Source organism: Ancylobacter sp. 3268 (assembly GCF_031456575.1).
Taxonomy (GTDB): domain Bacteria; phylum Pseudomonadota; class Alphaproteobacteria; order Rhizobiales; family Xanthobacteraceae; genus Ancylobacter.
Genome location: NZ_JAVDUX010000017.1, coordinates 1 through 56,213 on the forward strand (window position 1 = coordinate 1; position 56,213 = coordinate 56,213).

At 65.8% G+C, this 56,213-nt stretch carries 53 protein-coding genes and 1 tRNA gene; 39 read left to right on the top strand and 15 right to left on the bottom strand.

Going from position 1 to position 56,213, the window contains the following annotated elements:
• The first annotated feature begins 686 nt into the window (after window positions 1–686).
• The 10 genes from J2X65_RS21080 to J2X65_RS21125 all read left to right on the top strand — a co-directional run bounded on the left by J2X65_RS21080 (window position 687) and on the right by J2X65_RS21125 (window position 8,430).
• Window positions 687–2,450, top strand: coding sequence for a recombinase family protein (locus tag J2X65_RS21080; RefSeq protein WP_310205360.1), 1,764 nt, complete (start codon window positions 687–689; stop codon window positions 2,448–2,450).
• Between the two features lie 102 nt (window positions 2,451–2,552).
• Entirely contained in the window at window positions 2,553–3,905 is a 1,353-nt protein-coding gene (locus tag J2X65_RS21085) for a tyrosine-type recombinase/integrase (protein WP_310205363.1), read from the top strand.
• Window positions 3,906–3,985: 80 nt separating this feature from the next.
• A complete protein-coding gene (locus tag J2X65_RS21090; RefSeq protein WP_310205367.1) occupies window positions 3,986–4,468 on the top strand; it encodes a hypothetical protein in 483 nt (160 codons plus the stop codon).
• A gap of 110 nt (window positions 4,469–4,578) precedes the next feature.
• Window positions 4,579–4,860, top strand: a complete 282-nt coding sequence (locus tag J2X65_RS21095; RefSeq protein ID WP_310205370.1) for a helix-turn-helix domain-containing protein — start codon at window positions 4,579–4,581, stop codon at window positions 4,858–4,860.
• A gap of 1 nt (window position 4,861) precedes the next feature.
• Window positions 4,862–5,140, top strand: coding sequence for a hypothetical protein (locus J2X65_RS21100; RefSeq protein WP_310205373.1), 279 nt, complete (start codon window positions 4,862–4,864; stop codon window positions 5,138–5,140).
• 206 nt (window positions 5,141–5,346) lie between these two features.
• Complete coding sequence (locus tag J2X65_RS21105) at window positions 5,347–5,568, top strand: hypothetical protein (RefSeq protein WP_310205376.1); 222 nt, start codon at window positions 5,347–5,349, stop codon at window positions 5,566–5,568.
• Window positions 5,565–5,999 (top strand): hypothetical protein, encoded by a 435-nt coding sequence (locus J2X65_RS21110; protein ID WP_310205379.1) that lies wholly within the window; start codon window positions 5,565–5,567, stop codon window positions 5,997–5,999. The genes J2X65_RS21105 and J2X65_RS21110 overlap by 4 nt, the downstream gene beginning before the upstream one ends.
• Window positions 5,996–6,577: a hypothetical protein gene (locus J2X65_RS21115; RefSeq protein ID WP_310205382.1), complete on the top strand. Its 582-nt coding sequence runs from the start codon at window positions 5,996–5,998 to the stop codon at window positions 6,575–6,577. The genes J2X65_RS21110 and J2X65_RS21115 overlap by 4 nt, the downstream gene beginning before the upstream one ends.
• Window positions 6,577–7,704 (top strand): AAA family ATPase, encoded by a 1,128-nt coding sequence (locus J2X65_RS21120; RefSeq protein WP_310205385.1) that lies wholly within the window; start codon window positions 6,577–6,579, stop codon window positions 7,702–7,704. Before J2X65_RS21115 ends, J2X65_RS21120 begins: the two co-directional genes overlap by 1 nt.
• A gap of 222 nt (window positions 7,705–7,926) precedes the next feature.
• A complete protein-coding gene (locus J2X65_RS21125) occupies window positions 7,927–8,430 on the top strand; it encodes a hypothetical protein (RefSeq protein WP_310205388.1) in 504 nt (167 codons plus the stop codon).
• A 14-nt stretch (window positions 8,431–8,444) separates the two neighbouring features.
• Here J2X65_RS21125 and J2X65_RS21130 read toward each other — a convergent pair whose 3' ends face one another.
• Window positions 8,445–9,062, bottom strand: a complete 618-nt coding sequence (locus J2X65_RS21130; protein WP_310205391.1) for a recombinase family protein — start codon at window positions 9,060–9,062, stop codon at window positions 8,445–8,447.
• Between the two features lie 306 nt (window positions 9,063–9,368).
• On the opposite strand from J2X65_RS21130, the gene J2X65_RS21135 reads away from it, so the two are divergent.
• From J2X65_RS21135 to J2X65_RS21175, 9 genes are all read left to right on the top strand, one after another.
• Entirely contained in the window at window positions 9,369–9,842 is a 474-nt protein-coding gene (locus tag J2X65_RS21135) for a hypothetical protein (protein ID WP_310205395.1), read from the top strand.
• Window positions 9,843–10,283, top strand: a complete 441-nt coding sequence (locus J2X65_RS21140; RefSeq protein WP_310205397.1) for a hypothetical protein — start codon at window positions 9,843–9,845, stop codon at window positions 10,281–10,283.
• Window positions 10,283–13,705 carry a M15 family metallopeptidase gene (locus tag J2X65_RS21145; protein ID WP_310205401.1) on the top strand — a complete coding sequence of 1,141 codons (3,423 nt, stop codon included), beginning with the start codon at window positions 10,283–10,285 and terminating at the stop codon, window positions 13,703–13,705. The genes J2X65_RS21140 and J2X65_RS21145 overlap by 1 nt, the downstream gene beginning before the upstream one ends.
• A complete protein-coding gene (locus J2X65_RS21150) occupies window positions 13,702–18,087 on the top strand; it encodes a hypothetical protein (protein WP_310205404.1) in 4,386 nt (1,461 codons plus the stop codon). Before J2X65_RS21145 ends, J2X65_RS21150 begins: the two co-directional genes overlap by 4 nt.
• Window positions 18,084–18,446: a hypothetical protein gene (locus tag J2X65_RS21155; protein ID WP_310205407.1), complete on the top strand. Its 363-nt coding sequence runs from the start codon at window positions 18,084–18,086 to the stop codon at window positions 18,444–18,446. The genes J2X65_RS21150 and J2X65_RS21155 overlap by 4 nt, the downstream gene beginning before the upstream one ends.
• Entirely contained in the window at window positions 18,439–18,888 is a 450-nt protein-coding gene (locus tag J2X65_RS21160; protein ID WP_310205410.1) for a hypothetical protein, read from the top strand. The genes J2X65_RS21155 and J2X65_RS21160 overlap by 8 nt, the downstream gene beginning before the upstream one ends.
• Window positions 18,889–19,390: 502 nt before the next feature.
• On the top strand, window positions 19,391–19,717 hold the full coding sequence (locus tag J2X65_RS21165; protein ID WP_310205414.1) for a hypothetical protein: 327 nt from the start codon (window positions 19,391–19,393) through the stop codon (window positions 19,715–19,717).
• Between the two features lie 99 nt (window positions 19,718–19,816).
• Window positions 19,817–20,275 (top strand): hypothetical protein, encoded by a 459-nt coding sequence (locus J2X65_RS21170; protein WP_310205417.1) that lies wholly within the window; start codon window positions 19,817–19,819, stop codon window positions 20,273–20,275.
• 447 nt (window positions 20,276–20,722) lie between these two features.
• Complete coding sequence (locus J2X65_RS21175) at window positions 20,723–21,148, top strand: hypothetical protein (protein WP_310205421.1); 426 nt, start codon at window positions 20,723–20,725, stop codon at window positions 21,146–21,148.
• A gap of 120 nt (window positions 21,149–21,268) precedes the next feature.
• Here J2X65_RS21175 and xth read toward each other — a convergent pair whose 3' ends face one another.
• The 5 genes from xth to J2X65_RS21205 all read right to left on the bottom strand — a co-directional run bounded on the left by xth (window position 21,269) and on the right by J2X65_RS21205 (window position 31,446).
• Window positions 21,269–22,051 (bottom strand): exodeoxyribonuclease III, encoded by a 783-nt coding sequence (xth, locus tag J2X65_RS21180; RefSeq protein ID WP_310205424.1) that lies wholly within the window; start codon window positions 22,049–22,051, stop codon window positions 21,269–21,271.
• An 11-nt stretch (window positions 22,052–22,062) separates the two neighbouring features.
• On the bottom strand, window positions 22,063–22,233 hold the full coding sequence (locus J2X65_RS21185) for a hypothetical protein (RefSeq protein ID WP_310204582.1): 171 nt from the start codon (window positions 22,231–22,233) through the stop codon (window positions 22,063–22,065).
• Window positions 22,234–22,541: 308 nt separating this feature from the next.
• A complete protein-coding gene (locus J2X65_RS21195) occupies window positions 22,542–29,078 on the bottom strand; it encodes an autotransporter domain-containing protein (protein WP_310205427.1) in 6,537 nt (2,178 codons plus the stop codon).
• A gap of 265 nt (window positions 29,079–29,343) precedes the next feature.
• A complete protein-coding gene (locus J2X65_RS21200; protein WP_310205430.1) occupies window positions 29,344–29,760 on the bottom strand; it encodes a hypothetical protein in 417 nt (138 codons plus the stop codon).
• 432 nt (window positions 29,761–30,192) lie between these two features.
• Window positions 30,193–31,446 carry a dGTP triphosphohydrolase gene (locus tag J2X65_RS21205; protein WP_310205433.1) on the bottom strand — a complete coding sequence of 418 codons (1,254 nt, stop codon included), beginning with the start codon at window positions 31,444–31,446 and terminating at the stop codon, window positions 30,193–30,195.
• A 151-nt stretch (window positions 31,447–31,597) separates the two neighbouring features.
• Here J2X65_RS21205 and J2X65_RS21210 point away from each other — a divergent pair, with 151 nt between their 5' ends.
• On the top strand, window positions 31,598–31,990 hold the full coding sequence (locus J2X65_RS21210; RefSeq protein ID WP_310205436.1) for a hypothetical protein: 393 nt from the start codon (window positions 31,598–31,600) through the stop codon (window positions 31,988–31,990).
• Window positions 31,991–32,398: 408 nt separating this feature from the next.
• On the opposite strand, the gene J2X65_RS21215 is transcribed toward J2X65_RS21210, so the two are convergent.
• The gene (locus J2X65_RS21215; RefSeq protein WP_310205439.1) at window positions 32,399–32,716 is read right to left on the bottom strand and encodes a helix-turn-helix transcriptional regulator; all 318 of its coding nucleotides are present in this window, start codon (window positions 32,714–32,716) and stop codon (window positions 32,399–32,401) included.
• 45 nt (window positions 32,717–32,761) lie between these two features.
• Between J2X65_RS21215 and J2X65_RS21220 the strand changes: the two genes are divergently transcribed.
• Genes J2X65_RS21220 through J2X65_RS21235 form a run of 4 tightly spaced genes read left to right on the top strand, consistent with a single transcriptional unit; the run spans window position 32,762 to window position 35,715 of the window.
• Entirely contained in the window at window positions 32,762–33,508 is a 747-nt protein-coding gene (locus tag J2X65_RS21220) for a hypothetical protein (RefSeq protein ID WP_310205442.1), read from the top strand.
• Window positions 33,509–33,557: 49 nt separating this feature from the next.
• Entirely contained in the window at window positions 33,558–33,956 is a 399-nt protein-coding gene (locus J2X65_RS21225) for a hypothetical protein (protein ID WP_310205445.1), read from the top strand.
• The gene (locus J2X65_RS21230) at window positions 33,953–35,128 is read left to right on the top strand and encodes a nucleoside 2-deoxyribosyltransferase (protein ID WP_310205448.1); all 1,176 of its coding nucleotides are present in this window, start codon (window positions 33,953–33,955) and stop codon (window positions 35,126–35,128) included. The genes J2X65_RS21225 and J2X65_RS21230 overlap by 4 nt, the downstream gene beginning before the upstream one ends.
• Window positions 35,125–35,715 carry a 7-cyano-7-deazaguanine synthase gene (locus J2X65_RS21235; RefSeq protein ID WP_310205451.1) on the top strand — a complete coding sequence of 197 codons (591 nt, stop codon included), beginning with the start codon at window positions 35,125–35,127 and terminating at the stop codon, window positions 35,713–35,715. The genes J2X65_RS21230 and J2X65_RS21235 overlap by 4 nt, the downstream gene beginning before the upstream one ends.
• Before the next feature lie 239 nt (window positions 35,716–35,954).
• On the opposite strand, the gene J2X65_RS21240 is transcribed toward J2X65_RS21235, so the two are convergent.
• Window positions 35,955–36,875 (bottom strand): hypothetical protein, encoded by a 921-nt coding sequence (locus J2X65_RS21240; protein ID WP_310205456.1) that lies wholly within the window; start codon window positions 36,873–36,875, stop codon window positions 35,955–35,957.
• Window positions 36,876–37,109: 234 nt separating this feature from the next.
• Window positions 37,110–37,346, bottom strand: coding sequence for a helix-turn-helix domain-containing protein (locus J2X65_RS21245; RefSeq protein WP_310205460.1), 237 nt, complete (start codon window positions 37,344–37,346; stop codon window positions 37,110–37,112).
• 106 nt (window positions 37,347–37,452) lie between these two features.
• Here J2X65_RS21245 and J2X65_RS21250 point away from each other — a divergent pair, with 106 nt between their 5' ends.
• The 9 genes from J2X65_RS21250 (at window position 37,453) to J2X65_RS21290 (ending at window position 43,423) form a co-directional block, all read left to right on the top strand.
• On the top strand, window positions 37,453–37,764 hold the full coding sequence (locus J2X65_RS21250; protein WP_310205463.1) for a hypothetical protein: 312 nt from the start codon (window positions 37,453–37,455) through the stop codon (window positions 37,762–37,764).
• Window positions 37,757–37,972, top strand: coding sequence for a hypothetical protein (locus J2X65_RS21255; protein WP_310205466.1), 216 nt, complete (start codon window positions 37,757–37,759; stop codon window positions 37,970–37,972). Before J2X65_RS21250 ends, J2X65_RS21255 begins: the two co-directional genes overlap by 8 nt.
• 91 nt (window positions 37,973–38,063) lie before the next feature.
• On the top strand, window positions 38,064–38,609 hold the full coding sequence (locus J2X65_RS21260; protein ID WP_310205470.1) for a hypothetical protein: 546 nt from the start codon (window positions 38,064–38,066) through the stop codon (window positions 38,607–38,609).
• Window positions 38,602–39,132 carry a hypothetical protein gene (locus J2X65_RS21265; protein WP_310205473.1) on the top strand — a complete coding sequence of 177 codons (531 nt, stop codon included), beginning with the start codon at window positions 38,602–38,604 and terminating at the stop codon, window positions 39,130–39,132. Before J2X65_RS21260 ends, J2X65_RS21265 begins: the two co-directional genes overlap by 8 nt.
• Window positions 39,125–39,619 (top strand): hypothetical protein, encoded by a 495-nt coding sequence (locus tag J2X65_RS21270; protein ID WP_310205477.1) that lies wholly within the window; start codon window positions 39,125–39,127, stop codon window positions 39,617–39,619. Before J2X65_RS21265 ends, J2X65_RS21270 begins: the two co-directional genes overlap by 8 nt.
• Window positions 39,620–39,653: 34 nt before the next feature.
• Complete coding sequence (locus J2X65_RS21275; RefSeq protein WP_310205480.1) at window positions 39,654–40,082, top strand: hypothetical protein; 429 nt, start codon at window positions 39,654–39,656, stop codon at window positions 40,080–40,082.
• A gap of 330 nt (window positions 40,083–40,412) precedes the next feature.
• Complete coding sequence (locus J2X65_RS21280; RefSeq protein WP_310205483.1) at window positions 40,413–41,957, top strand: DnaB-like helicase C-terminal domain-containing protein; 1,545 nt, start codon at window positions 40,413–40,415, stop codon at window positions 41,955–41,957.
• A 365-nt stretch (window positions 41,958–42,322) separates the two neighbouring features.
• Window positions 42,323–42,778: a hypothetical protein gene (locus tag J2X65_RS21285; RefSeq protein WP_310205486.1), complete on the top strand. Its 456-nt coding sequence runs from the start codon at window positions 42,323–42,325 to the stop codon at window positions 42,776–42,778.
• A gap of 39 nt (window positions 42,779–42,817) precedes the next feature.
• Window positions 42,818–43,423 carry a hypothetical protein gene (locus J2X65_RS21290; RefSeq protein WP_310205489.1) on the top strand — a complete coding sequence of 202 codons (606 nt, stop codon included), beginning with the start codon at window positions 42,818–42,820 and terminating at the stop codon, window positions 43,421–43,423.
• Window positions 43,424–43,658: 235 nt separating this feature from the next.
• Here J2X65_RS21290 and J2X65_RS21295 read toward each other — a convergent pair.
• Window positions 43,659–43,735 (bottom strand) — tRNA-Arg (locus J2X65_RS21295).
• Window positions 43,736–43,882: 147 nt separating this feature from the next.
• Between J2X65_RS21295 and J2X65_RS21300 the strand changes: the two genes are divergently transcribed.
• Window positions 43,883–44,725, top strand: coding sequence for a molybdopterin-synthase adenylyltransferase MoeB (locus tag J2X65_RS21300; protein WP_310205492.1), 843 nt, complete (start codon window positions 43,883–43,885; stop codon window positions 44,723–44,725).
• Between the two features lie 56 nt (window positions 44,726–44,781).
• Here the strand turns inward: J2X65_RS21300 and J2X65_RS21305 are convergent, their stop codons facing one another.
• Window positions 44,782–45,783: a D-glycerate dehydrogenase gene (locus tag J2X65_RS21305; protein WP_310205494.1), complete on the bottom strand. Its 1,002-nt coding sequence runs from the start codon at window positions 45,781–45,783 to the stop codon at window positions 44,782–44,784.
• Between the two features lie 258 nt (window positions 45,784–46,041).
• On the opposite strand from J2X65_RS21305, the gene J2X65_RS21310 reads away from it, so the two are divergent.
• Entirely contained in the window at window positions 46,042–46,614 is a 573-nt protein-coding gene (locus J2X65_RS21310; protein ID WP_310205497.1) for an SH3 domain-containing protein, read from the top strand.
• 90 nt (window positions 46,615–46,704) lie between these two features.
• Here the strand turns inward: J2X65_RS21310 and J2X65_RS21315 are convergent, their stop codons facing one another.
• Together J2X65_RS21315 and irrA are read right to left on the bottom strand one after the other, a co-directional pair.
• Window positions 46,705–48,306: a GMC family oxidoreductase N-terminal domain-containing protein gene (locus J2X65_RS21315; RefSeq protein ID WP_310205500.1), complete on the bottom strand. Its 1,602-nt coding sequence runs from the start codon at window positions 48,304–48,306 to the stop codon at window positions 46,705–46,707.
• Between the two features lie 553 nt (window positions 48,307–48,859).
• Window positions 48,860–49,342: an iron response transcriptional regulator IrrA gene (gene irrA, locus J2X65_RS21320; RefSeq protein WP_271180533.1), complete on the bottom strand. Its 483-nt coding sequence runs from the start codon at window positions 49,340–49,342 to the stop codon at window positions 48,860–48,862.
• 402 nt (window positions 49,343–49,744) lie between these two features.
• Between irrA and fabA the strand changes: the two genes are divergently transcribed.
• From fabA to fabI, 3 genes are all read left to right on the top strand, one after another.
• Window positions 49,745–50,251: a 3-hydroxyacyl-[acyl-carrier-protein] dehydratase FabA gene (gene fabA / locus J2X65_RS21325; protein WP_310205502.1), complete on the top strand. Its 507-nt coding sequence runs from the start codon at window positions 49,745–49,747 to the stop codon at window positions 50,249–50,251.
• A gap of 156 nt (window positions 50,252–50,407) precedes the next feature.
• Window positions 50,408–51,631, top strand: coding sequence for a beta-ketoacyl-ACP synthase I (gene fabB / locus J2X65_RS21330; RefSeq protein WP_310205505.1), 1,224 nt, complete (start codon window positions 50,408–50,410; stop codon window positions 51,629–51,631).
• Between the two features lie 137 nt (window positions 51,632–51,768).
• On the top strand, window positions 51,769–52,602 hold the full coding sequence (gene fabI, locus J2X65_RS21335; RefSeq protein WP_310205673.1) for an enoyl-ACP reductase FabI: 834 nt from the start codon (window positions 51,769–51,771) through the stop codon (window positions 52,600–52,602).
• 36 nt (window positions 52,603–52,638) lie between these two features.
• Here fabI and J2X65_RS21340 read toward each other — a convergent pair whose 3' ends face one another.
• Together J2X65_RS21340 and J2X65_RS21345 are read right to left on the bottom strand one after the other, a co-directional pair.
• Window positions 52,639–54,126: an amidohydrolase family protein gene (locus J2X65_RS21340; RefSeq protein ID WP_310205508.1), complete on the bottom strand. Its 1,488-nt coding sequence runs from the start codon at window positions 54,124–54,126 to the stop codon at window positions 52,639–52,641.
• Window positions 54,127–54,279: 153 nt separating this feature from the next.
• Complete coding sequence (locus tag J2X65_RS21345; RefSeq protein WP_310205512.1) at window positions 54,280–55,137, bottom strand: prephenate dehydratase; 858 nt, start codon at window positions 55,135–55,137, stop codon at window positions 54,280–54,282.
• A 477-nt stretch (window positions 55,138–55,614) separates the two neighbouring features.
• Between J2X65_RS21345 and J2X65_RS21350 the strand changes: the two genes are divergently transcribed.
• Window positions 55,615–56,157, top strand: coding sequence for a c-type cytochrome (locus tag J2X65_RS21350; RefSeq protein WP_310205515.1), 543 nt, complete (start codon window positions 55,615–55,617; stop codon window positions 56,155–56,157).
• Window positions 56,158–56,213 lie beyond the last annotated feature (56 nt).

Genomic DNA, 56,213 nt, shown 5'->3' on the forward strand with positions numbered 1-56,213 from the left:
TCTCCGCCCACAAATCATCCGGAAGCAGCTTCTTCACCATGAAGCCAAACTCAAGCCGACATGGTTAACAAACGGTTTTGTTAGGCGCTCTAAGCAGGCGCAAACCGTATCCAAAGCGCTGTTCACTGAGTACCTAAACGACGACTGCTTCCAGGAAGGCACATAATCCGACTGAACGGCCGATTAGGCGGCGCAAAGCAGACGTCGCTGAGGGGAGCCGAGGGTCCGCAAGGGGTCGGAACTGCGTGCGGGCCGCAATCGAGCTGATCGAAAGCAAGTGAACATGCTCGACAGCGGAAAATGGCCGGCTAGACCGGCCGAGCTGACACGTCTCATTCACCCGGCAACCATCGGAAGCCGCGGCGTGCGTAACGGCTATTTCGTGAAGCCCGTCAGCCATCCAGACTGGCGAAATGTCCAAATGCCGTATGCTCCGAAATCGATGTTCCCGCGTGCGTGCGCCCCACGGCACATTGCCGGTGGACCTTTACGCCTATGCGAGAGAGACGCCGGGGCCTTCTGATAATCCGCGCCCCATCGAATCTGACCGTGCTAGAATCCGCGTAACCGATGACTGGCCCCAAGTGCTGCCGATAACGGAAGCCGAGCTGCGGGTCATCGAAGCCCACTTCGCAGAGGTGCTCGACGAGCTGTTCGGCCCTCTTCCGTGAGAGGAGACGCCGGACGTGGCCAGACATGCAGTGGAGCGGAATGTAGGAGCTACAACCGGCATCGCGGAGCGAGCCGCTCTCTATCTCCGCGTCTCAACCGGGCGACAGGCTGATAGCGATCTCTCCATTCCCGATCAGCGCCGGCAGATCGAAAATTACTGCCAAGCGAAGGGTTGGGAGCGGGTCGCGGAGTTCGTTGAGCCCGGCAATACCGCTACCGATGATCGGCGTCCCGCCTTTCAGGCGATGATCGATGCCGCCCTGACGAGGCCCGCACCCTTCGGCGTCATCATCGTTCACAGCTTCTCGCGCTTCTTCCGCGATCAGTTCCAGTTCGAGTTTTATGTCCGCAAGCTCGCGAAGAACGGCGTGCGGCTGATCTCCATCACCCAGGACCTCGGCGACGATCCCATGAGCGTCATGATGCGCCAGATCATGACGCTGTTTGACGAGTACCAGTCGAAGGAAAATGCGAAGCACACCCTGCGGGCGATGAAGGAGAATGCCCGTCAGGGCTATTGGAACGGCTCACGCCCTCCCATCGGCTACCGCATCGTGATTGCCGGCCAGCGCGGCTCCAAGGTCAAGAAGAAGCTGGAGATCGATCCGATCCATGCCGACACGGTCCGGCTGATCTACCGGCTGGCCCTGACGGGTGATCCGCAGCGCAACGGCAGCCCGATGGGGATCAAATCGATCACCGCTTACCTCAATGAGCGCAACATCCGCACCCGCGATGGCGGGCGCTGGGGGATCGCTTCCGTCCATCAGATCCTGACCCGAACCACCTATATCGGGGAGCATCGGTTCAACACGCGGGACCACAAGACCCGAGCCCCCAAACCGGAAGCCGAGCACGCGATCGCCCAGGTCCCTTCGATCATCACCGAAGCTGAATTCCGCGCCGTGCAGGCGAACCTCAAGGTGCGAAGCCCCCAATGGACGCCGCCGCGCGAGGTGAGCGGCCCGACGCTTCTGACCGGCATCTGCTTCTGCGCCAGCTGTGGTGGCGCCATGACGCTCCGGACCGGCAAGGGCAGCTCCGGCGGCATGTATCGCTACTACGCCTGTTCGACGACAGCGCGCATGGGCAAGATCGGCTGCAAGGGGCTTGCCGTCCGTATGGACCGGCTTGACCGAGCCGTCATTGATCATCTGGAGCGGCGCATCCTCGATCCCGAGCGCCTGTCCGTCCTGCTGGAACAGCTTCTCGATCGGCGCGAAGAATGGGTGGAGCGGCGGCGCGGCCACATCACCGAACTCAACAAGCGTGCGACGGAGGCCGAGGCCAAGCTGAAGCGACTCTATGAGGCGATTGAAAACGGCCTCATCAACATGGCCGCTCTCTCATTGAAGGACCGCATCGCCGAACTGACCGCGATTCGCGACCAGGCCCAGGCAGACGCCAAGCGTGCGCAAGCGGCTGTGGAGAGGATCGGACCGAAGGTCACCGTCGAAAGCCTGAAGCGCTTCTCCGAGGTCGCGCGAGCCAAGCTGCGCACAGAAGCCGGTGAATATCACCGCGACCATCTGCGCGCACTCGCTCAGCGCGTCGAGGTGGTGAGCAAATCGGAGATTCGGCTGATGGGAAACAAATCTGAACTGCTGCGCACGCTAGCAGCCGCGTCAAGCGTAGGAGCGGCGGCGAACGGCGTTCGCAGTTTTGTACCGAAGTGGCGCACCCGGCACGATTCGAACGTGCGACCTTTGCCTTCGGAGGGTGACGATTCTGTTTTCCGTATCATTCCTCACCATTCCCCACCATTCCTAATCCTTTGATTTGCATGGGGTGGATCGTGTCCCATGTTTCCGCTAGCTTCCCCATGTTTGATAAAGCGTGGGTCCCAGGTGGGTCCCAGGTGGGTCCCAGAGGCGGGCAGTTTGGGTTCAGCGCGGATTAGCAAACGCATCGTTGACGCGCTCGTACCTGGAGCGGTCGATCAGTATGTCTGGGACACCGAATTGCCGGGCTTCGGCATCCGAGTTAGGCCGTCTGGTGCGGCGACTTACATCATCACGTACCGGGTTGGCTCAGGCCGGCGAGCGTCGAAAAAGCGGCTCGTCATCTCCGTTGTCGGCAAGTGCACCCCTGACGAAGCCCGGAAAATTGCCCGGCAGAAGCTGGCGCTGGTCGTAACAGGCGGAGACCCCGCGGCCGATCGAGCGCGTAAACGTGCTGATCTCACGGTGGCGGAGCTTTGCGATCGCTATCTTGAAGAAGGATGCGCTCTCAAGAAGGCGAGTACAGTCGAGGCAGACAAAAGCCGCGTCCACGCTCACATCAAGCCTCTCCTCGGCAAGAAGTTGATCGGGGAGATTGACCGATCGGACCTCGAGCGTTTCATGCGCGACGTCGCAGATGGGAGAACGCGACGCTCGGAGCTAATTCGGCCTGGCGTCAGGTCGGTGGTCCGGGGAGGGAAGGGGACTGCGACGCGCACGCTTCGCCAGATCGGTGGGATGTTCTCTTGGGCCGTGCGGCAGCGGTTGATGCCGAGCAATCCGGCGGCAGGTCTTGAGAAGTTCCCGGATCGGAAGAGCGAACGCTTCTTGAGTAGTTCAGAGCTAGCCGCTTTGGGCGCTGCCTTGCGCGAGGCGGAAACGACTGGCGTACCTTGGCGCATTGATGCAGCGAAGTCAGGCGTGAAGCACGTCGCGAAACGTCGGCAGTCGACGGTTTCTGACGCTTATGCTGTGGCGGCGATCCGTCTTCTACTTCTAACAGGATGTCGGCTCGGTGAAATTCTCAATCTTCGTTGGGCGGAAATCGATTTCGAGCGCGGCCTGTTGCTACTGCCGGATTCGAAGACAGGTCGAAAATCTGTCATCCTTAACGCACCTGCCGTTGTTATGCTGAGTGAACTCCCGCGGATCGGAATTTATGTCATTGCCAGCAGCTCCGCCGGATTGCCCGGTGAGAAGCCCCGCGCTGACTTGAAGCGGCCTTGGGCGGCCGTATCCCGGCGCGCCGGACTCGAGGGCGTTAGGCTTCATGATCTCCGACATACGCACGCTTCGATTGGTGCTGGTGCAGGTTTGGGATTGCCGGTCATCGGCAAGCTGCTCGGTCATACACAGCCATCGACAACCGCGAGATACGCGCATGTCGACAACGATCCCCTTCGAAAGGCGAGCAACGCGATAGCCAATCGGATCGCGGCGGCCATGGGGGAAGGGAGCGACGAACCGGGCGCCGACGTCATTCTGCTTCCTGCGACCAAGGTACACCGATGACCAAATCCACAGGCACAGCCGCAAGGCATGGCGTTTACGTCGGTGACCTATCGACACCCATCGCCCCTACCGACGTAAAGATGTCGCTGCTCGACGACCCGGTGGTTCGCGATGCCAAGGTGGAGGCGGAGAAGCGCCGCATTGCCGCTGAGTTGGAGCGGCGGCTCGTGCTCCTGATGAAGCATCACGGCGTGCCAGCAGACCAGGGGCTGCTCAGCCTCGCGCTTCTCGCAATCGAATTGGCGCGCGAGCATGTGCCCGGATTGCGGGTCGAAGCTTCGCCGGTCGCTCATCGACCGACGGCATGGACGAGCGACCGGAAGGCTCGTCTGGTGGCCGATATGGTGGAGTTGATGGCCGAAGGCAAAACGAAAGCGGAAGCTGCGCGTGCCTTGGTGAAGAAAGACGCATATCGATCGTTGGGCGGCCGGCCTCGCAGTCTCGAGAATCGCTTTGACGAGGCCAAGGGGGAGCCGTGGGTGGCCGCGCTAGCCAGCATCGCCAAGGAACTGCCGCCCGAGCACTTTGTTTCGGCGGTCCGCGCGCTCACCGCGAAGGAGTAACTTACTTCCCGGTGCACCGAAAACCGTTCCCCTAGTTTTCGGGCGATGACGAGTGGGGAGCGTAGAGGCACGGTCAGATCAGTAAGTAAACACTGATCCACGGTGCCACTATGAACACATCGCTTTCGCCTTCCGAACGAGAGGATTACGAGCGCCTCAAGCGGCTGGAGACCATCTCGTCCGGCACTGGCATTGATCCAGTATTAAATGAGGATGAGGCTGCCCGCTATTGCCGGCAAGCCCGCATTACGCTGGCGAAAGCTCGCCTGAAGGGCGATGGGCCGCCGTTTCTCAAGTTGGGCAAGAGTGTCCGCTACCTGAAATCTGATCTCGACCAGTACCTGGCGAGCAAGCGCCGCCGGTCGACCTCCGACGCCGGCGCGGCGGCGTGAGGTGGGCACGATGAACGCTCCCTCTCCCGCCTTTCCTGTCGAAATCGCGATCCTCCGTAAGAACGCCCGCGAGAGCGTTGCCGTGCGGATCTGTGAGTTCGAGAACGTCGCTTTCGTCGACGTCCGGATCGTGGACATCGCCAGCGGCAGCCGTCCGACCTTCTCGAAGAAGGGCGTCGCTCTTCGCCCCAAACTGCTCGGCGACCTCATCGCCGCGCTTCAGGAAGCCGAGCGCCAGGCCGCCGCCCTCGGGCTGCTGGCGGATGGGGGTGGCCGATGACAGAAATCGTCGAGCCGCGCCTCGTCGTCGAAATCGACGACACCACTGTCCACTATTACGACGCGCCGAGCGGCGAAGACTAGCCTCACCTTGCCCTCCTCGACGTCATCGCGCTCATCCGGTCGCCCTACCCGGAAAGTACTGCTCACAAGATTGAGAACGACCCCGAGGCCGCTGCGACCTACGTCGCCACACCGGAAGGGCTGGTGGTCATCGTCCCCCGCGCGGTCGCTTATGGGTTGGTCCGCGCGGCAGTGAAGGGCGGACTGGTGCATTCGACGGTCTTCGACGCGATCGAGGCCGGTGTGATCCTGGCCGCCGAGATGCAACTTCTCGAGCTTTCGGACGAGGAAAAATCGGCCTGGGCCGCGCGCGTTCATGAGCTCAACGGCGGGCTTCCGACGCCAACGCGGGGGCTGCCGCAATGAAGCGCAGCGCCCTCGTCGAGCCGATTCTCATTGCCGAGGTGAACGAAACCCCGGTCCGCTTCTTCGCGCCCCCCGACGGGCGCCCGTCGTTCGCCTGGGCAGCCATCGCCGATGTGGCGCTTGCCGCTCGTTATCCCGAACCTCGGAACCCGTCGTTCCTGGTCGATCTGCTCCGGGACGCTGGCGACGATGCCGCGCGCATCAACACGCCGGACGGCAGTGAATCGGTCGTGGCCTTCTGGCTCGCGAAGGCATTCTTCGACGGCGCTGTCCTGATCGGTGCCATCGAGCAGAGTGTCGGCCGCGCATTCGTTCGCGAGGCGGCGATCGCGACCTCGACACTGATCGACCCGCGCCGGGCCCCCCTCGAGCGCTATCTCGTTCAGGCACGCATACGACACGACACCAGCATGACGCGGTTCATGCCATGAGCAACGTCATTCCGTTCCATGCTGAGAACTTCACCCTCGCCGAGGCGGCATGGCTTCCCCTGCCGATCCCATTCCGAGAAGAGCTGGCGCTGCTGCGGGCCGAAGGTGCAACGGAGTTTGCCTTGCGCGAGGTGAAGGCTTTCGAGGTCAACTTCTTTTTGGGTAATTTCTTCGAGCTGGCCAAACACCCCGGCGACGGCGAGCGCGCCTTCATCATGCCGATCCGCGACGCGCGCGAAGCGATCATCGACCTCGCTGCCTGGCCGATCAACGCTCCCCATCGCCCAGCGCGACGTGATGGCCGCGGCGCGCTGCTTGGCGAAGGATTGATCGAAAATCCGGCCTCGTTTTATGGCGGAGAGCCGCTCCAGATTTACCGCACAGCGACGCGCTGGCTGGCGAACGATTGCCGCGGCGCGGTCATCATCGATTGGCCGGGCGCAGCTTTGAGGCTCGCCGATGCTCCGGCCATCGCCGGCGAAGATGTCGACCACGCTTTCGAGCTCGCACGTGGGCTCGATCCGCATGTCGCGAAATCGCGGATCTTTGCTCCGCGACCGCAGCGGGGCGCCGCCTGATGCGTGCGACAGAGATGGTGCCAGTTTCGGAATTGGAGCGTGGCGAACGCCAGGCGCAGCGTCGGCGCTTCAAGCTGACGCCGTTCAGCGGAATCGTTCTCTCCAGTGCGCCGACTTACCTGGTGCGGAAGCTTCTGCCGATGACGGGCCTCGCGATCATCTGGGGCGCGGCGAAGTGCGGTAAAAGCTTCTGGTTGTTCGATCTTCTCATGCATGTGGCGCTCGGCTGGTCCTATCGGGGCCGCCGCGTTCGGCAAGGCATCGTCGTGTATGTGTGCCTGGAGGGGCATCTCGGGTTTCGCGCGCGCAAGGCCGCCTTCGAATTCGAGTTTCTGCAGGGTCGTGATGAGGCTGTGCCATTCTTCCTTGTCGAGGCGACGCTTGATCTCATCGGCGACCATCGCGCCCTGATCGCCGACATCCGGGCCGAGCTGCGCGACCACTTCGGAGAGGATGCCTCTCCGGCGGTGGTGGCGATCGACACGCTGAATCGCAGCCTCGTCGGATCGGAATCTGAAGACAAAGCCATGGCCGCCTACATCCGCGCAGCCGGCGCCATCCAGGAGGCATTCGGCTGCCTTGTACCGATCGTCCATCATTCCGGTCTCGATGGCAGCCGGCCGCGCGGCCACACCTCCCTGCTTGGTAGCGCGGACGTGCAGATCGCGGTGAAGCGCGATGCCGCTGATCAGATCGTCACGCTGGTCGAGTACGCAAAGGACGGACCTGACGGCGACACCACCACCAGCCGGCTGCGCGTCGTCGAGGTCGGTCACGACGACGAAGGCGAGACAATTACCTCGTGCGTCGTCGAGCCTGCCGACGGCTCAGCTGTTCCGGAGAAGTCAGCCGGTCCGCGCCTGCCCAAGGGCGCCAAGATCGCCCTCGACGCGCTGCGTGACGCTGTGGCCGAGATGGGCAAATCCGCCCCTGCTTCGAACCATATTCCGCCTCAGGTTCGGGTCGTCAGCACCGAAAATTGGCGCAAGTACTTTTATAGCAAAACTCCGACCGACACTGAGACACCGCGCGCACGCCAACTAGCATTCAAGCGTGCTGCTGAAGCTCTCCAGTCGGCCAACGTGATCGGGGTCTGGGATGACGCCGTGTGGATCGCTCGGGAATGACGGGCGAACAAATCAAAATGTTCGCCTGTTTTACTGGGAGGCGAACATCCCTTCTATTCAAAATGTTTGCCCAAGAGGCCAAAATGTTCGCCATTGTTCGCCATGAATACGCAGAATGTTCGCCGAGGTGTTCGTGCGAACATAGGCGAACACCTTCTTTAGAAGGTGTCGCTTTGTTCGCCACCAATGTTCGCCAGGAAAGCGCTGTGCAGGAGGTGCGTCATGGGTGAGCACCAGAACGACGTGACCGTGCCGAAAGGGCGCCGTCCTCTGGCAAAACGGCCGAGGATTTCCGCTGCAATGCGTCGCGCGGTGGATGCATTTCTCTCGGGAGAGGCACCAACGCAAAAAGCCGCAGCGGAACTGGCGGGATTGAGCCGCGAGCACTTCAATCGTGAGTACCAGAAGGCTCACATACAGGCCCTTGTCCGTCAGCGGAGTGCCGAAATGTTTTCGGCGTTGCTCCCGCGGGCGGTTCGCGCCCTGGCAGAAGTGCTTGATGGCGACAATCGTGCAGCCCAGCTGAACGGCGCCGTTGTGGTGCTGAAACAGACCGGCCTGATCAGCCCGGACAACCCCGCCGTATCGCTGACCTTGCAGGTGCCTGGCTACATCATTGATTTGTCCGGTGGCTCCGGCGGCAGCGCGGCGCGCGTGATCGAGGGCACGGCGGTCGAGCCGCCGGCCGGTGGCCAGGACGACGACGCTGATGGGGATCCGCGGTGACGGCGGGCGCGGCGTCAGGCGGCAGCGACGGCCATCTCCGCCCGAATGCGCTGCACAGTGCCAGTGCCGACGCCGAGCCGGCGCGCGATCTTCTGCATGCCCTCCTCGCCGGTGGCGAGCGCCTCCCGGATGACCCGCTCGGTCTTCGCGTCGACCCTCGGTCGGCCGAGCACCCGGCCCTGGGCACGAGCTCGCGCCAAGCCGGCCTTGGTGCGGTCGCGGATCATGGCGCGCTCGAACTCCGCAAAAACGCCCAACATCTGGAAGAGCGCCTTGCCGGCCGGCGTCGTGGTATCGATGCCCTGCTGCTGGAGGAACAGGTCGACCCTCAGGGCGTGCAGGTCGGACAAGAACCCGACCAGATCCTGCAGCGAACGGCCGAGGCGGTCGACCGACCACGCCATGACGATATCGAAGCGCCGTCGGGCCGCGTCCTTGCACAGCTTGTCGAAGGCGGGCCGCTTGTCCCGGCCCTTGGCGCCGCTGATACCGTGGTCGGCATAGACCTCGACGATCTCCCAGCCGGCGCGCGCGGCGACCTCGCGCAGTTCGCGCTCCTGGTTCTCGACGGTCTGATCGTCAGTGCTGACGCGGACATAGATCGCAGCGCGGCGCATGGTCTTGGCCTCCATGGTGAGGCCGACATCGTAGCGCAGAGCCATACCGAATACGACTGTTTATTGTACAGGCAAGAGGCCACCTGCAAATCATTGCAGTCGCTCGGTCGGAAGAGGCCATTTGCGCCGACGTTTTCCGTACAGCCTCGCCTGTGCGTTGGGCTCGCCCGCCGGCGCCGCGCATCCTGCTCACACGACATCAGCCCGCCCGGCCAGGCGGAATGCGATCTCCGCTCCCCGAATTCTCCTTCGGCCCGGCGATCGTTCCACACGATCCCCGAGCGCATTGGGCCTGGCCGGCCGGTGCCGAAGGAGAACACGATGCCGGACAATCCCGCCAAGCACCTCGCCGACCAGTGGATCGCCATCGCCGTCGCCCATGCGTTCGACCGGCTATCGGGTGCGGCGACCCCGCCCCTGGGGGTGCTCGCAATAGAGCGCGCGCCAGCAGGGGCCGGGGGGTCAAAATCCGCCGCACCATCGTCGTCCGGCCCTCTCGCCCTCGACACCACCCAAATTATTTCGGAGCCTCGCGATACCACTTCGACCGATGCTCCCGCTCTCAATCTGGTCGAGAGCCTCGCCGTTATCGCGGCACATCGTTCGCGCCCTGTGGTCTCTCCGGAGCCGTTCTCCGATCCGCTCGTCGCACTACGGGGCGCGCTGGATCTGCTGGAGCACGGGACGCCGCGCGAGCATGTCGCCGCGCTGATCCGCCATTTTCTTGCTGGCCATGCCGATCGGCTGGATGCGGAACGTCTCGCGGCTTTGCGGCCGGAGGGGAGCGTTCAGTAGATGGAAACGCTGTTTTTGGTCGCCGGCACGGTCCTATCTGCCTCTGGCCAGGCGATGGCGGCACAAGAGCAGTCGCGCGCGGCGAGGTTTGAGCAGGAGCAGCTCAAGCGCGACGAGCAGATCCAGCGGACGGCCGCCGCCCAAGAGGAGGCCCGGCGCCGCGAGGAGTTGACCAGCCAGCTCGGCACCATGCAATCGATCCGCGCGGGCCGCGGCGTCGGCATGTCGTCGCCGACGGGCATGGCGATCCTGACCGACGTGGCGTCGGAGGGCACGCGCGACGCGAAGCAGGCCGGGCTCAACTACCTGCTGAAGGCCGATAGCTCGCGCATGTCGGCGTCGATGGCGGGTCAGAAGGCCAAGTACACGCTTTTGGGCGGCTACATGGACGCCGGGGCGACGCTCGCCGGCGGCGGTTATAAATTAATGCGGGGCGTTTGATGGCCGGGACCGGACTTCCCATTCCTCAAACCGGCGTTCTCGCCCAATCGCCGGGCGTGGTCGACGGTGATCGCTTCTCGTCCGCGAGCGCCTGGATGCAGGTCGCCCGCGCGGGCGAGCGGATCGCCGACATTGGCGAGCGTGAGCAGCATCTGCGGCTGGCGGGCGCACTGGCCGAAGCCGAGACGGAGTCACGTCGCAAGCGGATCGAGCTCGAGGCGAAGAACCAGTTCAACCCCGCCGGCTTCGACGCTGACTGGAAAGGCTATACCGACGGCCGGCTGAGCGCGGCGACGCCGGGGCTGGTGCCGCATCTGCGGAAGAACCTTGCTGACGAGGGCATGGCGGCGTTCTCCTCGTTGTCGAACCAGAAGCTGGTCCGTGATCGGTCCTTGGCCGACGACAATCTGATCGCCCGACAGAAGCTTGCGGAAGACGACGTCGTCGCGATTGCCGCGACAGACGGGATGAGCTCGCCGAAATTCGCCGCGGCGATGCAGGCGTGGGATGGCGTCACCAAAACCCGCGTTGACGGCGGCATGGTGGCGCCGGACGCGGTGATGCTGCAGCGGGAGAACTTGTTCGGCCGCGCTACCGGCGAGGCGATCGTTATCGCGGCGGATCGCTCCTACGAGGCGAAGGGCTTCGAGGGCGCGCTGAAGGAGACGCAGGAGACGCTGGCGAAGTCCGGTCTACGCCCGGCAGAGCAGCGCAAATATCTTGACGTCACCGAGGCCTCGCTACGCAGCAAAGAAGTTTGGCGGCGCGAGAGCGTGAAAGACGTGATCGAGGTCGCCAAGCCGGTCCTCGCGATGCTCGATCGCGGCGTCGCCGGCCTCGACGACGAGGCGCGCTCGGTCATCGATCGCCTCCGCGCATTGAAGGCGCCGCTGGAGGCGTTGCGGGTCGAACGCCAGTTGCAGGTCAACCAGGGCTATCTGCTCGGCGTCGCCCGCGCCGGTCGTGTTGGCCAGGCAACGATGCCGGCCGCCAATGTCGATCAGGCGAAGACCTTCCTGCGCACGCGGTTGTCGGGCGGGCAGGCAGCAGCGGCGGTGGACGGCATGTCGCCCGATATGTCGGTGCGGCTCACCCGCCTGATCCAGGCGGCACCACCCGGCATTGCTGAGAAGCTAGGTGTCTATTCGGGCTTCCGCACCACCGAGCGGCAGCAGCAGCTTTGGAACGCCGAGGTGGCGAAGCGCGGCTCGGAGGCAGAGGCGCGGAAGTGGGTCGCGCCGCCGGGCCGGTCCAACCATAATCACGGCGACGCGGCGGACCTGTCCTATAATGGCGAGAGCCTGAGCAAGGCCCCGAAAGAGGTCGTCGATTGGCTGCACCAGAACGCCGGCGCTCACGGGCTGAAGTTCCCGCTGGCGAACGAAAACTGGCACGTAGAGGTCGCGGAGACGCGCGGCGGCGGGTTGAGTGCGAACATCGGCACCAAGATCACCGGCGTCGAATCCAGCTTCGATCCGACTGCGCAGAACCCGCTCTCGTCGGCTTTCGGCGGCGGACAGTTCATCGATAGCACTTGGCTCGCGACCGTGCGGACTCACCGCCCCGAGCTTTATCAGGGGCGGACGCCGCAGCAGGTGCTGGCGCTGCGTGCCGATCCGGCGCTGTCGCTGGAGATGACCAACGCCTATGCGAAGGATAACGCCGAGTTCCTGACGAACGCCGGCGTGCCTGCGCGGGATGGAACGGTCTACCTCGCTCATTTCGCCGGGCCGGCGGGCGGCGTGCAGATCTTCAAGGCCGATCCGTCGACGCCCATTGAACGGGTGCTGCCGCCGGACAAGATCGCCGCCAATCCTTTCCTGCGCGGGATGACCGCTGGCCAGGTGGTGGCGTGGGCCGATCAGAAGATGGCCGGCGGCAGCGGCAGCGCGGACCTCGCGGCCAACATGGATCCTGCCGTCCTGCAGGGTTACATGAAGGGCCAGCAGGAGCTTTTCGACCGCATCTTCCCCGATATGGAGCGCAGTGCCGACTTCTGGGGCATGACCCCGGACAATGTCGACACCATCGAGCGGATGTGGCCGTCCCTGTCTCCGGCGCAGCGCGAGAAGGCCGCGACCTCGATGCGCACCGGCGCGCTGGCGGCGACGTTCCGCGAATGGACACCGGAAGCGCGCGAGGCGCTGATCGCCGGTTGGAATGCGCGTGCGGCCAACGGCGACAGCGTCGCCCAGTCGATGCTGCGTGACGTCGAGCCGGGTCGCAAGAAGCTGGCGGAGCTGGAGGAGAACGACCCGATTGCCCGCGGCCAGGTCGGCAACTGGGGCCGTGGGCCGACGCTGATCAACTGGTCGGCACCGCCGGAACAACTGGTGGGCGCTCTGCGGGCGCGTGCGCAGGATGCCAGCGTCTATGCCAGCCGTCTCGGCCGCAACGCCGTGCCCGGCCTATCGCTCGGCGAGGCGGCAAACCTCGCGGGCGTGCTGCGGACCGGCGACGCCAACATGGTGGCTCGCACCTTCGGCGCGCTCGGCGCCACACTGCCGCAGCAGACGTTCGCCCTGACGATGGCGATACCGCAGGTCAAGGAAGCGGTCGACGGGCTGACGCGGTCAAGCGATCCGCTGAAGATGACGGCGGTCTTCGGGGCGCTCGATCGGATGCAGTCGTCGGATCCGGTCGGATTCGGCCGGGCCTTTGCCGGCGACGTCGAGAAGCGCCTCGCGCTGTGGCAAAGCTGGTTGGCCTATAAGAGCCCGGCCGAGCTGGCGGAGGCGGTGAAGGCGGAGGCCGATCCCCTCAAGGCCAAGGCCCGCGCGGAACAGCGCAAGCAGGCGGAGACGATCTCCGAGAAATTCAGCGACGGGCAGATCCTGTCGATGCTCGATCCCAGCTGGCTCCCGTTCGATCAGCCGGCGGCGCCGAGCAACCCGGACGCCATGGCTCGTCTACGCGTCGAGGCGCGTTTGCTGTTCGGTGAGGCCTACGCGGCGACCGGCGACGAATCCGCCGCCAGCAGCATGGCGGGCAAGATGCTCAGCAAGGTGTGGGGAGCCTCCGAGTTCGCCGGCGGCGCGCTGATGCGCCGGCCGCCGGAGAAATACTATCCCACCATCGACGGCTCGCATGATTGGATGTCGGCGCAGTGGCAGGAATTCACCCAGAGCCGCCCGGCGGGCGAGGCGTCGGCGTACCAGCTTGTCGCGGCGCGCGAGACCGATAGCGACGCGAGCGCCGGCAAGGCACCGCGCTACGAGGTAGTGTTCCAACGGCCGGACGGTGCGTGGGACGTTCTGCGCGAGGCCGATGGCAAGCGCGTCGGCTTCCAGTTCGACGAGGCTCGCGCCGAGGCGGCGCAGTGGTCGCAAGCACCCGGTTTCTTCGGCCGGCTCCAGCAGAACCTCGGTGCCGACTGGGGCAGCGGCCAGCCGAAGGTCAACGCCATCAGCGGAGAGCCATGATGCCGGTTGTGCCGATGGATGACGATGCGGGTCCTCTCGGCTTCCGTGCGCCGACCGGTACCGGCCCCGAGCCGGTCCGTCCGGCGCCGAGCGTCGGCGACACCTTCGCGGCGGCATTCCGGCTGGACAACGACGTCGTCAACGTCGCCCGGTGGCTGCAGGAGCGCGATGCCTATGCGCCGGACCCGAGCTATGACCTGCGTGCCGATATCGAGGGCACCAAATACGGCAGAGACTATCGCAGCGATTTCCTCGGCTCGCGCAGCAAAGCGGAGAGCGACGCCATCCGCGCGCGGATCGATGAGCGCGAGCGCGACTTGGGGACCATGGCGGCCAGCGGCTGGATGGGCACGCTGGCCGGAATTTCGGCCGGTATTCTGTCGCCGACCACGCTGATCCCGGGCGCGCAGATCGTGAAGGGTGTTCGCATCGGCTCCACTATCGCCCGCTCGGCGCTGATGGCGAGCGCAGCGGGTGCGGCGGCGACGGCGGTTCAGGAAGGGCTACTGCAGGCGGTGCAGCCGGGCCGCGGTTGGGAGGAGAGCGCCGCCAACATCGCCGGCACCGCGGTGCTCGGCGGCATCCTCGGCGGGGCGGTCGGCGCCTATGTGCATCGTGCCGACTTCGAGCGGTTCGGCCGCGACATCGAGACCGGGGAGTTGTCGACCCGCACCGTCGACCGCGCCGCCGGTGACGATGCCTTCGTCGCGGAGCGCGACAGCTCGATCGGCGCCGCCCAGGCGCAGACCGGCGACAACGCGCTGAAGGGTGCGCTCGGTGCCGCGGAGGCTCTGCGATTCCAGGACCCCATGCTCCGGCTTCAGACCAGCAACTTCGTCGAGAGCCGCCGCGCCATCGAGATGCTGGCCGAGACGCCGCTGACCCTGGAAAAGAACGCGGCTGGCATTGCCACGGCACCCGGCGGCTCGGTCGAGACCCGTGTGAAAATGTCGTACGGCAATCTCGCGCGCGGCCTGCAGGATGTCGACGATCTCTATTCGCAGTACCGGTTCGGCCGCCCGCGCCAGACCTTTGACATTGCCCGCGCCGAGCTCGCCCGGCTGACCGGCCGCTCCGAGGGCGAGCTGACCTACAGCGAGTTCAAGGCGGAAATCGCCAAGGCCATGCGCCGCGGGGATCGGCACGAGATTCCGCAGGTCGCCGCCGCTGCCCAGGCGATGCGCGCCAAGGTGTTCGATCCGGGCCGGCTGGCGGCTGTCGAGGTCGGTGCGCTCGATCCCGATGTCGGCATCGAGACGGCGGAGAGCTATCTCCACCGGCTGCCGGATCGGGAAAAGGTCCGGGCCGAGCGTCCCGCCGTGCAGCAGGTCATCACCGATTATCTGCGCGCCGATCAGTCCGCGAAGGCCGCGACGCAGGAGCGGCTTGGCGGATTGCTCACGGAGCGGCGCGGGCTCGATGACAGCGCCAGGAAGCTGCAGGCGCAGCTCGAGCGGCTGGAGGTTTCAGGCGGCAAGCTCTCCGCCCGTCTCGACGAGCGCGCCATGGAAGTTCGACGCGCCACCAGCCGCAGCGACGTCCTCGCCGATCGGCAGGAACTGATCTCGGAGGCCATCGCCGACGACGAGACCTTCATCCGCGAGATGCGCGACATCGCCGCCGATCCGACGACGCGCGAGATGATCGATCGGATGGAAGCAGAGCTGGTCGATCTGCGCCGCGCCGACCGGCCGCCGACCGAGGCGCAGTTGCGGCAGGCGGAAGCCGACGAGATCAAGGGCATCCTGTCGGGCGACAACCGGGCGGCGGCGGAGATCGTGGTGGGGCGGCGCAAGCCGTACAAGGCGCCGTCCTTCCTGTCGTGGATCGTGCGAGGCGGCGGCATCGAGGACGGTGGCGGCGACGTGCTGGCCGCGCTGGGCGGCGATGTGCGCACGCGGCCGGGGCTGGTCAGCGGCAACGGCGCGGATGCCGATACCTGGGCCGAGCGGATCATGGAAGCCTCGGGCGGCCGGCTGACCGAGCGGCCGGAGCCGAATGACGTGCTGAACTGGATTGCCGATGCGACGCGCGGCAAGGATCCCGACTGGTGGGTCGACACCCGCGTCGATGTGCAGAAGCAGCAGGTCACCGCGCTGGCCGACGCCTGGTCGGAGGTGTTCGGCCGCGCCGGCATCCAGCCGAAGACGGTCGCCGATGTCGGCAAGGTGCTGCGCGACGAGCGGATCGAATCCGGCGCGGACCTCGTGACGCTGGATGACCTCGACCGGATTGCGGCCGAGCTGGAGGCCGCCGGCGAGGGCGTGCCGGTGCAGGCGCGGCGGGAGCAGGTGGAGGGCGACCTGTTCGTGCAGAAGGACGCACTGGCGCAGGTGCGGCAGCAGATCGCCGATGCGCGGGCGGCGCGGGACCAGAAGCAGCGCCGGCTCGGCACGGCGAGCGCCCGCGGGGCGGAGGCAGATGTTGCCGCCCGTGCCAATGTCGGCCGGCTTGGCCTGCTGGAACAGCGCCTGGGCAGGATGGAAGAACGCCGCGCTCTCATTGAGGAGTTGCTCGCCAATGTCGACCGGCGTCAGGCGGAGCTCCGCGGCAAGATCGAGAGCGAGGCAGCCGGCTGGAAGGGCGATTCCACCCGCGAGTTCCGCACCGAGCTGCGGGCGCGCGAGAAGGCGGCGCGGGCGGTCTCCGCCGATGCACCGCTGGAGAAAGGTTCCGACGACGTGCTGGAGGGCGCCATCCGCGCCATGACCGCCGCGCGCAAGGACATGAGCGATGACGAACTCCTCGCGCAGGCCTCGCAGATCGTGGATCACTGGATCAGTACCCCGGCGGGCCGGCTTCCCTATGAGATTGGCGGTGGCCGCTCCGGCCCTGCGAAGCCGGAGGATGTGCGCGGCCCGCTGGCGCGCCGCTCCTTCGCCATCCCGGACGCGCTGCTCGAGCCCTGGCTTGAGAACGACATCGAAGTCCTGGCGCGCGCCTACACCCGGACGCTGGCGCCGGACGTCGCCATCATCCGGAACTTCGGCGATCTCGACCTGACGGAGGCCAAGCGGAAGATTGTGGACGAGCGCGACCGCCGGCTCGCCGAGGCGGTCACGCCGAAAGACCGGTTGGCGATCCAGAAGGGAGCCGATCGCGATCTCAAAACCCTCGACGCGGTGCGCGACCGCATCCGCGGTGTCTATGCCCTGCCGTCAAACCCTGACGGACTGTTGGTCCGCGCCGGCCGGATCGCGAGGAGCCTCAACTATCTCCGCCTGATGGGCGGGGTAACCATCTCGTCGATCCCGGACCTCGGCCGGCCGGTGATGGAATATGGCCTCGCCCGCACCTTCCGGGATGGCTGGATTCCGTTCATCGCCGGCTTCAAGGACGTCCGCCCGATCGCCCGTCGCGAGGCGCAACTGGCCGGCACCGCCATCGACATGGCGCTCGACAGCCGGGCACTCGCGATCGCCGATCTGATGGATGATTACGGCCGCACCTCGAAATTCGAGCGCGCCATCCACGGGATGTCCAGCAACTTCGGCATGGTCAGCCTGATGGCGCCTTGGACCGACGTGATGCAGCAAGTGACCAGCCTCATCGCGATGAACGGCATGCTGCGCGCCGCTGAGGCGGCGTCGCTCGGTAAGGCGACGGCCCGGGAGATCGAGAAACTCGCCGCCTCCGGCATCGATCAGCCAATGGCCAAGCGCATCTGGTCGGAGTTCGCTCGCGAAGGCGGCGGCGACACGGTGCGCGAGCTGCGGCTGCCGAACACCGAGGCCTGGGCCGACCGCGGTGCCATCGACGCCTTCCGCGGCGCGCTAGTGCGCGAGGTCGACCGGGTGATCATCAAGCCGGGCCAGGACAAGCCGCTGTGGATGAGCACCGAGCTCGGCAAGCTGGTCGGACAGTTCAAGGGGTTTGCCGTCGCGTCCACCCAGCGCATCCTCCTCGCCGGCCTGCAACAGCGCGACGCGCATGCACTGAGCGGCCTCCTGATGATGGTCGGGCTGGGCGCCGCATCCTATGGCATCCGCTCCGCCATGTACGGCCGCGACGTGTCCGACGATCCGGTCACCTGGGCGATCGAGGGCATCGACCGCTCCGGCGCCCTCGGCTGGTTGATGGAGGCGAACAACATCTCCGAGCGGCTGTCGCGGGGCCATGTCGGGCTGTCGGCGCTCACCGGCGAATATGCCAGCCGATATCAGTCGCGAAACATCTATGGCGTTCTCGGCGGACCGACGGCAGACCTGGCCGGTGATGTGGCGCAGATATCGGGCGCGATTGCCGCCGGCGACATGCGCGCCACCGATCTGCGCCTCGCCCGGCGGATGGCGCCATATAATAACGTATTTTGGTTGAGCACGGCGCTGGATCGCGCCGAGCACGGACTTGCCGATGCCTTCAGCCTTCCGGGGCGCCGATGACCAAGCTGGATTGGACCCGTGGGCGCCACAGCGGCGGGTGGTCGATCGAGCGGTCGCCCTATCGGCCTTACACGCCGAGCGAGGTCCTGCGCGGTCGCACCCAGCACGCGCCGCAGAAGCCGACCGTGCTACCCGCCACCGGACCGATGACGCTGGCGCGCCTCGTCACCCACGGCATCAACCGCGTCTCGGTCTGGTGCCCGGCCTGCCGACGGGCCGAGCATCGCGACATTGCCACCCTGGCGGCGGAGACGCTGACGGTGCCGCTGACCGAACTCGGCGTCGCTGTGCGTTGCGATCGATGCGGCGGCTCGACCATCGTGTCGGCGTTCCGCTCAGAGGCACGAATCCTTGCTTGATCGCTCCCCGCCCGAATTGTTGGACGAGGTCACGACCTGCACGCCCGCCGAGCCGCGGCGCCCGGCGGTGTCTGACGTCTATCGCGCGCTCGCCGCCCAGCTTCACGACCGCATCCGCAAACTTGGCCTTCCCATGTGGCGCTGCGACGACCTGTCGGGGGTGCAGGACGGCTACACGGCCAAAATGCTGCACCCCGACACACCGTCCGGTCGTCAGGCCAGCTGGCCGACCCTCGATCTGGTCATGCAAGCTCTGTATCCTGACGGGTTCGACATCATCATCAGGCCGCGCGACGGGCGGAAAGCGCTGAAGCTCACAGCCCCGCGCAACCCGACCGTTGACGCCCGCGAGCGCGCCATTATGCAAAAAATGGGGCGTCTCGGCGGGTTGAAGGCGGCCGCGAACCGACGGGCGAGGCGCAAGCCGACGGGCAGCAACTGACACCCCCGCTAGTCGATCGGCCTCTCCGTCCACCTTGGACGGCACCATCATGGTAGACAGCCCAGCGCGCCGATCCAGCCACGCCTTGATCGCCGGCCAGTAGCGGCGGCCGAACACCGGATCGATCTGCGGCATGCCGCGGCGCTCCAACTCACGGGCCAGCGGCTTCCAGCGGACAAGGTTCGCATCACCGAGGAGCTCGTAAGCAATCTCGGCTTCGGAAGGGAAGAGCGGCATTTCCTTGAGACGGCGCGGCATGGCTGGCTCCTGTTCACGGGAGCCGGAGGATGACGCTCACAGCGTGTTGATCATGCAATCAGCCGATCGGGCACGAAGAAGGGCATGGCGGCGGTCCTGCGGGTTCATCGCCACAGTCCGCCGCCCGAAACCCGGCCGGCAACGCACGATACGATATCGCTTTACGTGCCACCTTCGTCATGCGAACGATTTCGCCAGAGTGGCGTGCGTCTGCCGTAGGGCGATTGGGTGATGGGGGTAAGCGATGTCAGATCAGCAGCCGAAAGATGAAGCTTCAAAAACCTCTGTAGATTATTATTCCGACAAGCTAGTAACCTATTTTTCAGATGGCTTGGCCCACATCAACAGAGGCGACAGCATTACGAAGTTGACGTTTTTTAGCTGGTCATTCCGAACTGGGCATCAGAAACGGGTTGCCACGCTCGATGTAGAAATTGCCCTGTCTACGCAATCGATGATGGACACCTATCTTTTCATGGGGGAATTCATCAATGATATGATCGCCAACGACAGCGAAGCCGCTCAATATTTTGAACAACTCAAATCCGCGCGCGCAGCAGACCGAGCATGAGAGAGATAGATGCTCGATACCACGAATAACCTGCAGTTTTCTCCGCGACGCCCTGCCTCTGCGTCGAATGATCGCCGACGTGTCTACGGGGGAGGGTCAATGTCCGCCGCCAACAAATCCGCAGCGGGCGGTGTTCTCCAGCAGATTCCTGACCGTGTACGCGGTCAGGAGAATGTGAGGAACGCGCCCTCCTTGCCATCGACCGAGCAAGATGCAACATCTTCCGACATGACCCGCGAAGAGATGGACGCCAAGCTGGAAGCCGCCGAGGCTCGGACCGATACAAAGTTCGCGGAGCTCCTCGGCGAAGTGAAAGCAATGCGCGCGGAACTCAGCGGTGACATGAAGTCGATCGGCGCCCGCTTGGATCATGTGGAGCGCGCCACGAGCGGCGTTCGTCTTAACATCTGGCTGGCGGCTGTCGCCGTCCTCGGGCTGGCTATTGCCGCGATGGCCTATGGCGGCCAGCAGTTTGGCTTGGGCGCAGACCTTCAATCGATCGTTCAGGCGACCGTGAAGGCCACACAGCTGAATCCGCCTGGCGCCCCACAGCAATAGCTGCCTTCAGTTCGTTAGGGGGGCGGGCAATCACGGCCACCGTCCCCCGCCGTTCAACTCCGCGTCCAGAGCCTGCCCCTCGCGGGCGTTGCGCATGAGCATCGATGCGACCGGTTGAGAACCTGGCCGGATCTCAGCATGGACAGCGGCAAGCATCGAACTCGGCGCCATCCGAGATCGAGCGAGCTTGGCTGCTCCTAGCTCCGAACGGCCCGATCCACACCGGCGGCGCGGAGGGTTTCGATTCTTCAGGGCGGACACCCAAGGCTGAAATTGCTGACGCCCTTCTCTTCAGCTCGCGTCTGGTCGTGAAGGCCTTTTGCTTATGGCCCTGTAGCGCGGCACAGGAAGGTACTACCACCCTGGCAGCCGGCGGCGGTGGATCACGCAACGGAATGCCCTCTCAACCGTTCTTCCTGGGCCACACGGATGGCAGGGAGGAACGTTATGAACCGCATTATCATCATCACGGGGCTCGCCTTTGTCGGTTTGGCGAGCGCTGCTCACGCAGGTCCTTGTACGGATCGGATCGCATCGATCGAGAAGTCGATGTCGATGAAAGATGCCGGCTCAGGGCCGACTCAGGCGCCGGGCACGGGCGGTAGCCAACCGAATGCGGGAGTACCCAAGGCGGGCGAAGCGCCCGGCACTGGCGGCACGGCCGGCATGAACGCGACCGTGGGTGACAAGGCGGCCTCGCCGGCCGACGTGCGCGCGCAGACCTCTGGCCAGCCAACGGCGGCGCAGGGCGGAGGCTCTGTTTCAGCGGAGGTCAGCAACGCTTTGGCGTCGGCCAAAAAGGCGGACGCCGCAGGCGATGCAACCGCCTGTGGCCGCTCCCTTGATGAAGCGGAGCGGCTCCTGCACTCCTAAGCTGGCCATGAGCCGGGCGCGTGGTTTCCCATGCGCATCGTTGTGGCGCCGACTCACCATCGATCAGCCGGTCGGCGCACTCTACCGCGGGGTGCGGTTGTCATCGCCGCTCTTAGGCGGTCATGCCGTTTGGTCGGCGAGTTCGATCCAGACCGGCGCGTGGTCACTCGCTTTCTCCCAGCCGCGAACCGCCCTATCGACATTGGCAGCACGCAGGCGATCGGCAATCGCCGGGCTCAGGAGCAGGTGGTCCAGCCGCAGCCCGGCGTCTCGGCCCCATGCGTTTCGGAAGTAATCCCAGAACGTGTAGATGCGCTCTCCCGGGTGCATCGTGCGAAGCGCATCGGTCCACCCCTGAGCGACCAGGGCGTGATAGGCGCTCCGGACCTCCGGTCGGAACAGAGCGTCGTCTCGCCAACGTTCCGGCTTGTAGACGTCGAGATCCGTCGGCATGACGTTGTAGTCCCCCGCCAGTACCACCGGCACGTCCAGCGACAGCAGCTCTGACGCATATTCCGTCAGACGATCGAACCAGCGCAGCTTGTAGTAGAATTTCGGCCCGGGCGCGGGATTGCCGTTCGGCAGGTAGATGCAGCCGATCAGCACGCCAGCGACAGCCGCCTCGATATACCGGCTGTGGCCGTCATCCGGATCGCCCGGCAGTCCGCGCCGCGTCTCGATCGGCTGGGTTCCGCGGGCGAGGATCGCCACCCCGTTCCAGCTTTTCTGACCATGCCAGATGGCGCCATAGCCAGCCTTCTCGATCTGTCCGCGCGGGAAGCGTTCATCGGGCGCCTTCAGCTCCTGCAGGCAGACGACGTCCGGCTCCGCCTCTGCCAGCCATCGCAGCAGAACCGGGAGCCGGCCGTTCACGCCGTTGACGTTGAAGGTCGCGATCTTCATCGCGGTGCGCGTCAGCGGTCGCCTCTGTCGCCCTCGCCGGACTTCACTTTGGTCTTGGCCGATTTACGCACGTCCTGCGCCAGCGAGCGCCCGACATCGTCGGATTCCTTGAACCGGCCTTCGTCGTCGCGGCGCACATAACGCTTGTCGGTGCCGGTGTCGATGAGTTCGCGCTTGCTCATGGGGTTCTCCTGATTGGCAGCTCCAGCGGCTGCTGAACAGGAAAGTCGCGCAGTGGAGTCGCGGTTCCGCGTCGCTCGCTACCGAAAATCCCGCGTCTTCACCCTGATCTCGTCGAGATGGAGATACGGGTCCACCATATTACGCGCCTTCGGCAAGCCACGGGGATCGGGCGTCGGCGAGCCGTGGTGGAATTTGTCGCCTCGTCCATGCGGCAGCGGGAAGGCCGCATCACGTGACCCGACGATGGCGGACTCGGCCGGCAGGTCGACCAGGCGATGTTCGAAGGCACCTCTACTCGAGATGCCCCTCAGAACTTCACGGACAGCGCCGCGTTGAAACCGTTCTGGGTAACGCCGCCGCCGAACTGCCCCTGATAGGCCAGCCCGAGGGTCGCCGCCTCGGACAGGCTCACAGCGAGCCCCGCCTCGACCACCGCCGCATCCTCGGCGATCGGCACTCCGGCCACCGTGAAGTTCTCCGAACCGGCAAAGGCCAGCGTCGAAGCCGCCACCACATCGCCAAACGCATGCCGCCAGCCCAGCGCTCCGCTCAGCACCACGTCCCCGGAGTCCAGGCTCAAGGCAGTCGAGGCCCGCAGTCCCAGCGTCGTGAAGGTTGTCTCCATGTCCTGGCCCGCCGCGCTCAGAGCCGCCGCCCCGCCCTGCTCCGTGAAGCCGTCCGTGTCGACGCTGACATAGGCCAGCCCCGCAAAGGGTTCGAAGGACGCGACGCCGAGATCGATGCGATAACCGACATCGCCGAAGGCCTGGAAGGTGCCGGCGTCATAATCGCCCTTCAGCTGATCCGAGAAGCCGGGGATCGCCACCGCGCGCGCCGTCTCGATCTCGCTCCACGTGTAGGCGAGGCCGAGCCGTACCCCCACGGGCCCTTGCTGGGTACCGCCGTAGAGGCCGACATGCCAATCCGTACCGTCGCCGGAAGAAGAACGGTCGTCAATCTCGAAGGAAGCGGAGGAGTAGCCCGCCATCACGCCGAGCCGCCAGCTCTCCAGCATCGGCGCATCGGCACCCATGAAGACGCCGCCAACGTCGTTGTTTACCGAGGCAGCATTGTCAGTGCCGGCAAAGCCGCCCCAGGAACCGAAGCCATAGGCCCAGAACGCGCCGCGCTCGGTATCGGCGGGAAGGGCCTTCACCGCCCCGCCCTCATAGGCCATCACCGGGCTTGTCGGCGCCGCTACCCCGCCGAACGCCGCTCGCAGCCGCCCGGCCACCGCGTCGCGCAGGAAGTGGCTGTTCTGCATCAGCACCGACTGCGCCGAGGCGTGGATCTCGCCCGAGAGCTGGTCAAGGCCGGAACGGATCGTCGACAGATCGTTCGGCAACAGCGCCACGGCGTCATAGAGCGGGTTCTCCGCCGCGAGGCCGAGGCTCTCCACCGCCGCCGCCGTCGCCGCCTGCGTGCCGGTGGCCGCCGCCGAGGCGAAGTCGAGCTCGTTGCGCGCAACCTCCAGAGCCACCGTGCCGGCGGCATAGTCATAGGCGACCTCGGTGTCGAGGAAGGCGAAATCGGCCTGCACCTCATCGAAGCGCCCGGACAGCCCGCCTTCGGCCGCGAGCAGCGTATAGCTGCCGCGCGGCGCCACATCGGAGGCCTCCACCAGGAGGGTCGCACCGCTTTCGATCGTGGCGCTGCCGGTGACCTGCACCGCCGCGTCCTGGCTCTTCGCCGGGGCTCCGCCGACCGCCATCACGGAGCCGCCCTGCATGATGACGTCGGCATTGATGGTTAGGTCGAGGCGCTTAGGCAACCCGGTCGTGCCGAGAGTGCCGCCAGGCTCGACAACGATAGTGCTCCCTTCGCCCGAACCGACAGTGCCATAGCCCCAGAGCGCCCCGCCATATTGGATCACATAGGAGCCGCCGAGTGTCGCATCGGCGTGCAGCTCATCGCGGCCGACGACGAAACCGCCCCGATGTATGGTGGTGAGCCCCGTAAAACCGCTTCCGTCACCATTATAGACGAACGTGGGGTATCCGGTCTTGAGCAAGGCGCCCGTGCCGGATATCCGGCCGACATTAATCCCGACGGATGCCGATTGATCGACCATCAGGGTGGCATTCGAGCCGATCGCCACATTACCCGAGAAGGTGGCCGGGCCGATCCGCAGATCGCCCGCCTCCAGCGTCCAATCCAGTTCCGAGGTTCCGGTCAGGGCGAGACTGCCGGTGCCCCGTTTGACCATCATACCCGCCGCGACATCCAGTCCGCGGATCGCGCCGGCGAAGCTGCCGTCGGCCGACTGATCGAAGACGACGGTGCCGGCATTGCTGAGACTACCGCGAATGGTGTCGGCATTGCCGATCAGCGTCCCGGCCTCGACCTCGGTGTTGCGATAGCTGCTGGCTCCAGCCAGCACCAGCGTGCCGTCGCCAGCCTTGCGCAGGTCGCGCCCGCCAAGCGCGCCGCGAAGCTCCAGTGTCGTGCCCGCAGCGACGTCCAAATTGCCGGCACCTTCAAACGTCACGGCGCGTGTGGTGAGGATGTCCGCCGTCGTCGCCAGCGTTCCGCCATTGAGCACCAGGCCGCCCGATGCTGCGCCGAGAGCGGCATCGGCGGAAACCGACAGCACGCCGGCATCGATGCGTGTGCCGCCGGTGTAGCTGTTGGCCCCCTCCAGCACGAGGGTGCCATGGTCCGTCTTCACCAGCCGGGAGCTGCCCGTGAGCTCGGCGGCAATGGTGGCGATCATGGAACCGCCTGCCGCGGTCCCATCGCCCACGCGGATGACGCTCTCCCCGCCGGCACCCGCTAGGGCGAGCACATCGCCCTCGACCCGATAGCCATCTGTCGCGAATTGCAGGCCGGCAACCGCCACCGCGCCATCCGCGTCGTCAACGCTCACCGTGCCCGGCGCGCCCTGGAACACCGCGAAGCCGGGCACCGAGAATGGCCCGTTCACCGCCCCATCGACCGAGGTCCAGCTGCGCTCGTCAAGGCGCCAGGTGCCGGCGCCGCCGTTGACCACGCCATTGTCGTAGAAGGCGGGATTGCCGCCGTCCCAGAAGCTCAGCGTCGCGCCGGCGCTCGAGACGAGGTTCACCTCATGCGCCACCGCCGTCTGCACCGACAGATCTGCCGGGTCGATCCCCGCCGGCACCGCGCCGATGGCGAGGCCGTTGTCGGTCAGCGTGCCGCCATACTCGAACAGCCGGTAGACACCCAGGCCGAAGCCGCCCTGGTCGGTGACGTTCAGCGTGCCGTCAAGGGTGAGGTTGCCGCCGATATCGAACAGCGCGGGAGCAGGGACCGCTCCGCCGAGCACGGCGTTGACACGTGACGTGCTGATCAGCGTCGCGTCGCCGGCAACGGCGAGGGTACGGCCCTGCACTCCCGCCAGAGCGCCGCTGCCATTGAACATGGCGTCGCCATCGATCTCTCCCGTCCCCGACAATATGCCGCCCGATCGAACCGTGACGTCGCCGAGGAAGGTACCGTCCACCTGCAGGCGTCCGCCATTCACCGATGCCGTCCCGCCCAATGCATTCGCGACGACCAATGTTCCGCCCGACACGGTGGTGAGGCCGGCGAATGACGAACTGTCCGCCGTAAGCTTGGTCACGCCGGCCAGTTGATCGATCTTGTGGGTGCCGGAGACCTTGTTGGTCACTTCCGGCGCGAACACGTAATCGCTGCTGGTGTGGTTGAACACCACCGTGCCGACGCCGGTACCGAAATTGACCTCGCTGGCCTTCAGCTCGCCGGGCCAACGAGCCGCGGCATTGGCCGCGGCGCCGATATTGATCGTACCGGCGCTGCTCGCGCCATTGGCGAGGATCACCCGGCCCGGATCGCCCTCGCTGCCAACCAGGACCACGCCATCGCCGGCGATCGTCAGAGCACCGCGTGCGCCGTTTCCGATACGAATTCCGCCGGAACTCTGCCAGAGCGAGGGATTGCCGTCGGCATCGACGCCTGAGACCGATACGAGACTGAACTGGCCGTTCGCTCCGCCACGGAGCTCACCCCATGTATTGCTGACCTTGCCGCCATTCTCGATGATCAGCGCTCCGCCATCGGCGATTTCGACGGGAGCCCGACTGTCCCATGTCGAGCGGGTGCCGTCGCCGCTGCCCGAGACCGTCACTGTTCCTCGAACGGTCGAAGGACTGCGCGTGATCATCAACCCGCCACCCTCGACGGTGAAATCGGAATATGAATCGAAACCTGAGGTCGTCCACGTCGCCGGCGTGCCGTGGGCGCTCGTCCCTGAAATGAGCACGCTGCCGTTACGGATGTTGGCCGTGGCGCTATCGAGCTGCCCACCGTCCCGAACGATAAGCCTTGAATTCCAGTCCAATAGAAGCGCCTCGGTCTCCCAGATCGACGCGCTTCCATCGTCGGCAGTTCCTGAAACCATCAGCAGACCACTATAAGAGACCGAGGTTCTGGGGCTGTAGCCGGTGCCGCCGTCCTCAAGCGACACGATGGCGCGGACGATGTCGAGTTGATCGCCGTTTTCCCAATGGGAAGCGTTCCCATTGGCGTCGGCTCCGCTTATCTCCACCCTGCTGGGACGCAATGTGTCAGCGTTCTGATAGCCGATGGTGGCGTCCGTCGTCTCGACCCGGCCACCATCCTTGATGTACATCGCGCCCGTACTCACGGCCGTGCCGATGGTAATCTTGCCGCCGACATGAAACAGAGAGGGATTGCCGAAGTCGTCGATGCCGGTCACCGCCACAGTGCCGGTTCCCTGCTGGCTACTGACATCCGCATCCATCGGGGTTGTGACATGACCGCCCCCTGTAATGCTTAGCGTCGCATCGCCAAGACCGTAGATGTTGGCCCCGCGACCGATGCCCAATGTCTTTTCGATCGCCCAGGTCGAAGGATTTCCATTCACGTCTGTTCCCGACACATGGACTTCAGCATTCCACGGACTGCCGGCAATAACGGAGTTGGTGGAGGACATCCGGGCGCCGTCCTCGATGGTGACCTTGCTATCGCTGTACAGAATGTAAAGGGAAGGCGTCTGCCACTCGGAAGGATTTCCGGCGGCATCGGTGCCGGATATGGTGAAATCGGCAGAACTGCTGCTGATCCATGCAAGCGGGCTGCGCAGCAGCGCCCCGTTTTCGACGATCACGGTACCGCGGCGGATGTCGAAATCATCGGTAGACGTTCCAAGGATATCCAGCGTCGAGCGCGTGCCATTCGTGCCGGAAATAGAGATAAGCGCCTCCGCGCCGTAGCGCTCACCCATTACGATCGACGATGTCGTGACCTTGCTGCCGTCATTGATGGACAGCGTCCCGCTGCCATAACTGCCAACGGTCAACACACCTTCATTCCGCCAGCTCGCCGAGCTGCCGCTCATCGTCACCGTGCCGTCGCCATCACCCCAACGACCTATATAGGCATCGGCACTGGTAACCTGGCCATTGGCGATGTCGAGGGTACCGGTGCCGCTCACGCCGACCCGCAATTGGCCGTCTACGTCCCAATATCCCCCGGCAAGCGTCACCTCGCCATGGCTTCCCGCCTCCCTGCCGATGACTCCGCTGCCGCTGGAGACCCAACCACTATCGGCAATCCGTAGCGTCCCCTCTCCAAGATGGCCGACTGTCAGTTTGTCGGCCTGCCATCGTGAAAACGCGCCATTCGCGCCTCGGCCGGATACCGTCACGACACCTGTGCTGCCCTCGCCGAGCGCGAGGTAGCTCTCCCCGGAGATCACGCTCCCGCCGTCCTCGATCGACAGGGAGCCGGTCCCACGGTGACCGATCGACATAAGCCCGGCATTCGTCCAGCGGGAAACGCCGAAGTCGCTGCCGACGATCTCGACCGTGCCATTGCCGCGGCCGCTCTCGCCGATGTAGCCCTCGGCACTCGTCACCTGCCCGCCATCCGAAATGGTCAGCGTGCCGGTTCCCTGCGAGCCGACCACCAGCGCCTGCGTATTCTCCCAGCGCGCGGCGTTCCCGAGTGCATCGACCCCCGACACCACCGCCGAGCCCGTCGAGCCGGTGCGGAAGCCGATCTTGGTCTCGCCGGTTTCCATCAGTCCGCCATCGGTGATCTCCAAGGCGCCCGTGCCGTGATAGCCGACCCGGAACGTCTCTGTGCCGATGAAGCTTGAGCCCGCCCCCGACACGCTCATCGTGCCCGATGATCCCGGCTGCCAGCCGAGCAGCGACCACGAACCGCCGACCGCCACCTGCCCGCCTTCTTCAATGGTAAGCACACCCGCGCCCGCGCGGCCCACCATGATGGGACCGGTCTCCCACCGCGAGGCATTGCCGGCGGCGTCAGTACCCGCGACCGTGACCGATCCCGTGCTGCCCGCATTGGTGCCGATCCGCGACCACAGGCTGGTCATCTGCCCGCCGTCCTCGACGCGCACCGACCCGTCGCCCGAATAGCCGACCGACAGGAAGCCGGCATTCTCCCAGATCGAGGCCTTGCCGCTTGCATCGGCGCCAGACACGACCACCGTGCCCACACCGTCGACATTCCGGCCTATATAGGTGCCGACAAAACCGGGCGCATGGATAGAGCTGACAAGCTGCCCACCATTCTCGACCGCGATCGATCCTACGTCGTCGATGCCGATCGACAGTACCGGACCGGCATCCCATGCCGGAGTTGGCGGAGACGGCACGGCCGGAGATACGTCACCGCTCCCGCTCACCGATTGCGCCAGCGCGATTGGCACGCCGAGGCCAATCAGCGCCACCGAGGTCAGCGCTGTGGACGTCAGCAGCCAGAAGCAGCGAGATGCGACCTGCCGGCGCAGGGCCGTTGATCCATGGCCGTTGTCGCATCCATCGACAGGCACTCGGCCCACACTTGCCCACATACAGCCATCCCCTCCCGCCAAAGTAAGTCAACCTTACTTCAAGTCAGGTCGCGATCAATGCGACAGGACCGACCATCGCTCCGCTGGCCGGATCCAACATCTTGCTAACGCTTGTTCGAGCGGACCGCATGGCCGATCGCAGGCGTAGTGGATGGGTCGTCGTCGCAGCCGCGGCCGGCGCGGATCGATGTCGGGGCGCGCATGCGCGGCATGTGGAAGTGAGTGTGCTAAGTTGCCTTCGGCCGGCCGAGTCGCTCTCAGGAGAAGGAGTGCTGAGGCTCCTCCTCTATCCCTCCGGCTCATCCGTGACAGCCGCATTCAGAATGGCCTTGGCGGCCTCGACGTCTTCGAGAAGCGCTATGCGGTTCCGACCCGGAACCCGCGGGTTGGTCCACCTCTCGCCGACGACCGCGACGCATCGTCCATCATATGCGCTATCGACCATCAATGCCTCGATGGCGTCCGCGTTCACGTAGATCGGCGTGCCGTCCGGTGCGTGGAAGCCGGCAAGGCGCACATACGGTGCGAACAGACCAGCGATGGCCTGGATGTTACCAAGTGCGAAAATGCCGCCCTTGCCCCAATCGACGAGCGTGCACCCATCGGGGTCATGAAGGTTCTTAAGGGCCGGCCTGAGCTTCAACAGCGCGCCGGCTTGGATCGACGCTGGATTCCCGTGATAATCGGTAAGATCGACTAGCATTTGCCCCTCTCAGGTTACCCACAGAGGAACTGTGTAGCAGTCAATCGTCATGTGCAACTTATACTCGCATCGCTCGAATTTGCAGGCGATCACCGACCTTGTCGGTACACTGCGCAACGGCGCCGGCAACCTGCCGCCGCAGCCGAACATCTTCCCGGATTATCCAGCGCCCATCGTGCGGATGGGCGTCGATGGCGAGCGCGAGCTTGTCTTGGCAGTTGGGGCATGCCGACAATGCGAGCAAACCACTCGACACCACAGCACACCCGCTCTGATGTGTTGCTACACCCACTCTTCACCCGCCCTCAGGGCGATCAGCCCCACCTTGCGATCGCTGCAGATGCGGTTGGCAGATGCGGTTGCTGGTCAGTTGACTTTGGCCCACACGTCCGTGTCGGGCAATCTAGCGCTTTTGAGGGAGTGAGAGGGCGGTCAACGCACGATCGGGTCGAGCACTGAGCCACTGGCCCACCCCCGCAAGCGTGCGTGCAAGGCCACAGCCTCCGCTTCGGTCAAACTAGCGATGCAGTCCGCTGCGAACCTCGCGGGGCGGGTATCTCCAATCGTGCGAAGATAGTTTAGGCGAGGTGGGAGGTAAGCGGGCGTTCCTCCAATCGCGTCATTGCAAAGGTCTTCGAACAGTTGACGCAAAATGCGCTCTTGCCCTTTTTGCTGAGCAGCAAGGGATGGATTGTTGATAATATAGTCTCTTGTAATCTGTTTCAGGATGAGCACCTCATCCGCCTCTTCCTGATTAATCTGAACGCATTTCCCTTGATCATCCGGCGTTTGCAAGCGGGCGGCCCGAATGTATCTACCGATCAGTTCGGAGGTCAGGTTACGAAGTTCTTGTCGCTGATGGCGCTCGCCCGTGTAGGGCTCGTTTATTACCGAACCGAACCCGCCTCGGATGAACGCGTCCAAGTTTCTCATTGCTTCGCGCAAACGGCCGCCGGCATCGGTGGGGGCGTTGAACCATTTGGCTGTGGCGCGCTCAATGATCTGTTTGCTTTGATCTCCGAGGATACGGTGCCACGGGATGATGCCGCAGCGGTGAAAGTCTTCTAAGTCGTGAACCGAGTAGGCGATATCGTCAGCCCAATCCATCAGGTCGGCCTCTGCCGTTTTGGCCGAGTGCCCTAACCCTTCTCGGGCAAATTCGAAGTCGTCCCTCTCCGATGTATAGACGTTCCACTTCGTTCGGCGGCTTTCGTCGCTCTTGTCGCGCAGCCAGGGATATTTGAGAGTTGCCGCGAGCGTTGCCCGCGTTAGATCCAAGCCGCCGCACTCCTCGAAGCGAACGGCTAGCTTTGTGATGATGCGGAAGGTTTGCGCGTTACCCTCGAAGCCATCCTCGTCGCACTCAGCTTCAACCAACTCATTGAGCACATGCTCGCCGACGTGGCCAAAAGGGGGATGTCCTAGATCGTGCGCTAAACACGCCGCCTCCACGACTTCCGGATGCAATCCGACCTTGGTTGCCAATTCCGGGCTATCTGCGCAGCATTTTTCTGCTAATCGACGACCGACTTGGGCTACCTTGATGGTGTGCTGCTGACGCGTGTGAAACACGTCCGCCTCGCCCGCCCGGACGATTTGTGTGATCCCCGACAAGCGACGAAACGCCGAGGAGTATAAGATTCGATCACGGTCCCTTTGGAATGGGTGCCGTTGATCATTCGCCATGACCGAATGGCGTCGTTTCGACCGCTCTCTGTCGGATGTCGTCAAAGTTGAACCGATTGCTGGCGCGCTTGCGTCAGGCCGCAGCGACCTGGTGCGGAGCGTACAGGCGCAACCTTGAACCGAGTTCAAGAGCGTTGCTATTCAAAGCGCGTTGAATGGCGCGCTGGATGTCGCGTTCAGCGAAGCCCTTGCCCGTAAAATGGTACAACAGGTCAAGCGCAGACATGCCATTATCCGCCTTCGCGACAACGGCAACGAGTTCGGCATCGGTGGGGCGGCCCTGATGCGATTGCGTGTGCACAGCGTGCTCCTGCGGGGCGTGTGTGGTTTCGATGCACTGCAGAAAAACTGTCTGCTGTCGTTGAACAACCTTGCCGCATCAAATTCAGATTGGCAATTCCGCCGCCTGCATCAAAACGCAGCACCTGTTCGGGTGATTAACACGCATGGCCGGTTAACGATCCATGTGCAAACGGAAATTCGCTCTGCCGTCGCCTGCAGATTTTTCGGAGTCTTGCGTGCGTGGCCGCGCCGATATTCGTGAGCGAATTTTGCGGGGGCGAATTCAGCGTCAGCGCCGAGCCGGCAGCTGCTCGCTGAGATCTCCGGTCAGAATCCACGTCATGTTACGGCTCTGCCGCCCGGCGGCTCGTTCGTCGTTCACCTGTCTGTCGCCACTATGACGGAAGGCACGCATGTGCGTGAGCGACGATCAGTCTTGCCCTGATGCTGTTCAGGTTGCCATGGGCATCGGGACCTGTTCGGCGGCATGCTCGCCAACAGGATCGGTAGCGAACCCGCGCTCCTGATCGACCTGGTCGGATTGATCCCGACGTTGGCGGCGTTGCCGCCCAGCGCTAGACACGTCGTCCGATTTTAATCAACCTATTCATCTGGGACGTGTTCGCCTTCGCGATCTCCCCGAGCAGAGCGTCGATGCATCATGGATGCATCACGTGTTTTCGGGTCTGGAGTAGCGCAGGGCGGCGGCGACAAGGTTTCGAAAGCTTGGCGAGGCTCGGATTTCCCGGGTCGCGGCGCGCACGAGGCGGTCCACGTCGTCCTCGCCCTCCCCGGACCCCGAAAGCACCTGCAAAGCCCTCTCGACATAGCTTTTTCTGTCGCGGACTAGCCCGTCAACGACTTTCGAGTAGTGCCCCTGCGTGATGCCCAGATCGCGGGCTACCGCACGCTGGCTCACGCCGGCGGCGAGCCGGGCCTGCTCCAATTCATCCGCGCGCGGCGATCGATGAGGCTTGTCACTATTCATGCATTTATATCACAATGCATCATCACCGTTCGTCAAGGAGTCTCGATGCAGACCGCGTTTGCGATAGTCGATGGCCGGATGGCCAGTTGGACCCTGCCGCCGCGGGACGACGAGGTGATGCCAGGCGTTCGCTGGGGTTCGGTGTCCGAAGTGCTCAGCCCGGCCTACTGGACCGCGGCCGCCCGCACTGCGCCCGAAGCGACCCACGGATTCATTTGCCTCGACGGCAATCTGGCGGCGGAGGTCGGCTTCTGCCTGCTAGGCGGCCACGGAATCACGGCGGAAATGGCGACGGCCGCCTATGAGCGGCTGGAGGCTGAGGGCGTGTTTTCCAGCGGATCGCGCGCCGATGCCGGGTCGATATTCTCGGCGCTGCAGCGTCCGCTAACCGTCGAGGGCCGTTCCGTCCGCTACCGCTTCCCACGACAACGCTCCACACGCATCGCGGACGCCCTGGTCCTCCTCCGCGAACGGCCGGTCCACACCAGCGACCCGCGTCGCTTGCGCTCCGAGCTGATGCGGATCCCGGGCATCGGCCCGAAGACGGCGTCCTGGATCGTGCGCAATCACACCGGCAGCGACGACGTCGCCATTCTCGACATCCATATTATTCGCGCCTGCCAAGTGATGCGGGTGTTCGGGCATGACATCCGCCTGCCGCGCGACTACGAACGACTCGAGGACCTCTTTCTCACCTTCGCGCGCCGGATCGGCGTCCAGGCTGCGGTACTGGACGCCGTCATGTGGTCGCAGATGCGGCGGCTCCCCATGGAGATTACACGTCCCTATTGAGGTCGCCCAGCTTCCGGTAGCATTTGCCAGTAGCGGCTGGGAGCGAATCATGGCGGGCAGGACGCGGAAAGTCCCTACAGGTGGCGGAGGCGGTGGTGGAGACGATCCCGTCGGCGGCGATGGCAGCCCACGCGATCCCGGCAATCCCCAGGCTGATCAGTGCAACCTCTATTTCACGACGCCACTTCAGGGCGCAGACCCCGCCGTCGTGGCGACCCTGACCCCAGGCGCCGAGGTCAACGTCGAAGTGCAACCCGGCGCGCCCTTTCCGTCCGTGATCTGCCGGGTACGAGCGACCGGACAGATCGCCGGCTCACTCGCAGGCGCAGATGAGCTCATCGAACTCATCGCCTGCTCGGCGGACGGACATCGCTATCGGGGTCAGGTGGTCGGCGCACAATCGCCACCGCTGATCCGCGTCTATCGGAGCCAGCGGCCGAGCGCATGATCGTCACAGGCGGCCTCTACCGCGAGCGGTGCGTCGTTCCAGCCTGGAATCACCTGTATGGTTCTGGCGGTCGCGCAGCCGCGGCATTGGCGCAGCGCGGCGCAGCCATTGAACTCGTGACTTATTGCGAGACCGCCTTCCTGCCACGTGCCCAACAGCTCCTGAGCCTGAGCCACGTTCGTCTCACGGCGACGCCCAGCCGCAGGACGCCGGCGTTTCACTATTTTCATCCTATGAGCGCGCCCGACATGTACTGGAGCGGGGAACGCGAGGCCCCGATCGATGTCGAGGGCGACGTCGTGCTGCGGTTCGGCATGTTGGAAGGCGAAGCGCGCGTGCGCGCCCGCACTGCCGTCTTCGATCCGCAGTCGTCCGGTGTAGCCTATCGTGACAACGGCTCCGCGGCGGAGCGCGTAGCCACGATTCTCAACGAGCGGGAGCTTCGCGCCCTAGCGCCGGAACCCGATCTGGATAAAGCCGCACGCGCGTTGCTCGCAGGCCATCCCAATGACATCGTCGTCGTCAAGCGCGGCGCGCACGGGGCCGAGGTGCATGGCGCCGACGGGTTGATCGGGCGTGCGCCGGCGTACTGGAGCCCGCGGGTGTTCAAGATCGGCAGCGGTGACGTATTCTCCGCCGCCTTTGCATTGTTCTGGGCGGTCGAAGGGCGCGAACCCGCCGTAGCGGTAGACTTGGCCTCGCGCGCGGTTGCCCATTATGTGGCGTGTCGCGCGCCGCCGATCCCAAGCGCCTCAAATCTGCAAGGCGAAGCGCTGCCCAGCTATACCTCGCGGGGCCGGGTTTACCTGGCAGCGCCGTTCTTCTCGCTCGGCGAGCGCTGGATGGTGGAGGAGGCGCGGGCCGCGCTGCTGGGCTTGGGCTGCGAGGTGTTCTCACCGCTGCACGAGGTCGGGTTCGGCGAACCTGAGGAGGTCGCGCCGCGCGACCTGGCCGGACTCGACGAGTGTACGGCGGTTCTGGCGATCCTCGACGGAGGCGATCCCGGCACCCTCTTTGAAGTCGGGCACGCGCGGCTGCGTAGTATTCCCGTTGTCGGCTTGGCGGAAAATGTTCGCGCGCACGACGTCACCATGCCTCTCGGAACGGGAAGCGAGATCGTCGACGATTTCGCGTCCGCCATTTACCGCGCGGCCTGGGCGGCGATGCGATGAAGGCGCTCCTCTTCTCGGGCGGCCTCGATTCGACAGCACTGGCAGCCTGGCTGCGGCCGGACGTGCTCGTCACGGTCGACTACGGGCAGCGCGTCGCCGTTGCCGAGCGCCGCGCCGCTGCCGAGATCGCCCGGCGATTGGCACTGCGGCACGAGATCATCGGCGTGGATGCCTCGGGCCTAGGCGTGGGTCACCTGGCGGGACGAGCGCCGTCCGCGCTCGCTGCGGCCCCGGAGTGGTGGCCCTATCGCAACCAGCTGCTTGTCACCGTGGCGGCGATGCGACTAGTCGGCGAAGGCCTATCCGAGATATTCATCGGCACCGTGCTGGGCGACGACGTTCACGCTGACGGCCGCCCTGAGTTCTTGGCTGCGCTCGATCAGCTGATGTCAGTGCAGGAAGGCAGCGTACGCCTGTCGGCCCCTGCCAGAGCTCTAAGTTCGGAGGATTTGGTGCGACGGGCACCTCGGATGGAGGAATTGGTCCCGTGGACGTTTTCCTGTCACGTCGGCGAGTTCCCGTGCGGCCAATGCAAAGGTTGCACCAAGCACAAGCTCGTGCTCGACGCGATCGCGCGAAAGCCGTGACGCTCCCCGATCACGCGTCAAATTCGCAAGTTGTTAATCTCTAAGACCAACATGGGGTCTTCGGAACGAGAACTGAGCGACAGCAGCCGACAATTGACCGTGTTGATGTCTGGCAGGGGTTAAAACCGGTTGCTAGGCGCGCGCGCTGGCCCGCCGCGGGTGTTCCAGGGGCATCGCTTGCTGGTCGGCGCCTGTCGCAGGAAGATGGCCGGCCCGCCTAGGGTCGGCCGCTCTCCGAATTAGCGGCGTGTGCCGAGATAGAGCGTTTCCTCATCATCGCGCTGGCGCCCGCCCAAGGCGGCCGTAACGCAGGCGATGAAAGCACCGACCATGAGGGACAGAGCACCGAGCAACGCGAAGGTCGCACCGGCCTTGCGTGCCGCATCCGCCGCCTGCTGCGCCTTCACCTTGGCGGCCTGGACCTGCGCGAGTACGGCATCAACCCGCGCCGTCGCATCCGCCTGTGATAGGCCGGTGCGGGCGGCGACGAGCTGACCGAGATAGGTCTTGTCGCCGGCCGAGACTTCACCAGCGGCTGCACTGGCGACGAGAATGCGCGAGGCTTGGGCGGCTGCGGCGGCATTGCCCTCCGCGCCAGGCGTTGCCAGCTGCGCGGGATCGCTCGGACGGAACAGCGCGTCGACGAAGTAGGAGGTTGCATCGGACCCAGCGCCAGATCCGGCGTTGGCCCCCGCACCCGCCGAAGCCCCAAGCGCGGCTCCAGAGGCGACAGTCGACGCTGCCTGGACGCCGGTCCCTATCGCTCCAGTCAGCGCCGAGCCGAGCACCGACACGACAAGAAGGGTTGCGAGGGCCCAGGCCATGAACCCATGAGCCGTATCGCGGAACAGCGTCTCGCCTGTGGCAATACCGATCCATCTGGTGCGAAGTCGTCCCGTCAGATAGCCGCCGACCCCCGACGACAGCCACTGCACGACGACGAGCCATATTGCGGTGGAGACGGCGAAGGTGGTGACACTCGCGCTTTCATTGGTCCACGGAGAAACCATGGTCAGGCCGATTCCTGACCCGACAAGCATGAGAACGAATGTAAGCGTCGATGCTGCAAAGGCCCCCGCTACGATGGGTCCCCAACTGACGGCGGATGAGGACGATTCCACGGGAGCCGAGACGCCCGCGGCAGGGTAAGTTGATGCCATGATATCCTCCTATCGAGCGCGCTGGACTACAGCGGCATTGGCGAGGACTGTCGTCCGTCCCAATGCACTTCGCTGGCCCGCATCGATCACCAGCTCAACATTGGGGTGCCAGTGATAGTTCCTGCAGGCTGATAGAACGCTCCAAGAGATCGACCCCGCTTGCTGCTGGTTTCTGATAGGATCGAATGCGAGGGCGACCGATTTAACTGCGGCTCTCCAGGCACCAGCCGAGTATCAGCTTTGCCCCTTCCTCAACCGCACCCCCGGCCCCTCGCCGTTCTCCGCGACGAAGATCACGCCGGCGGACTCGAGGGCGCGCTGGATGGCGGTGAGGGTCGACGCCTTTGGATCGGCGGCACCGCGCTCGATGTTGTTCAGCGCAGTGGTTGATATCCCAGCAGCAGCAGCCAAGGCTGCCTGGGTCATACCGAGCATCGCTCGCGCACCGCGGATTTGCTGAGGTGTGATCATGACGTTTTTGTAGCTTCTAGATGATATTTTCTCAAGCGCGGTTGACGAAACATGCGCTTGGCGTTAACAAAAGCCTACTTGATAATTTCTCAAGAGGCGCTTCCCAATGCCGAACCCCACCGTTCCGGCCAACGTCACCGCTTTGCCTTCTGCCAAGCACCATGTCGAACCGTCGACCGGCACCGGCTGCCTGTCGGACAAGCGCATCCTTGCCCTCGCGGACGAGCTTCAGCGTGATCCATCGGTGATGGCGGCCGTGTCCTATGACGCGCTGCTGCAACGGGTGCGCGAGGTGACGATCGGCACGATCACGGGCGAAAGCCTCGAGCTGATCGCCGAGATGCTGCACAGCCGGCAGATGGCGCGGCACTACCGCGCCGCGGCCGCCGCTAAGGTGGAGGGCCGCGCCCATGGCTGAGGTCATCCACCTCCACGCCGCTGCAACCGACGGCACCACGGTCGCCTATGGGCGGCATGGGCAGGTGCAGATCTTCGAGGGGCAGGACGCTCGATATGACGCGGCTCGCGAGGGCTTCGAGCGTGTCCTGTCCTTCGAGCCGCGCTCGCTGTTCTTCCTGATAGAGACGGCCGACGCCTTCCACTACGTGCGCGCCGGCCGAGCCTAACCACCTGACCCGCACACCTGGCGCGGTCTGACCAAGCCCCGTCACCGAACACCATCAGCCGGCGCGGCGTGCGACCGGCAAAGGAGACGCTATGTCTAAAGCTATGCCGTTGAAATCCCTGAAACCAATGCCGGCCGAGTTCCAGCACCAACCGGCGCTTCGGGCGCTGATGGAGCTGCCGAGCGTTCCCGCGGGCTGCATGACCATCCAGGTGCAGGAGGATTCCTTCCATCCCCATCTGCGCCGCGGCGAATTCGCGGTCATCGACCTCACCGACCATCAACCGCAGTTTGGCGAGATCTATCTGATCGCCTACGGCTCCGTGCGCTTCGAGTGCGGACTGGCCTACAAGCTCTGCGTTGCCGTCGGCCGGATGGACACGCTCGGGCCTCGCGGTTGGGGCGATCCGAAGGGCAAGCCAGCCATGTGCTGGCATGCCCATCACGGCATGCCGCCTCGGTCGAAGGAGGAGCGCGAATACAGGCTGCGTACCGGCACTGCGTATTCCTCCGAGGGGCCGCTGACGACGGAGTATTTCTCCGAGAAGCTCGTCGGCCGTGTCGTCGGCGTCTTCGCGCCGGTGATCGGCGAGGCGCGTGCGGCCGCCGAGAAGGCGGAGGGCCGCACCCATGGCTGAACTCTCTCGCCGCAAGCTGCTGGCTGCAGCACCGCTGATCACGCCGCTCGCCGTCGGCATGGTTGCCGCCTCGCTCCCCGACCCGTCCGCCCCGCACCCGGACGCGCATCTACTTCAGCTCGGTGCCGGGTTCGACGCGGCGCTCTCCTACTGGGTGGAAGCGGAGGATGCTCTCGACGCCGCTCATGCGCTCTTCCACACTACGATGCTGGCGCGGCCGGCGGATGCGACCAACACCGAGGCACTGCTGAGGATCCGGGAGGAGACCGGACTGACCGCGGCCAGGGAGGCGGCTCGCGCCACGGCAAGTGCCTGCGACCACTTTTCCGATCAGATGCACGACGAGCCGGCCCAGACGCTGGACGGTGTGCTGGTGAAGCTGCGCGCCATAGCCTTCCACCTCGGGCAGACGCGTGAGATGCGCTATCCATGGCACGAGATGTCGAAGGACGGGCGGCTTTACCTGTCGCTCACGCGAGACGTTGAGAGCATGGCCGCTGCCACGGGAGGGCGCAATGTCTGAGCTCTCCCGGCGCGCCCTACTGACCGCTCGTCCGTTCCTCTCGCCCGAGGAGGTCGTCGAGCTCGCCACGCAGCTCCAGATGCCGGACACCGCTCACCCCGACGCGGCGCTGATCCGGCTGCAGGCCGAGCTCCGCATCCGCAGCGTCGCCTGGATGGTGACGATGTTCGATGACGGCGAGGGACCGCCGCCTCCTGTCACCGATGAGGCGGCGAGCGAGGCGTGCGACGCGCTCGCGAACGCTATCCGCGCTACGCCAGCCAGGACGACGCGGGGACTGGTGGCCCACGCCCACGCCTTCCTATGGGACAGTCGAATCCTGGTGGATGTCGCAGCCGATCCGTCCCACGATCTCGACTGGGCACCGAAGTGCTTTCTCTCGCTGCTGCGCGAGATCGAGCGGATGGCTGGCGCTCCAGATGTCTCATCTGACACGGGCCGTTTGAGGGATAGGCGCGCAAGTTGCACCTCCCGTTCGATGTCCTAGCGGACATCCGTACCCCGATCTTGGAGATATAAGCATGAACCAGCATATCCGTTGGCCTCTGGCACAGCCCAGGACGACCGAGAACTCTGCTGCGGCCGGCAATCCCGTCGGCACGGCCCTCCGACGCCGCGCGGTGCTGATCGGCGGCCTGCAAGCTCGGCTGGATGAGCGAGCCGCTGAATGTCAGCGGCTGCAACTGGCCCAGTTGCACAGCAAGGACCCTATGGCAGCAGCCGAGAAGGCTGAATTGGCCAGCATCAAGTTTGAACGCACCCGCATGGCGTTGTGTCGCCTGGAGGCCGGCATGCCGTACTGGCGTTGGCAGGCTATCGAAACCGAACGATTCCGCCGCGACTATCCGGACGTATGTCCGACCAAGGCTCTGGAAAGACTATCCGTGATGGCGATATGGGGGCCACATTTACCGGCCCTAGAGGGCCGCCCAGAGGATTTGAGCCGCTGAGACATCCTCGGAAGCGGAGCGATTTCCTTCGCCCTCGCAACGCTTTGCCGACTGACCGCCATCCGGCTCGGTGCTGCCGGGGATCACGGCAGGCCAGAGCCGCATCCGATGCCTTGCATCGCCATCGATGGCGGTCATTCTTCCCGATCAAGTGCGTGCGTTGGGTGCTTCGCCGGCCCTGCGCATGATCGCCTCACATCCGATACCTCCGCAGCCACGGGGGAAGGGAATGCAATCGTCGCGAGCTTCAACGGCCCCGGCGGTTGCTCAGGCAACCCCGCTTATGCATTCCGGCGGCGTGGCTGGCCGGGTGCCGTTGAGGACTTAGCGATGACCCTCGGCCCCGATGCCGATCATCATCTCCAGCTGGATATCGAGGCCGAACAGGCCTTGATCGGCGCCGCGTTGGCGCGACCGGAGATGTTGGGACATCTCGCCGGCACCATGCAGCCGGCCTATTTCGCCGAGCCGCTGCATGGCCAGATGTTCGACATCATCCGCACGCTGCAGAGCGAAGGGCGGGCGCCGACGCCGGTGGCGATCGAGACCCGACTGGGCAGCGTCGGCGTTGGTGACATGTCCCTGCGAGCCTATGCCACCGAGATGGCCAAACGTGCCATTCGCATTCCCGACGCCCATGACTATGCCGAGCGGGTTCGCGATCTGTGGGCAGTTCGACAGGTTTCCACCCTCGGTGCCCAGCTTGAGGAGAGCGCCCGACAGCAGGGTGCCGATCCTCGCGAGTTGATCGCAATGGCTTCCTCATCGCTGGACGAGGTTCGAGCGGCGCTAGACACCAGCAGGGTGATGGCACGATGGGCCGGCGACTTCGCCGCCGATGCTCTCGACACCATTGATCGCATCCGGGCCGGCGAGGCCGTTGAGCAAGGCGCGACGACGGGCCTGGCGGATCTGGATCGCGACCTCGGTGGACTGGTGCCGGGTCATCTCGTGGTCGTGGCAGGCCGGCCCGGCATGGGCAAATCGATCACCGGGCTATCGATCGCCCGTCAATGCGCGAAGGCCGGCAACGGCGTCGTGTTCTTCTCGCTCGAGATGGACGACAAGCAGGTGCGATCTCGCTTGCTCGCCGACGAGGCCTATTCCTCCGGCCGCACCATCACCTTCAAGCAGATTGCCGAAGGGCGTGATCTCGACGACGACCAGGTGGACCTCCTGCGTCGCTGCGCGGCAGACCTCCAGCACCGGCCGCTGCTGCTGGACGCGCGCACCGGCCTGACGGTGTCCGACATCGCTGCCCGGACACGCGCGGCCATGGACGCCATGCGCCGGCGCGGCACGCCGCTGCGGGCCATCGTCGTCGACTATCTGAAGTTCATCCAGCCCTCCGGCCGGTACCGCGGCCAGCGCGTCTACGAGGTGGGCGAGATCACCGCCGGCCTGAAGGCCCTGGCCAAGGACCTCGACATCTGCGTCGTGCTGCTCGCCCAGCTGAACCGTGCCGTGGAAGCTCGGCCCGACAAGCGCCCGGAGCTCGGCGACCTGCGCGAGAGCGGTGACATCGAGGCCGATGCCGACACGGTCCTGCTGCTCTTCCGACAGGCATATTACCTCAAGGATGCACAGGAGCCTGAGGCGATCGAGCAGCTCCTGGCTGCAGAGAACCGCCTGGACGTCATCATTGCCAAGAACCGCAACGGCCCGATGCGCACGCGCACCGTGTTCTGCAACGTCGCGGCGAATGCGGTGCGGAACTGGGCAGGGGGCTACGGAAATTCTACCCGCGGGACTGGCGTGGCGATCAGGCATTGCGAGCTGTCTCGCTTGCCGCACGCGGCTTGTGGATGGAGTGCCTCTGCATCATGCATGAGGCGAAACCCTACGGGCATCTGCTTCTCAACGGCGAGCCCATAGAGGCTGAGGTCCTGTCGCGCATGGTAGGCGCCCCGGTGGACGAGGTGCGGACGAACCTGTCCGAGCTTCGACAAGCCGGCGTGCTCGATATGACGCGAACAGGCATCATCTTCTCTCGCCGGATGACAAGAGATTTTGCCCGTGCCCAGAAGGGGCGAAATGCCGTCAATTCGAGATGGCGACAACCTACTGAAAAACAACAAGAAACGTCTCGACCTATTAGGTCCCCTAGTAGGGTCCCTACTACTCAGAAGCCAGAGGCCAGAAGCCAGAAAGAAGAGATAGTGGATTTTGACCAGGAGCTGTTTCCGCCCCCGGTTCCCCCTCCCGAAAGACCACCGGACGGTGATCCTGTGGAGCAGGCGGTGGCGATCTACAACGCCATTGCGCCCACCGCCGGCTGGCCGAAAGCCGAGGTCGTCACGCCTCAGCGACGGAACCTGCTGCCGGCGAGGCTGCGGGACTGCGGCGGTTTGGACGGGTGGCGGCAAGCCATGGAGCGCGCGGCACGATCAGCTTTTCTCCGCGGCGACAACGACCGGGGATGGCGGGCCAGCATCGATTTCTTCCTGCAGGCCAAGAGCTTCACCAAACTGATGGAGGGTGCCTATGACGACCGATCGAAAGCCCCAGAGGCGGCCCGAACAATGGGATCGGCGGTCACCACAGAGCAGTGGGACCGGCTTGTTGGCCGGCACCGCGACGATCCGAGCCTTTGGCCGTTCGGCACCCTTGGGCCGCCGCCCGATGAACCGGGATGCCGAGCACCCACCGATGTCCTGGCGCGACATGGCTATGCGAGAAGAGAAAATGCCGCCTAATTCAATAGGGATGGCCACGATCGGACAGGAGGATGTGCGATGAGTGATCGCGACGACGGTTCAGTCGATCTGATCGTGTCAGTGCGGCGACATCCGCAGGATTGGCAGACGGCCACATACCGGTTGGGTGATATTCAGAATCTTCACTGGGACGTGGCGAGCGGCGGCGTCCTGCGCGCCACTTCTCATCCTGCCCTCTTCGGCTACGTTTGGTGTAACGGAGCGCTTTCAGGGGCCGTTGCCCACTCGTGCAGCCACGGCCTGCCACCGCATCGGATTAAAGTCTGCCTGCCGAAGGTTTGTAACAAGGACCAATGGGCTCGGATCATGACGAAAGCACCTTCGAAGCGGCACACAGAGACCGATGGTCCGATCACTTCCGTCGGCGAACGTGCGCGACAGCAGGTAATCGCGCTGGCCTTGGGATCGGCTCGTGGCAGCCAGCCCCTGAACACGCGGAGATTCGACCATCGCGGATTTTCGCGGAGAACGATTGAGGCCCTCGCCGCAGCGATCGACGCTCCCGAGCGGCTGCTTTTCATGGAGATGACTTCGATCTCGAAGATCAAGGGAATTGGCAAGGTTGGGCTCGCTGAGATTGAGGTTTACCGACGCGCCTATACCCCCGACGCGCCGACGCCGTGATCGCTGGAATGGCACGGGTGGCGGCCAAGCGGCTCGGAAGGGAGCAGGGCCCGGAACCGGACGGCGATGGGTTCTAGCTGGCGGCTCCGTGAGCGGGAAGCTGCGCGAGGCTGGGGGGTGGCGGAGAGCTTGTGGGCAGAAACCCGGCGTGGGTCCCAGGTGGGTCCCAAGTGCGCGAACCCTGTCTGTAGCGGTCCTGCGACTTCCCGCAAATCATTGATATGTTTGAAAAATTTGGCGCACCCGGCACGATTCGAACGTGCGACCTTTGCCTTCGGAGGGCAACGCTCTATCCAGCTGAGCTACGGGTGCCTGCGGCGCGCGGGGCGCCGGACGTCGTCTTCTTAGTCGAAGCGCCGCGCGTGGGCAACATGTGCCGGCGCTCCGGCCCAGGAAATGCTCACGCATCCGCCGCCGGCATATGGCAGCCGACCGCACGATGGTTATATAGCGCTCGTCATGAGCATCGATGTTCCGGCCGACACGCCCCGCAAGCCGTTCTTCTCATCGGAGGAGATCGAGCGCTATGCCCGCCATCTCGTGCTCGGCGAAATCGGCGGACCGGGACAGCAGAAGCTCAAGAAGGCGAGCATGCTGGTCGTCGGCGCCGGCGGGCTCGGGGCGCCGGCTCTTCTCTATCTCGCGGCGGCAGGGGTTGGGCGGCTTGTCGTTGTCGACGACGACGTCGTCTCGCTGTCCAACCTGCAGCGGCAGGTGATCCACACCACCGAGATGATCGGCCGGCTGAAGACTGAAAGTGCCGAAGCCTTCGTTGCCGTGCTCAACCCGCATGTCGCCTTTCACGGCGAGGCGGTGCGGCTGACCGCCGACAACGCGCTGGACCTCGTTGCCGCCGCCGACGTGGTCATTGACGGCTCGGACAATTTCTCCACCCGCTACCTGGTCGCGGATGCCTGCACGCTGGCGCGCAAGCCGCTTGTTACTGCCGCTCTCGGGCGCTTCGACGCTACCGTGACCACGCTTCGCGCGCATGAGCGCGGACCCGACGGCGCCCCCAATCCCACCTACCGGTGCCTGTTTCCCGAACCACCGCCGGCCGGCACCGTGCCGAGCTGCGCTGAGGCGGGCATTGTCGGGGCGGTGGCCGGCGTCGCCGGGTCGCTGGTGGCGCTGGAGGCGATTCGCGCCGTCGTCGGCTTCGGCGAGGGGCTGGTGGGCCGCTTGCTGATGATCGATACGCTATCGATGCGCTTCGAGACGCTGAGCTATGGCTGGGATCCTGACAATCCGCTGACCGGAACTGCGCCGACCATTACCGACCTGTCGCACCATCGCCGCTGAAGGCAGCCCCTTGCGAGGCTGGCGACGCCGGGCCACCCGGTGACCCGGCCGAAGTGTCACAGCATGGCCGGCAGCACGCGGTCTGGCGGGCGGTGGCCGTCCATGAAGGCGCGGATGTTGACGATCACCTTCTCGCCGGTGTCGATGCGCGCTTCCACCGTCGCCGAGCCCATATGCGGCAGCAGCACCACCTTGCCCTGGCGGGCCAGCTTCAGCAGCTTGGGGCTGACCGCCGGCTCGCGCTCGAACACGTCGAGGCCGGCGCCGGCGAGTTCGCCGGTCTCGATCATGCGGATCAGCGCATGTTCGTCGATCACTTCGCCGCGGGCGGTGTTGACGATGTAGGCGTCGCGCTTGACCAGCTTCAGCCGTCGCGCCGACAGCAGATGGAATGTCGCCGGGGTATGCGGACAATTGACCGAGAGAATGTCCATGCGGGCCAGCATCTGGTCGAGACTGTCCCAGTAGGTCGCTTCGAGCTCATCCTCGATATGCGCGGGAAGCGGATGGCGGTTGTGGTAGTGAATCTGCAGGCCAAACGCCTTGGCGCGCCGCGCCACCGCCTGGCCGATGCGCCCCATGCCGATGATGCCGAGCCGCTTGCCCCAGATGCGATGGCCGAGCATCCAAGTCGGCGACCAGCCGGGCCACACGCCCTCGTCGCGGATGATCAGCGAAGCACCCTCGGTCAAACGCCGCGGTACGGCGAGGATCAGCGCCATGGTCATGTCGGCGGTGTCCTCGGTGAGGACGCCGGGGGTGTTGGTGATGGTGATGCCGCGCTCGGTGGCGAGCACGACGTCGATATGGTCGACGCCATTGCCGAAATTGGCGATCAACTTGAGGTTCGGACCGGCGGCCTCGATCACCCGCGCATCGATCCGATCGGTGATCGCCGGCACCAGCACATCGGCGGCCGCCATGGCCTCGGCGAGCTGCGCCTGGGTCATCGGCACATCCTCGACATTCAGCCGAGCGTCGAAGAGTTCGCGCATGCGGGTTTCGATTTTGTCGGGCAGCTTGCGCGTCACCACGACCAACGGCTTCTTGCGGGCCATCTCAATCCCCGTCGCGATCAAGGTCCCGTTAACGTCGAAGGCGGAAAATGCCGCCCGGTCGGGACGGTGCCTCATTAGCAGACGGGTCGGCGAAACACAAAAAGCACCCATTCGCGGTGCAGGCGTGCGCACGCCGCCGGGGGCTACCTCCGGATGGGCCGGGCGTGCGGTGAACAGGTGACAGGAACGATGCGGATTTCCACGCTTCGAATCGGTGCGAGGCTTCGAGGTGGCGAGAAGCGCCGCAAGGGACGGCCGATGCGCGGCTATAGGCGGGGCTCCCTGATCTTCGCCCTGATCGCGGGCGCCGCGGTGTTGGCGGCGGAGCCGTTGATTCACAAGACATTTTCGCATGCGCAGGCGCAATCCTCGACCCCGGCGACCAGCGGACCGGTGGGACGCGAGAGCGGGCTGCCGGTGCCGCGTTTCGTCTCGATCAAGGCCGACAAGGTGAATGTGCGCTCGGGCCCCACCCGCGATCACGGCGTGGCCTGGGTGTTCACCCGCGCCGGTTTGCCGGTGGAGATCACGGCGGAGTTCGAAACCTGGCGGCGCATCCGGGATTCCGACGGCGCCGAGGGGTGGGTCTACCACTCGATGCTGTCGAGCCGGCGCACCGCGCTGGTCGGGCCGTGGCTCAAGGACGGCCCGACCTCGCTCTATGGCAGCCGCGACGCCAAATCCCGCGTCGCCGCCCAGGTGGAACCCGGGGTGCTCGGCCAGGTCAGTGACTGCGACGGAACCTGGTGCCGCTTCTATGGCGCCGGCTTCGAGGGCTTCATCGAGCAGGTGAAGCTGTGGGGTGTCTATCCGGGCGAGAAGATCGACTAGACGGTTCTGCCTCCGGTGCGGTCCGAGGCGTGCCGTCAGCGGTTCGATGAGATGTACGCTGCGGCCGATTTCGTCCGGTGGGTGCAGGCGTCAGCCGCGCATCAGATCGGCGCAGCGATAGCCGATCATCATCGAGGGGGCGTGGGTATTGCCGCTGGTCATCAGCGGCATCACCGAGGCATCGGCGATGCGCAGATTTTCGATGCCGTGTACCCGCAGGTCGGGACCCGTCACGCTTGACGGGTCGTCGGAGTGGCCCATGCGGCAGGTGCCGACCGGGTGATAGGCGGTGCCGCAGAGCTGGGCGATGACCGCATCGGCGGCGGCGGGGTCGGCGGGGATGTCCGGGGCGAGGCGACGGCCGCGGAAGGCATCGAAGGCCGGCTGCGCGATCACCTCTTCCAGCACCCGCACCCCGGTGCGCAGCGCGCGGCGGTCGCCCTCGGTGGCGAGGTAGTTGGCGACGATGCGCGGACCCTCTGCCGGATCGGCGCTGCGCAGGGTGATTCGCCCGCGGCTCTCCGGCCGCAGCTGATAGGCGGAGACGCCGAAGCCATGTGGCAGCGGCGCGCGCTGCAGCAGCGGCAGCCACGGCTTGTAGGTCGACAGGCCGGGCACGAACAGGCCCTCTATGTCGGGCTCCGGCGCGGAGGGCTGCGAGCGCAACAGGAAGCCGACGGCGAAGGGCGTGCGCGCCGCCACGCCGGTGCCGAAGGCCCAGGCGCGGGCGACGCCGAGCACGGCGCGGTCCAGGCGGGTGAAGGGCTGAAGGCTTACCGGCTGGCGGCATTCATAGGTGAGGCGGGCGAAGACGTGGTCTTGCAGATTGGCGCCGACGCCCGGCAGGTCCTGCGCCACCTCGATGCCGAGCCGGCGCAGATCCCCGGCCGGGCCGATGCCGGAAAGCATGAGCAGCTTCGGGGTGTTGACGGCGCCGCAGCTCAGCACGATCTCCGAGCCGCGATACTCCCGCTCGCGACCGCCCTTCGCCGCCACCACGGCGGTGGCGCGGCCCGCCACCACGCGCAGGCGGCGGGCGGTGGCACTGGTTATCACGGTGAGGTTGCCCGGCCGGCGCCCGCGCAGGAAGGTCGCCGCCGACGACATGCGTCGGCCGTCGCGGATGTTGACGGTGAAGCGGCCGAAACCTTCCTGCCCGCCGGCATTGAAATCGTCGGCCCGCGGATGGCCGGCCTGATCGCCGGCGGCGAGAAACGCCTCGAAGAGCGGGTTGTCGCCGTCATGGCGCATCAGCGGCACGTGCCGCAAGGGCGCTGACGGGTCGCGCGGCGCGTTGGCGGCGGTGCCGCGCTCCAGCGCCTCGAAGGCGGGCCCGACGCTTCGCCAGTCCCAGCCCGCCGCGCCGGCCGCCGCCCAGCGGTCGTAATCGGCGGGGCGGCCGCGCATCCACACCATGCCGTTGATGGAGGAGGAGCCGCCGAGCACCCGGCCGCGCGGCCAGGCGATGCTGCGGCCGCCGAGGCCGGGCTCGGGCTCCGTCGTGTCGCGCCAGACGCCGATATCGTGATTTGCGAGGAAGCCGGTGAGGATCGGCACGCCGTGCAGCATCGGCAGGTCGCGCCTGCCGGCCTCCAACAGCAGCACGCGCCGGTCGGCGTCCTCGGCGAGCCGCGAGGCGAGGATGGCCCCGGCTGCGCCAGCGCCCACCACGATGACGTCCCAGTGCTCCATCGTTCCGCCCCATCCCGCGCCGGGGGCTTATCGCGCCTCCCCGTGAGATGGTCGTGGAAGCCAAATTTATCGTCAACATCAAAAATGGAGTAAACTCTAAAAATAGTTGAGCCGCGAGCCCCGTTTTCCGATGACACGGCGTCTGACGGTTGCCGGTCGTGGCGAGTTTCGCGCCCGGGGATCGCTGTCGGCCGATGTCGTTGCCCATGCCGTTCGCCCCGCCCATTCGCGGGGCGGCGCGGCGCCTGTCCGGGGAGGGTGGCTGATGCCGGTGGGCGGGATGACCCCTGGCGCCGACGAGCGGCTATTGGCGGTGGGGGAGCCGGCACGCGGCCGCTCGCGCCTTCCCTGCCGACGACGGAAGAGGGGGGGCGTATCCGCCGGGGCGGCATGGGCGCGACCGAGCGATGCCGCTCCGCGCGTGCGGCATGGGCCGACAAGCGGGAGCGCGTGGCCCGGCGCAAACGAAAAGGGCCGGTCCTGCGACCAGCCCTTCCTTAAACCGATGATCTCGCGCGGCTTTTGCGGGATTATCTCAGCCGCGGCGCGATTATCAGCCGCGGCGCTTGGGGCGCAGGCGCACCACCACGTCGACGCGGGCGATCTCATAGCCTTCCGGCGGCTCGGGAACCCGCTCCACCTCGACCGCCGCGCTGGGAATGTCGAGCAGGTGATTCTCGCCTTCCATGAAGAAGTGATGATGGTCGGACGGGTTGGTGTCGAAATAGGTCTTCGAGCCGTCAATGGCGAGTTCGCGCAGCAGCCCGACCTCGGTGAACTGGTGCAGCGTGTTGTAGACTGTGGCCAGCGACACCGGGAAACGCGCCTTGATCGCTTCCTCGTGCAGGATTTCCGCCGAGACGTGACGGTCGCCCTTGGCGAAGAGCAGCCAGCCGAGCGCCAGGCGCTGGCGGGTGGGGCGCAGCCCGACATCGCGCAGCATGTGGCGCACATCATGGAACGGGCAGCCGGTGCGGCTGGCGGCCGCGACGTCCCGCAGACGGGCGACCGGGAGCACCGGTTCGTCATCCTCCATCACCATGCGCGATACGGCGACAGGGGCAGGGCGAAAAGTCTCGCTCATTTCACGATCCGAACAGACAATTCCAAAACAGCGGCCAACCGTCCGGCCAGCGCTGCTCGCGGTTGCAAGGCGATGCCGCCACGACGCAACAGGCCGCGGGCAACGGGTTTTTCATCTGGCATTATATTCGCAGGCCGCGCGCCAGAGCAACAATGCCTTGCATTATAGTAATCATTCCAATCTGAAAGGGCGAGGGCGGCACCGCCGGCAACTGTCATGACGCCGACATAGTGAGCGGTCGCGCCGCATGGCGGATGGCTTTGAGCCGGCAGGGCGCTGTGATAGGAAGCGCCAGAACCGGGCGGCAGCCTTGCCGCTCACGGTCGAAACGACAAGCGTGGTGATACGGCGGCAATGGTCGAACGGCAGAACAGCTTCTCCTATGATGAACTGCTCGCATGCGGGCGCGGCGAGCTTTTCGGGCCGGGCAACGCGCAGCTGCCGCTGCCCCCGATGCTGATGTTCGACCGCATCACCGAGATCTCCGAGGATGGCGGCGCCAACGGCAAGGGCCATGTGCGCGCCGAGCTCGACGTGAACCCGGACCTGTGGTTCTTCGCCTGCCACTTCAAGGGCGACCCGGTGATGCCGGGCTGCCTCGGCCTCGACGCCATGTGGCAGCTGGTCGGCTTCCATCTCGGCTGGCTCGGCGCGCCCGGCCGCGGGCGCGCGCTGGCCACCGGCGAGGTGAAGTTCACCGGCCAGGTGCTGCCGACCGTCAAGAAAGTGATTTATGGCATCGACTTCAAGCGCGTCATGCGCTCCAAGCTGGTGCTCGGCATCGCCGATGGGTGGCTGGAGGCTGACGGCGACGTGATCTATCGCGCCAGCGACCTCAAGGTCGGCCTGTTCCAGACCTGATCCCGCGACGGGCGGCGCTGCCGCGGCGGCCCGCGGGCCGCCCGGCCTTGCCGAGCACGGCTGCCGGTGCCATCTGCCCGGAGCTCATTCACGAATAGGGCTTCGCACGGCGCCGGACAGAAAACGCCGTCGGGACCTGCCAAGGAAGGAAAGCCTATGCGCCGCGTCGTCGTCACCGGGATGGGTATCGTCTCGTCGATCGGCAACTCCACCCAGGAGGTGCTGGCCTCGCTGCGCGAGGGCAAGAGCGGCATCACCCGCTCCGACAGCTACGCCGAACTGGGCTTCCGCAGCCAGGTGCACGGCGCGCCGCAGCTCGACGCCAGCGAGATCGTCGACCGCCGCGCCATGCGCTTCCACGGCGGCGGCACCGCCTGGAACCATGTCGCCATGGAGCAGGCGATCCGCGATTCCGGCCTCGAGGCGCACGACGTCTCCAATGAGCGCACCGGCCTGATCATGGGCTCGGGCGGCTCCTCCACCCGCACCATCGTCGAGGCCGCCGACATCACCCGCAAGAATGCCAGCCCCAAGCGCGTCGGCCCGTTCGCGGTGCCGAAGGCGATGGGCTCGACCGCCTCGGCGACGCTGTCGACCTGGTTCAAGATCAAGGGCGCCAGCTATTCGATCTCGGCCGCCTGCGCGACGACCAATATCTGCATCGGCAACGCCGCCGAGCAGATCCAGTACGGCAAGCAGGACATCGTGTTCGCCGGCGGCTGCGAGGATCTCGACTGGACGCTGTCCTGCCTGTTCGACGCCATGGGCGCCATGTCCTCCGACTACAATGACCGCCCGGCGGTGGCTTCGCGCCCCTATGACAAGAACCGCGACGGCTTCGTGATCTCCGGCGGGGCGGGGGTGCTGGTGCTCGAGGAGTTGGAGCACGCCAGGGCCCGCGGCGCCCGCATCTATGCCGAGATCGTCGGCTACGGCACCTCCTCGGACGGCGCCGACATGGTCGCCCCCTCCGGCGAGGGCGCGGCGCGGGCGATGCGCCAGGCTCTGACAACGGTGAAGGGCGGCATCGACTACATCAACCCGCACGCCACCTCGACGCCGATCGGCGATCTCAAGGAGATCGAGGCGATCCGCGAGGTGTTCGGCGCCTCCTGCCCGCCGATCTCCGCCACCAAGTCGCTGACCGGCCACTCGCAGGGCGCCACCGGCGTGCACGAGGCGATCTACTCGATCCTGATGATGCAGAACGGCTTCATCGCCGCCAGCGCCCATATCGACGAGATCGACCCCGTCTTCGCCGACATGCCGATCGCCCGCGAGCGCGTCGACAACGTCAGGCTCGGCCGGGTGCTCTCCAACGGCTTCGGCTTCGGCGGCGCCAATGCCGTGCTGGTGCTGCAGCACCCCGACGCCGCCTGAAACTTTTTTGACGTGAGCGTGCTTTTCCGTCGACCGGACGTCATGGTCCGGCCGGAAAGAGCTCAAGCCGGCGCTGCGCCGGGCGCGAGGAGACGAATATGAGCCTGACGCAGGGCAATCCGGTGCACGGCAACCTGATGCAGGGCGGCCTGATGAACGGCAAGCGAGGCCTGATCATGGGCGTCGCCAACGATCATTCCATCGCCTGGGGCATCGCCCGGACGCTCGCCGCGCAGGGGGCGGAGCTCGCCTTCTCCTATCAGGGCGAGGCGCTGGGCCGCCGGGTGAAGCCGCTGGCGCAGAGCCTGGGCAGCGACACCGTGCTGGCCTGCGACGTCGAGGACCTCGCCTCGGTCGACGGTCTGTTCGCCCAGCTGAAGGCGAAGTGGGGGACGATCGACTTCCTGGTCCACGCCATCGGCTTCTCCGACAAGAACGAGCTGAAGGGCCGCTATGCCGACACCACGCGGGAGAACTTCTCGCGCACCATGGTGATCTCCTGCTTCTCCTTCACCGAACTCGCCAAGCGGGCGGCGGCGCTGATGCCGAATGGCGGCTCGCTGGTGACGCTCACCTATGGCGGCTCGACGCGGGTGATGCCGAACTACAACGTGATGGGCGTCGCCAAGGCGGCGCTGGAGGCGAGCATGCGCTACCTCGCCGCCGATTACGGGCCGCAGGGGGTGCGGGTGAACGCCATCTCCGCCGGGCCGATCCGCACGCTGGCCGGCGCCGGCATCGCCGATGCGCGGCTGATGTTCAACTACCAGAAGCGCCACGCGCCGCTGCGGCGCACCGTGACCATCGACGAGGTGGGCGGGGCGGCGCTGTACCTCATTTCCGACCTGTCGAGCGGGGTGACCGGCGAGGTGCATTTCGTCGATTCCGGCTACAACATCATCTCCATGCCGCACCCCGCGGCGTTGAAGACCATCGAGGACGCGGTGGAAGCCGGCGAGGCGGCGGACTAGGCCCTCCGCGCCTGCCGGCTGCCCGGCGCCCGCCGGTCAGCCGGCGAGCGTATCCTTGTGGATCCTGCCGTCCTTCATGATGAGGCGGAACTTCGCCTCCGGATCGGCGATCAGCGACAGATCTTCCAACGGGTTGCCGTCGACGAGCAGCATATCGGCGAGCGCGCCCTCTTCCAGCACGCCGAGCTTGCCGGGATAGGGATTGCGCGGGCCGGACAGCGCCAGCAGCTCGGCATTGGTGGCGGTGGCCATCTTCAGCGCCTCGGCGCCCGAATACCAGCGGGCGAGATGGGTGAGCATCACCCCCTGCCGCCGCGCCAGCGCCGGCGAGAACAGCATGTCCGAGCCGAAGGCGGTCTTGATGCCGTGCTTCTTCACCAGCGCGTAGAGCCGCTCGGTAGCGGCGAAGATCGCCAGTGCCCGGTCGTGGCTGGGGCCGACCAGCGGCCCGGTATCCTCGGCGCCGAGGAAGGGCTGGGTGCTGAGCCAGACACCCGTCTCAGCCATCCGCGCCGCGATCTCCTCGTCCATCAGATGGCCGTGCTCGATGCAGGTGACGCCGGCATCGAGCGAGCGGCGGATGGTCTGCGGCGCATAGGCGTGGCTGGCGACATAGGTGTTCCAGTCGCTCGCCACCTGTACCGCCGCGCGCATCTCGCCTTCGGTGAAGGTGGAGGCGTCGAGCGGGCTGCGCGGCGAGGACACGCCGCCGCCGCCGACCATCTTCAGCTGCGAGGCCCCCTGCATCAGCTGCTCGCGCGCCCGCATCATTACCTCGGCCTCGCCATCGGCGATGGCGACGCCGCCGGTCTGTTCGGTGCGGTCCGGCGTGCCGGCGGCGCGCGGCAGCTCGGCAAGCGGGCGCAGGTCGCCATGGCCGCCCGAGGCGGTGATCATGGCGCCGCAGGGATAGATGCGCGGGCCGGTGGCCAGCCCCTCGTCGATCGCCTGCTTCAGCGGGAAGGACGGCCCGCCAAGGTCGCGAATGGTGGTGAAGCCGCGCATCAGCGTGCGCTCGGCCTCGGCGGCGGCGGAAAGGAAGATGTAGCCGGGCTCGGCGGTCATCATGACCGGCAGCGGCAGCGCGGCGAAGATGGAATGCCAGTGCATGTCGATAAGGCCGGGCATCAGCACCCGGCCGCCGCCGTCGATCACCCGCGCGCCTTCCGGCGGGGTGGGGGTGCCGGCGGCGATGCCGGCGATGCGATTGCCCTCGACCAGCAGCGACACGCCGTCGCGCAGCGTGCTGGAGGTGCCGTCGAACAGCCGTACATTGGTGAAGAGCACCCGCTGCGGGCCGGCCGGCACGCCCTGCGCCCGTGCCGGCCGGGCGAGGCCGAGCGCGGCGAGCGAGGCGGCCATGCCGGCGACGAAGCCGCGCCGTGACAGGCCGGCATCGAGCCGGGCCGTCAGCGCGGCGAGCTCCGGCCGGTGGCAGAGGCAGCCGGTGTGGCCGGCCGCCTCGCTGGCGGTGGGGTCGGTACAGGCAAAAGCGGGGGGAGGGGGTGAGGGGCGGAACGACATGAGGCACCTCCGGATCGGCACGGGAGGCGGCTCGTTCCGCTCCGTCCGCGACCCGCGCACCCTACGCAGATGCGCCGTGCGCGCAACCCGCGAACGCCGGTGAGGCGATGTGCGTGGGCCGCGAGCGCAAGGCCCACGCAGAGGGCGGCCGGGTTACTCGCCGGCGCTGAGGGCGATGCGGTAGGCATCGGCGGGGTAGACGCCGAGTATGCGCAACTCCTTGGAGAAGAAAGCGAGTTCCTCCAGCGCGTTCTTCAGCGGCACATCGTCGGGATGGCCGATGACATCGGCATAGAACTGGGTGGCGAAGAACTCGCCATCGAGCTGGTAGGATTCCAGCTTGGTCATGTTGACGCCGTTGGTGGCGAAGCCGCCCAGCGCCTTGTAGAGCGCGGCTGGCACGTTGCGCACCCGGAACACGAAGGTGGTGACGGTAGGGCCGTTATGGGCCGGCGCCCAATCGGCATCGCGCGAGAGCAGGATGAAGCGGGTGGTGTTGTGCGCCTCGTCCTCGATGTTCTCGGCGATGATGTCGAGGCCATAGATCTCGGCGGCGAGGCGCGGGGCGATGGCGGCGACGGTGGGATCGCCCGCCTCGGCGACCAGGCGGGCGGCGCCTGCCGTATCCGAGCCGACCACCGCCTTGAGCCCGAGCTTGCGGATGATGTTGCGGCACTGGCCGAGCGCCATGACATGGCTGGTGACGGTCTTCACCGTGCCGAGCGTCGCCCCCTTCACCGCCATCAGCTGGTGCGAAAGCGGCAGGAAATGCTCGCCGACGATGTTGAGGCCGGAGGTCGGCATCAGATGATGGATATCGGCGACCCGGCCGGCGACCGAGTTCTCGATCGGGATCATGCCGAGATCGGCCTCGCCGGACTGGATGGCGGCGAAGGCATCCTCGAAGGTCGGGCAGGGCAGCACCACGGCCTCGGGAAACCGCTCGCGGCTGGCATTGTGGGAATTGGCGCCCGGCTCGCCCTGAAAGGCCACGGTGCGGGGGGTCTTCATCGTGCTCTCGTCCTTCACCTGCGCGCCCGGCGACCCGTGGCGTCTCGAGACGGCGGTGCCGCGGGATGCGGGCTCCGTTGCGTCGGCACCGTTCGGGGCACCCGGCGATCCGGCCGGCACCGTGCCGCAAGGCATCCCGAAAGCGCGACGGAACGCCGCGCCGCCCGCCGCCCCCTGCCGGCCGCGCGCCGGGCGAGAATGCCGGGCGGGCGCCGCGCTCACCTGCCCCATCGGCAGGATGCGCGCGAAATATCAGCAGTTCCAGAGGCTTGCGCAAGGAGGGCGCTGGCCAGGAGAGGCACGGGCGGTGGCGAAACGTAGCACCGCCGGCGCGCTTATACGGGTTGCACGCCCACGGTCAAAATGATTAGTTCCGCCCGCCGTTGGCGGCCGTGCAAAGCGGCTGTTACATTACGCGCGGGCAGCGGCGGTCCAGCCGGATGGATCGTCGTGCCGGTCGAGGGAGCGGAACTACATATGGACAGCTTCGAGCTGAACAAGATCGCCGGCGCCGTGCTCGGCGTGCTGACTTTCACGCTGGGTCTGAACGTGTTTTCGGGCATCCTGTTCACGTCGCACGCGCCGGAGAAGCCCGGTTTCGAGATCGCCATTCCCGAAGGCGGCGGCGGTGCCGCCCAGGCCGCCGCGCCCGCCGACGTGCCGATCGCCGAACTGCTGCCCAAGGCCAGCGTCGAGAAGGGGGCCGCGGTCGCCAAGAAGTGCGCCGCCTGCCACAATTTCGTCGAGGGTGCCGGCGCCAAGGTCGGCCCCGATCTCTACGCGGTGGTCGGCCGTCCGGTGGCGAGCGCCGAAGGCTTCGCCTATTCCGCGGCGCTGAAGGCGCATGGCGGCACCTGGACCTTCGAGGAGCTGAACGCCTTCCTTAAGAACCCCAAGGCCGACATTCCCGGCACCGCCATGGGCTTCGCCGGCATCGCCAAGGAGACCGAGCGCGCCGACCTGCTGGTCTATCTCAACTCGCTGTCGCACAGCCCGCAGGCGATCCCGGCGGCGCCCTGAGACCGCAACCGGCGGCCTCCGGCGCCGGACGCTTCGGAATTGCTTGTGAATTGCTT

Excerpts from the sequence above, each read along its gene's own strand:
- J2X65_RS21090 (WP_310205367.1), top strand. The coding sequence starts at position 3,986 with ATGTCGCTGCTCGACGACCCGGTGGTTCGCGATGCCAAGGTGGAGGCG.
- J2X65_RS21095 (WP_310205370.1), top strand. The coding sequence starts at position 4,579 with ATGAACACATCGCTTTCGCCTTCCGAACGAGAGGATTACGAGCGCCTC.
- J2X65_RS21110 (WP_310205379.1), top strand. The coding sequence starts at position 5,565 with ATGAAGCGCAGCGCCCTCGTCGAGCCGATTCTCATTGCCGAGGTGAAC.
- J2X65_RS21115 (WP_310205382.1), top strand. The coding sequence starts at position 5,996 with ATGAGCAACGTCATTCCGTTCCATGCTGAGAACTTCACCCTCGCCGAG.
- J2X65_RS21120 (WP_310205385.1), top strand. The coding sequence starts at position 6,577 with ATGCGTGCGACAGAGATGGTGCCAGTTTCGGAATTGGAGCGTGGCGAA.
- J2X65_RS21125 (WP_310205388.1), top strand. The coding sequence starts at position 7,927 with ATGGGTGAGCACCAGAACGACGTGACCGTGCCGAAAGGGCGCCGTCCT.
- J2X65_RS21130 (WP_310205391.1), bottom strand. The coding sequence starts at position 9,062 with ATGGAGGCCAAGACCATGCGCCGCGCTGCGATCTATGTCCGCGTCAGC.
- J2X65_RS21135 (WP_310205395.1), top strand. The coding sequence starts at position 9,369 with ATGCCGGACAATCCCGCCAAGCACCTCGCCGACCAGTGGATCGCCATC.
- J2X65_RS21140 (WP_310205397.1), top strand. The coding sequence starts at position 9,843 with ATGGAAACGCTGTTTTTGGTCGCCGGCACGGTCCTATCTGCCTCTGGC.
- J2X65_RS21145 (WP_310205401.1), top strand. The coding sequence starts at position 10,283 with ATGGCCGGGACCGGACTTCCCATTCCTCAAACCGGCGTTCTCGCCCAA.
- J2X65_RS21150 (WP_310205404.1), top strand. The coding sequence starts at position 13,702 with ATGATGCCGGTTGTGCCGATGGATGACGATGCGGGTCCTCTCGGCTTC.
- J2X65_RS21155 (WP_310205407.1), top strand. The coding sequence starts at position 18,084 with ATGACCAAGCTGGATTGGACCCGTGGGCGCCACAGCGGCGGGTGGTCG.
- J2X65_RS21165 (WP_310205414.1), top strand. The coding sequence starts at position 19,391 with ATGTCAGATCAGCAGCCGAAAGATGAAGCTTCAAAAACCTCTGTAGAT.
- J2X65_RS21170 (WP_310205417.1), top strand. The coding sequence starts at position 19,817 with ATGTCCGCCGCCAACAAATCCGCAGCGGGCGGTGTTCTCCAGCAGATT.
- J2X65_RS21175 (WP_310205421.1), top strand. The coding sequence starts at position 20,723 with ATGAACCGCATTATCATCATCACGGGGCTCGCCTTTGTCGGTTTGGCG.
- xth (WP_310205424.1), bottom strand. The coding sequence starts at position 22,051 with ATGAAGATCGCGACCTTCAACGTCAACGGCGTGAACGGCCGGCTCCCG.
- J2X65_RS21185 (WP_310204582.1), bottom strand. The coding sequence starts at position 22,233 with ATGAGCAAGCGCGAACTCATCGACACCGGCACCGACAAGCGTTATGTG.
- J2X65_RS21200 (WP_310205430.1), bottom strand. The coding sequence starts at position 29,760 with ATGCTAGTCGATCTTACCGATTATCACGGGAATCCAGCGTCGATCCAA.
- J2X65_RS21205 (WP_310205433.1), bottom strand. The coding sequence starts at position 31,446 with ATGGCGAATGATCAACGGCACCCATTCCAAAGGGACCGTGATCGAATC.
- J2X65_RS21215 (WP_310205439.1), bottom strand. The coding sequence starts at position 32,716 with ATGAATAGTGACAAGCCTCATCGATCGCCGCGCGCGGATGAATTGGAG.
- J2X65_RS21220 (WP_310205442.1), top strand. The coding sequence starts at position 32,762 with ATGCAGACCGCGTTTGCGATAGTCGATGGCCGGATGGCCAGTTGGACC.
- J2X65_RS21225 (WP_310205445.1), top strand. The coding sequence starts at position 33,558 with ATGGCGGGCAGGACGCGGAAAGTCCCTACAGGTGGCGGAGGCGGTGGT.
- J2X65_RS21230 (WP_310205448.1), top strand. The coding sequence starts at position 33,953 with ATGATCGTCACAGGCGGCCTCTACCGCGAGCGGTGCGTCGTTCCAGCC.
- J2X65_RS21235 (WP_310205451.1), top strand. The coding sequence starts at position 35,125 with ATGAAGGCGCTCCTCTTCTCGGGCGGCCTCGATTCGACAGCACTGGCA.
- J2X65_RS21240 (WP_310205456.1), bottom strand. The coding sequence starts at position 36,875 with ATGGCATCAACTTACCCTGCCGCGGGCGTCTCGGCTCCCGTGGAATCG.
- J2X65_RS21245 (WP_310205460.1), bottom strand. The coding sequence starts at position 37,346 with ATGATCACACCTCAGCAAATCCGCGGTGCGCGAGCGATGCTCGGTATG.
- J2X65_RS21250 (WP_310205463.1), top strand. The coding sequence starts at position 37,453 with ATGCCGAACCCCACCGTTCCGGCCAACGTCACCGCTTTGCCTTCTGCC.
- J2X65_RS21255 (WP_310205466.1), top strand. The coding sequence starts at position 37,757 with ATGGCTGAGGTCATCCACCTCCACGCCGCTGCAACCGACGGCACCACG.
- J2X65_RS21260 (WP_310205470.1), top strand. The coding sequence starts at position 38,064 with ATGTCTAAAGCTATGCCGTTGAAATCCCTGAAACCAATGCCGGCCGAG.
- J2X65_RS21265 (WP_310205473.1), top strand. The coding sequence starts at position 38,602 with ATGGCTGAACTCTCTCGCCGCAAGCTGCTGGCTGCAGCACCGCTGATC.
- J2X65_RS21270 (WP_310205477.1), top strand. The coding sequence starts at position 39,125 with ATGTCTGAGCTCTCCCGGCGCGCCCTACTGACCGCTCGTCCGTTCCTC.
- J2X65_RS21275 (WP_310205480.1), top strand. The coding sequence starts at position 39,654 with ATGAACCAGCATATCCGTTGGCCTCTGGCACAGCCCAGGACGACCGAG.
- J2X65_RS21280 (WP_310205483.1), top strand. The coding sequence starts at position 40,413 with ATGACCCTCGGCCCCGATGCCGATCATCATCTCCAGCTGGATATCGAG.
- J2X65_RS21290 (WP_310205489.1), top strand. The coding sequence starts at position 42,818 with ATGAGTGATCGCGACGACGGTTCAGTCGATCTGATCGTGTCAGTGCGG.
- J2X65_RS21300 (WP_310205492.1), top strand. The coding sequence starts at position 43,883 with ATGAGCATCGATGTTCCGGCCGACACGCCCCGCAAGCCGTTCTTCTCA.
- J2X65_RS21305 (WP_310205494.1), bottom strand. The coding sequence starts at position 45,783 with ATGGCCCGCAAGAAGCCGTTGGTCGTGGTGACGCGCAAGCTGCCCGAC.
- J2X65_RS21310 (WP_310205497.1), top strand. The coding sequence starts at position 46,042 with ATGCGCGGCTATAGGCGGGGCTCCCTGATCTTCGCCCTGATCGCGGGC.
- J2X65_RS21315 (WP_310205500.1), bottom strand. The coding sequence starts at position 48,306 with ATGGAGCACTGGGACGTCATCGTGGTGGGCGCTGGCGCAGCCGGGGCC.
- irrA (WP_271180533.1), bottom strand. The coding sequence starts at position 49,342 with ATGGAGGATGACGAACCGGTGCTCCCGGTCGCCCGTCTGCGGGACGTC.
- fabA (WP_310205502.1), top strand. The coding sequence starts at position 49,745 with ATGGTCGAACGGCAGAACAGCTTCTCCTATGATGAACTGCTCGCATGC.
- fabB (WP_310205505.1), top strand. The coding sequence starts at position 50,408 with ATGCGCCGCGTCGTCGTCACCGGGATGGGTATCGTCTCGTCGATCGGC.
- fabI (WP_310205673.1), top strand. The coding sequence starts at position 51,769 with ATGCAGGGCGGCCTGATGAACGGCAAGCGAGGCCTGATCATGGGCGTC.
- J2X65_RS21340 (WP_310205508.1), bottom strand. The coding sequence starts at position 54,126 with ATGTCGTTCCGCCCCTCACCCCCTCCCCCCGCTTTTGCCTGTACCGAC.
- J2X65_RS21345 (WP_310205512.1), bottom strand. The coding sequence starts at position 55,137 with ATGAAGACCCCCCGCACCGTGGCCTTTCAGGGCGAGCCGGGCGCCAAT.
- J2X65_RS21350 (WP_310205515.1), top strand. The coding sequence starts at position 55,615 with ATGGACAGCTTCGAGCTGAACAAGATCGCCGGCGCCGTGCTCGGCGTG.